Origin of the sequence: Nocardia sp. NRRL S-836, from assembly GCF_001279525.1 — a bacterium.
In the GTDB taxonomy this organism is placed as follows: Bacteria; Actinomycetota; Actinomycetes; order Mycobacteriales; family Pseudonocardiaceae; genus Lentzea.
Genome location: NZ_LGDY01000133.1, coordinates 1 through 46,356, shown reverse-complemented (window position 1 = coordinate 46,356; position 46,356 = coordinate 1). Strand labels below are relative to the sequence as shown.

Here is a 46,356-nt window from a genome sequence, read left to right as displayed (position 1 = left end):
GGCCGGGGTGGTGGCCTGGGAGGTGGCACCGGGGGTGCCGTGGATGCAGCGGACCTGCCAGGTGCCGCCGAGGACGGTGGCCAGGGCGGTGGCGATGGCCTCGGTGTTGCGGGCCTCGGCCAGGCGGCGGGCCAGTGGGGCGGAGGTGTGGGCGATGGTGACGACGTTGCCGTCGACCTCGCTGACCATCGCGTTCGTCAGCATCGCCTCGGTGCTGCGGCTCGTGGAGCGGACTGCGGCGAGCAGTTCGGACCAGATGCGGCGGACCGCCATCGCGTCCATTCCGCCCGTGGTGACCGGGGTCGACGGCTCCGCCGCGACGAGGGGCGCCGCAGGAGCGGCTGCCACAACGGGAGCCGACGGCTGGGCGACGGGGGGCTGCACCGCGGCGGGAGCAGGAACGGGAGCGGCAGCAGGAACGGGAGCTGGCGCGGGTGGAGTGGCGACGGCGGCCACGACCGGAGCGGCGGCAACGGCGGCGACCGGGGCGGCGGCTACCGGGGCGGCGGCGACCGGGGGCGCGGCGGTGGGTTGCTGGGACCTGCGGGTGAAGACCGGTGCGCCGGGCGGCGCGGGGGTGGCGGGGTCGCCGCCCTGGGCGATGGTCGCGGGTGGGCGGCGTTCGAGTTGTTCGAGGCGTTGCAGCAGGGCGGCTTCCGACTGGGAGACCGAGGGCAGCAGCATGCGGGAGCAGAGTAGCTCCAGCAGCAGGCGGGGGGCGGTGGCGCCGCGCATCTCGACCAGGCCCGCGTGCACGATTTCGGCGTAGCGGGTCAGGGTGGCCGGGCCGATGCGCTCGGCCTGGGCCGACATCGTGGCCAGCTCGTCCGCAGGGGCGCTGACCAGGTTGCGGTCGCCCGCGTCGGGGACGGCGCAGAGCAGGACCAGGTCGCGCAGGCGGTCGAGGAGGTCGGAGGCGAAGCGGCGGGGGTCGTGGCCGGCTTCGACCAGGCGGTCGATGGTGCTGAAGACGGACGCGCCGTCGCCCGCGGCCAGGCCGTCGACCACGTCGTTGATGAGCGCCGCGTCGGTCACGCCGAGCAGGCTGATGGCGCGCTCGTAGGTGACGCCCTCCGGGCCCGCGCCGGCGAGGAGCTGGTCCATCACGGACTGGGTGTCGCGGGCGGAGCCGCCGCCGGCGCGGATCACCAGCGGGAAGACGGCGGGCTCGACGGTGACGCCCTCGGCTGCGCAGTTGCGTTCGAGCAGGCCGCGCATCACGCCGGGCGGGATCAGCCGGAACGGGTAGTGGTGCGTGCGGGAGCGGATGGTCGGGAGGACCTTGTCCGGCTCGGTGGTGGCGAAGATGAAGATCAGGTGGTCCGGCGGCTCTTCGACGATCTTCAGCAGGGCGTTGAAGCCCTGCGTGGTGACCATGTGCGCCTCGTCGATGATGAAGACGCGGTACTTGGCCTCCGCGGGGGCGTAGAAGGCCTTGTCACGCAGGTCGCGGGCGTCCTCGACGCCACCGTGGGACGCCGCGTCGAGCTCCACGACGTCGACGCTGCCGGTGCCGTTGGGCGCGAGGCCGATGCAGCTGTTGCACTCGCCGCACGGGTCGGGGGTCGGGCCCTTCACGCAGTTGAGCGAACGGGCCAGGATGCGGGCCGACGAGGTCTTGCCGCAGCCGCGTGGACCCGAGAACAGGTAGGCGTGGTTCACCCGGCCTGCCGACAGGGCGACGCGCAGCGGGTCGGTCACGTGCTCCTGGCCAACGACCTCGGAGAACGTGGCCGGACGGTACTTGCGATACAGAGCGAGCGCCACGGCAGGAACAGTACCGGTGGACCCCGACAGAACCGCGAGTCCCGTCAGCGGAGACAAAAGGGGACCCCGTGCACCCACCAGAGCCCGCTTATCCTTGCTGCCTTCCGGCCCTGGGGAGGTTCGCGAGATGTGTGCCGCACGAGGTCCGACGCAAGTGTAGCCGATCTAGTTCTTCGAACGTGTGTTCGAGTTACCCACAACGTTGTCCCCACCTGTGGACAACTCGACGGCGGCGAGCCTGCGGCGCAGGAAGTCCTGCTCGGACGGGGTGCCCGCGAGCGTGATGGCCTCCCGGTACGCCTGAGCGGCCTCGGCGGAACGGCCCAGGCGGTGCAGCAGGTCGGCGCGTGCCGCCCGGTACGGGTGGTAGTCGCGGAGCTTCGGCTCGTCGGCCAGCTGATCGAGCAACGCCAGCCCCGCCGCGGCGCCGTCGCGCACGGCGATCGCGGCGGCCCGGTTCAGCGCGACCACCGGGGACGGGACCAGCTTCAGCAGCACGTCGTAGAGCGCCACGATCTGCGGCCAGTCCGTGTCGGCGAAGTCGGGTGCCTCGTCGTGCAGCGCGTTGATCGCCGCCTGCACGCCGTACGGGCCGTAGCCGCCGGTCAGCGCCTCCTCGGCGAGTGCGCTGCCCTCGGCGATCATGTCCCGGTCCCACAGCGACCGGTCCTGGTCCTCCAGCAGCTCGGCGCGCGCGTCCCTGCGGGCGTGGACCAGCAGCAGCACCGCCAGCAGGCCGGTGACCTCGCGGTCCGGCAGCAGGCCGCGCAGGATCCTGGCCAGCCGGATCGCCTCCTCCGCGAGGTCCGTGCGCTGGGCGGCGTAGCCCTCGGTGAAGATCGAGTAGATGGCCTGCAGCACGCCGGGCAGGCGTTCCGGGAGCTCGTGCGGGTCGGGCACGCGGAACGGGATGCGCGCCTGGCTGATCTTCTTCTTCGCACGCACGATCCGCTGCTGCATCGTCGCGACCGGCACCAGGTACGCCCGCGCGACCTCGGGCGTCGTGAAACCGGCCAGGCAGCGCAGGGTCAGCGCGCCGCGGTCCTCCGCGGGCAACGCCGGGTGCGCGCACGTGAAGAACAGCTCCAGCCGCTCGTCCGGCAGCGCGTCGCCCGCCGGCGGGTCCGCGCGGTCGACCTCCACCTGCAGCAACGCCAGCCGGGCCGCGTGCACCCGGTCGCGCCGCAGCCGGTCGACGGCCTTGCGGCGCGCGGTCGTGAGCAACCACGCGCCGGGCCGTGCCGGCACCCCGTCCACCGGCCAGTGCCGCAACGCCGCCTCGATCGCGTCGGAGGTGACCTCCTCGGCGAGGTCGAGGTCGCCGAAGCGCTTGACCAGGGTGGCGAGCAGCCGGCCGCGCTCCTCCCGGAACACCTGCTCGACGTTCATCGCCGACTCAGAGGTCGAACTCTGCGATCGGCCGCACGACGACAGCGCCGCCGTCACGTGAGCCGGGGCACTTCGCCGCCCACTCCAGCGCCGCGTCGAGGTCCGGCACGTCGATGACCTCGTAGCCGCCGAGCACCTCGCGGGTCTCGGCGAACGGTCCATCCGTGACGGTCCGCCTGCCGTCCGGTCCGACCTGGACGGTGGTGGCGGTGACCAGGTCCGCGAGGGAGTGCCCGGAGACGAGCACGCCCGCCTCCCTCATCTCCTTCTCGTGGGCGATCCAGTCCTCGACGGTGCAGCTCGACTGCTGGTCGGCGGCCGCGTGGATCAACAGCATGTACTTCACGAAGTCCTCCTCGGTTCGGTCTTACGGGATCACGACGAGCGGACCACCGCCAGATCGACACAGCGGCCCCGACTTTTTCCGGCGACCCCCGTTTTGGGCCCCGGAACACCCGTCCGGTAAGGTTCTCCACGGAGGATTCGCATAGCGGCCTAGTGCGCACGACTGGAAATCGTGTTGGGTTCACCCCCTCACGGGTTCAAATCCCGTATCCTCCGCTCGCTGATGAAGGGCGTCGAACCTCACCGTTCGGCGCCCTTCTGGCGTTACGGTTGCATGATGCTGCCTGATGACCTGATGTTGTTGTTCATCAACGAGCAGAACGGAAAGCTGCGCGCCGACTCGTCGTCGGTGGAGAACGCGCTCGCCGGTGCCGTGCTCATCGAGCTGGTGAACTCCGGGCTCGTCGCGTTCGAGCCGGACGGCAAGAAGCTCCAGGTCGTCGATCCGGCACCGGTGGCCGACCCGTTGCTGCGGGAGTCGGTGGCGCGGATCGACAAGCCGTTGAAGCCGCAGAAGGCGGTGGAGCGGCTGCGCAAGAAGGTGCGCGACAACGTGGCCGCGCGGCTGGTGGACCGCGGCGTGGTGCGGGTCGAGCCGCGCAAGGTGCTCGGGATCTTTCCGGCGAAGAGCTACCGGATCGCCGACGAACGTGTGGCGCTCGAGGTGCGCAAGGCCGTGGGCGACGTCGCGCTCGGGTACCGGGAAGCGGATGCGCGCACCGGCTCGTTGATCACGCTGCTGCACGCCGTGAAGGCCGTGCACAAGGTGGTCGACGGCGACAAGCGCGAGATGACCAGGCGGGCCAAGCAGATCGCGGCCGGCAAGTGGGCCGGTGACGCCGTGCGCAAGGCGGTCGAGGCGATCCAGGCCGGTGTGGTGGCCGCAACGGCCGCTGCCGCCGCCGCGTCATCCGGTGGATGACACGACGACGGCAGCGGCGAACCGGTTACTTCTTGAGGCAGTCGATGACGTCCTCGAGCGCGAACACGATCCGGTCGACGTTCGCGTCACCCGTGGACGGGCGGGCGCGGACGATCTGCGGGTCGTGGTCGCTCGCCTGGTCGGCGAACTCGGCGTTGATGTGCACCACGTCGTAGCTGAAGCGCGTGATGTTCTTGCTCATCACGAGGTGGTCGAGCGTCTGCGAGTTGCCCTCGAAGACGTAGCTGTACCGCTCGTTCACGGGCAGCGTCTCGATCAGCGCCTTCAGGTTCCCGTCGCCGGTCAGGGTCTTGAGCGCGGGCGAGAACTGGTAGTCGTTCAGGTCGCCGGCGAGCACCACGTTGGCGCCCTTGTCGACCGCGCGCAGCTGCTCGGTGAACGCCTTGAGCGCCGCCGCCTGCTTGCCGCGCTGCACCTCGGAGGAACGGCTCGGCGGCTGGTTGCGGCCGTGGACCGCCTCGTCGCCGCCCTTGGAGTTGAAGTGGTTCGCGACCACGAAGACCGTGCGGCCGCGGAACTTGAACTCACCGGCGAGCGGCTTGCGGCTGTTGGCCCACGCGTCGTTCAGCGGGTCGATGCGGCCCGGTGACACCGACAGCGCGGCGCGGCCGTTCTTCTTCACGACCTGGACCGGCGTCTTGAAGTCGCCGCCGGGACGGTCCACGAAGGACACGCGCTGCGGGTTGAAGAAGAAGCCGACCCGGATGTTGCCGCCAGGCTCGCCGCCGTCCTTCAGGTTCTCCGGGTCGATCTGGCGCCACTGGTAGCGCGGGCCGCCCTTGGCGACGATGGCGTCGGAGAACTTCTGCAGCGTCTGGTCCGCGGCCACGACACCGTCGTTGGTGGCGCCGTTGTTGTCCTGGATCTCCTCCAGCACGACGACGTCCGGGCTGCGCAGGTTCGTGGTCACGCCGTCGGCGAGCCGGTCGAACTTCTCCTGCGGGTCGGACGGGTCGAGGTTCTCGACGTTGTAGGTCGCGACCGAGAGCTCGGACTCCTTCTGCTGCGCGGTGACCTCGCGCTGCAGGTTCGAGGAGGTGTGCGTGCCGAGCGTCAGCGCGGCCAGCGTGTAGCCGCCGAAGTTCGTGTACTCGATGGCACCGACGGTCGCACCGGCGAACACGTCACCGACGTTCGACGCGGGCAGGGCGCCGGCGGTCTTGATCTTCAGACGGCCGCTGTTCTGCTGGTCGTAGCCGGTGTAGGTGGTGCCGCCGCGCTGGTTGCGGTTCTGGTCGGGGTTGACGGTCACCCAGACCTCGCCGAAGTTGTTGCTCGGGCCGACGACGCGGGCGTCGTTGACCTGCACGAGCGTGCCTTCGAGCGACTCGAAGTAGTCGAGGCCGTACTTCTCCGGCTCCAGCGGGAGCTGCTCGATGCTGCCGCCGGGAGCGGGCAGGTAGCCGGCCGGGACGTTCTTCACGACGACCGGCGCCGGGACCGCGTTGCCCTTCGACAGCGTGACCGTCGTGGCCTGGGTGATCTCGGTGAGGGTCTGGTTCGACCCCGTCTCACCGCCCGGCCGGTACTCCGCGATCGTGCCGCTGACCAGCACCTCGTCACCCACCGCGACGGTCGGCGCGGTGCCGGCCGTGTAGACGAACACGCCCTCGCTGGTGCGCGGGTCGGCGTCCGCGCCCTTGGTGTCCTGGATCCAGAAGCCGCGGTCACCCGTGGCACGCGTGCCGGTGACGACACCGGGGACGTTGGTGACCTTCTGGCCGAGGAGCGGCGAGATGCGCGTGACGCCCTGGATGTCGTGGATGCGCTTGTCGCCGGGCACGGGGTCCGGGTCGGGGTCCGGGTTGCCGCCGCCCGGGGTCTCGCCCTTGGAGTTGGTCGGGGTGGGGCTGCCGACGGTGAAGTCGGCGGAGTTGTCGTCGGTGTCGGGGAGACCCGCCTTGCGGGCGGCCGAGGTGGTGTTGCTCAGCGCGCCCGTCGCGGTGGTTTCGCGCACGGTCGCCGAGCCGTAGCCGACAAGGTCCTTGACGCGCGGCTCCGCGGCGCAGTCGGCGGCGGTCTTGCAGGTCAGCGGCGTGGTACCGGAGACGAGCGCGATGGTGCCGCCGGTGCCGCTCATGGCGAGGGTGCCGGTGGCGTCCGGGGCGGGCAGCTCGACCGTGCCGCCGGAGCCCTTGGCCTGCGCCACGAGGAACGTCTTGCCGGGCGCGATGCTGCCCGTCAGCGGCGTGACGCCCCACTGCGTGCTCGCGCCGGGGCTCGCCGAGATGTACTGGACGCTGAAGCCGTCCAGGGCGACGGGGGCGGTGCCCTTGTTCGCGAGCTCGACGAAGTCCTGCGTGAGGGTGGCACCGGAGTTGCCGCCGCCCCCGTAGACCTCGGAGATCAACGCGTCTGGGCTGGGTGCGGCGACGGCGGGGACGGCGGCGAACACGAGCGCCACCACCGCTGTCCCGACGCCGGGCAGGGTGGGTCTCAAAACTCCTCCAGGGGATGCGGCGGACCGCCGCATCCTTCCCCGATCAGGTGATGTTTGGAAGCCGTTGTCACTAACGGTTAACCGGTTGGCCCATCAATGATCACTCGAACAAGTGTTCGATCATGGTGTATGCTCGAAAACGGAACGCCGGCCAGTGGGCCCCTCCCAGGCACCGGCCGGCGTCCCTATGTTTGTCGGTGTGGGGATTCCGAGCTACGAGCGCCGCTGCGCCGAGATCATCAACCAGACCGCACTGCTGACTTCCGAGCTCGAGGGCGCTGACCTGGCCGTTCAGGTGCCCTCGACGCCCGACTGGACCCTCAACCAACTCCTGCGGCACCTCGGCCACGCCCACCGCTGGGCCGACGTGATGCTCCGCGAGAGGCTGCCGGAGATCGACTTCTCCCGCAACGGCGCCCACCTGCTGTCCTCGTACGCGGGCGAACCGGCCTCCGTGCTGATCCCCTGGTTGCAGGAGGGCGCGGCCTCGCTGGCGGAGGTGCTGCGGTCCGTCGACCCGGACGAGATGATCGCGCCGGTGAACGGCCACCCCGGCCCGCGGGTGTGGTCGCGGCGGATGACGCACGAGACCGTGCTGCACCGGTGGGACGCGATGAACGCGCTGGGCCGGCCGTTCTCCCTGGATCCCGAGCTCGCCCAGGACACGCTGCGCGAGTGGACCGGCCTCGCACTGCCCTACGCCTTCCAGCGGTGGCCCTCCGAGACGGCTCCGCTCGCCGGTTCCGGGACGGTGCACCTGCACGCCACGGACGTCGAGGCGGAGTTCCTGATCGACCTCACCGGACCGGCGCCGGTGGTGCGCGAGGGGCACGAGAAGGCCTCGGTCGCGGTGCGCGGCCCGGTGCTGGACCTGGTGCTGGCCGTCTACCGCAGGCAACCGGTGGCGGGCCTTGAGGTGTTCGGCGACCGGGAGCTGCTCGACCTGCTGCTGGAGCGCGTACGTTTTTGACCATGGGGTCATCGAGCTACCGGGAACGCCTCGCCACGATCGTCTCCGAGACTTCCCTGCTGGTGTCCGCGGTCGACGGCGCCGACCTGTCGGTGCCGGTGCCGTCGTGCCCGGACTGGACGCTGAACCAGCTGCTGCGCCACGTCGGCCACGCGCACCGGTGGGTGGCGCAGATGGTCGGCGAGCGTTTCCCGGAGATCGACCGCTCGCTGAGCAAGGCGCACTCGGTCTCCGGGTACGCCGGGGAGACGGCCGACGTCCTCGGGCCGTGGCTGACCGAGGGTGCGGCGCTGATCTCGGACACGCTGCTGGCCGCCGACCCGCAGGACATGATCGCGGTCGTCCTGCCCGGTGTGCCCGGCCCGGACTTCTGGTCGCGGCGGATGGCCCACGAGACGGTGGTCCACCGCTGGGACGCGGCCCAGGCCCTAGGCCTTCCGTTCGAGGTCGCCCCGTCACTCGCCGACGACGGCCTCCACGAGTGGATGACCACGATCCAGCGCATCATCTTCACCCTGCGCCCCGAAGCCACGCCGCTACTCGGAACCGGCGTCCTGTACTTCGAGGCCACCGACACCGGCGCCCAGTGGACCGTCGACCTGACCGGCAACACCGCACAGGTGACCGAAGGCGAACAACAGTGGTCAGCGTCCCTGCGCGCCCCAGCGTTCGACCTGCTCCTGACCCTGCTGCAACGCCGCCCGCCAGCCGACCTCGAAGCGACCGGCGACCACGCCCTACTGAACAACTTCCTAGGCGCGATGCGCTTTTGACCCAAGTTCCACGTGGCGCAGCCACGGACTCAGGTGACCCACTCCTCAACCCTCCGCAACCTGGCTGGGGGTCTGGGGGCGAAGCCTCCCAGGGCGGGGCGTGGGGGCTCCGCCCCCACAAAACACCCGACAAAGCAAAGGGCGAGTGCTCTCCACGAGCACTCGCCCAGCAGCTTTGGCGGTGGCGGTGGGATTTGAACCCACGGAGGCTTGCACCTCACACGCTTTCGAGGCGTGCTCCTTCGGCCGCTCGGACACGCCACCGGTAAGAACAATACACAGTCGGATCCAGGGGTTTAACGCTGGGTCCGGAAGAAGCGTTCGAGCAGGTCAGCGCACTCTTCTTCGAGCACTCCGCCGCGCACCTCTGGCCGGTGGTTGAGGCGGCGGTCCCTGACGACGTCCCACAGGGAGCCCACGGCGCCCGTTTTGGGTTCCCAGGCGCCGAAGACGAGTCGGGAGACACGTGCGAGGACGAGGGCGCCGGCGCACATGGTGCAGGGTTCGAGGGTCACGGCGAGGGTGCAGCCGTCGAGGCGCCAGCCGTCGCCGTACTTCGTGGCGGCTTCGCGCAGGGCCAGGACCTCGGCGTGGGCGGTGGGGTCGCCGAGGGCTTCGCGGGCGTTGCGGGCCTGGGCGAGCACGGTGCCGTCGGGGGCGAACACGACGGCGCCGATCGGGACGTCCTCGCCGGCGTCGGCGGCCGCGCGGATGGCCGTGCGGACCAGGTCTTCGTCGGTCACGCCTGGATGGTGTCGAGCAGCTGCACGAACTCGTCGATGAACCCGATGCGCTGGGCGATCATCTGGAGCTGCTCGTCCGGGTAGAGGTCGACCTCGTCGACGATGATCTGGAGCTCGTGGGAGGGCATGCCCAGGTCGGCGAGCACGCCGAGGTCGCCTTCCGGCCAGAGCTCGGTGTCCTCCTCGTCGGGCGGGTCGACGCGCAGGAGGTCGAGGACGTCGGCGGCGATGTCGTAGTCGAGGGCCGCGGCGGCGTCCGAGAGCAGCAGGGACACGCCGCCGGGGACCGGGCGCAGGACGATGAAGAACTCGTCGTCCACGGCGAGCAGGCCGAACGCCGCGCCGGTCGACCTGAGCTGGCGCAGTTCCGTGATCGCCGCGTCCAGCTCGGACAGCGCGGAGCTGTCCATCCTGCTGCACCGCCAGCGGCCGTCCTCCCGGACGACCGCGACCGCGAAGCCGGTGACCGGCTCCTGCTGTGTCATGTGCACACCGTAGGGCCCAGACGACCTTCCCGGTAGCTGAGGTGGTGCGACCATCGGAGGATGAGCACAACCACACCGGAACCCCGTTTCGTCGGACTGCTCGAGGCGGCCCGCGCGCTGCAGCCGCGCACGGTCGCGTTGCGGCGGCAGGTCCACCGCCACCCCGAACAGGGTCTTCAGCTCCCGAAGACGCAGGCGGCGATCCTGCACGCCCTGGAGGGGCTGCCGCTGGAGGTCACCACGGGCAGCTCGACGACGTCGGTCGTCGCGGTGCTGGAGGGCGACCGGCCGGGGCCCACGGTGCTGCTGCGCGGCGACATGGACGGCCTGCCACTGCAGGAGGACACCGGGCTGCCGTTCGCGTCCGAGGTGGACGGGGCGATGCACGCCTGCGGGCACGACACGCACGTCGCGATGCTGGCCACGTCCGCCCGCCTGCTCGCCGACCGCCGCGACGCGCTGCGGGGCCGGGTGTTGTTCATGTTCCAGCCGGGCGAGGAGGGCTACCACGGCGCCCGGTACATGATCGAGGAAGGCCTGCTCGACGGCGGCGTGGAGAAGGCGTTCGCGCTGCACATCACGTCCAAGCTGCGTTCGGGCGTGGTCACGTGCCGGCCGGGCCCGATCATGGCCTCGGCCGACACGTTCCACATCCACGTGAAGGGCCGCGGCGGCCACGGCGCGATGCCGCACAACGCGCTCGACCCGGTGCCGGCCGCGGCGGCGATGGTGGGCGCGATCCAGACGATGCTGGGGCGGCGGATCAGCGTGCACCAGCCGGCCGTGGTGACCGTGGCGCAGATCAGGGCGGGCACCACGACCAACGTCATCCCCGAGGTGGCGACGCTGGACGGCACGATCAGGACGTTGTCCGAGCTCACCCGCAAGCAGGTGCACACCGAGCTCAAGCAGGTCGTGAAGCACACGGCGGCCGCGTACGGGTGCCACGCGGAGATCAGCATCGTGCCCGGCTACCCGGTGACGGTGAACGACGACGCGGTCGGGCAGCACGTGGTGGACCTCGCGGCGGCGGCGATGGGGCCGTCGTGGAGCGAGCCGCTGCCGGACCCGTTGATGGGTGCGGAGGACTTCTCCTACGTGCTGCAACGGGTGCCGGGGGCGCTGGCGTTCGTCGGCGGCTGCCCGCGCGGGGTCGACGTGGAGGAGGCGGCACCGAACCACTCGAACCGGGTGCTGTTCGACGAGGCGTCGATGGAGCACGGGGTGGCGATGTACGCGGCGTTCGCGCTGGACGCCCTCCGGTAGGTCCGAGGCCGCCTCGCACGGAATGATGTGCTGCGTGCGAAGCGTGTGCGTGATCGGACTGGGACTGATCGGCGGGTCCGTGCTGCGGGGCGCCAAGGCGGCCGGGCGCACGGTGTGGGGTGCCACGGCGAGCAGGGAGGACGCGGACAGGGCGCGCGGCGAGGGCTTCGAGGTCGTCTCCGTCGAGGAGGCACTCGGTCGCGACCCCGAGGCGCTCGTCGTGCTCGCCGTGCCCCTGCCCGCGCTGCCGGACCTGCTCAGGAAGGTTCCGCCGGGGACCAGGCTCACGGACGTGACCAGCGTGAAGGGGCCGGTCCACGACGCCGTGCACCGGTATGCGCCGCAGGTGCGGTTCGTGGGTGGGCACCCGATGGCGGGGACGAGCCGCAGCGGGTGGGACGCGGGGAGCGCGACGCTGTTCGGCGGTGCCGCGTGGGTGGTGACGCCGGAGGAGGCGGACGACCACCTGAACGACGTCATGCGGCTCGCGCTGGACCTGGGCGCGCACGTCGTGCCCACCACTCCGGAGGAGCACGACGAGGCGGTGGCGCGGATCAGCCACCTGCCGCACATCCTGGCCGCGGTGCTGGCGGCGGTCGGTGCGGGTGGCGGGCCGCTGGCGCTGGCGCTGGCGGCGGGCAGCTTCGGGGACGGCACGCGGGTCGCGGGGAGCCGGCCGGAGCTCGTCAGGGCGATGTGCGAGGGGAACCGGGACGCGCTGCTCACGGCGGTGGACGACGCGTTGGGGCGGCTGGGGGCGGCACGGGGGTCGCTCGCGAGCACCGGTGGGCTCGCCAAGACCATCGACGCGGGGCACGAGGGCCGCAACGCGCTGGTCAACCAGCCGCAGCGGACCCCGGTGACGATCGACCTGGCCAAGCCGGGGGCGCTCGCGGCGCTGCGCAACCTCGGGTCCCGCGGGGGGCGCGTGGTTGGGCTGAACGGAAGCACCGCCACAGCGGAAACGTCGTAGGGTCTCCCGGTGGATCGACGGACGCTCGCCGGTGGGCTCGGTGGACTGGCGCTCGTCGCGGCCGCTGTGGTCGCACTGCGGGCGAGCGACGCGCCGGACAACCTGAAGCGCGAGATCGACGACCAGGTGCAGGTCGTGCGGCAGCAGGAGCCGGTCAAGCCGGCGAGTGCCAGGGCGCAGGCGCTCGACGCGGACGCCTTGCAGGTCAGCTGGACCGGGAGCGCGCCGGCCTACGAGGTGCGGTGGAACGGCAACGAGCAGCTGGTGCCGAACCCCGAGGTGGAGCTGGCCGGGTTGCGGCCGGACCAGGAGGTCCGGGTCGAGGTCCGCGCGGTCAACGCGGTCGGGCGCCGCTCGGAGCCGCTCATGATCGCCGCCACGCCGAAGGACCTCTACAACGACCGGTGGGACGACCAGCTGGTCGGGCAGCCGGACCGGTTCGACGGGCCCGAGTCGCTCGACCCGCGCAAGTGGCGGGTCGAGGCGGAGGACAACTGCCTGGGGCTGCGGCCGTTCGGGCAGAGCAGGCGGGTCGACGTCGACTGCAGCACGGCGATGTTCCAGTCGAACACGCCGATCCGGTTCGGCGTGCCCGGCCAGGACGGCGCGGTCGGGCGGGCGATCGTCAGCGTCGCCGGCGCGGTCGAGTCGAGCCACGTGCGGCTCACGTTGCTGCCCGACCCGTGGCACTTCCTGAAGGACCAGGAGTTCCAGCCCAAGGGCGCGGTCAGCCTCGACATCACCACCCAGGGCACGCGGATCGTGGCCGACCCCGACCTGCCCCGCAGCGGCCGGCAGATCCAGCTCGGCGACGCGCCGCTGACCGGGCTGGTCGCGGGCGTGCGGCACCGGTGGGAGCTGCGGGTGCTGCCCGACGCCGTGCTCGCGGTGCGCGACGGCGTGGTCGTGGCGGGTGAGGCGGTCGTGCTGAAGACCCCGCTGATGCACCCGCGGATCCGCATCGACGGCGGCGGCTTCCTCGACATGTTCGGCGTCGGCGGCGTCGAGGAACGCGCGGTGCCCACCGAGGTCGTCCCGGCCACCACCGAGCTGCCGGACGACGCCATCGCCGCGAAGCTCGTCCAGCTCGACGGCGGCGCTCCCGCAGTCACCGACGTGCCGCTGACCAGCCGGAAGGTCAGCGCGGCGAAGGACGCGCAGCTCGTGGTGTTCCGCAGGCCGGAGAGCCGGCCCGGCTCGTTGCCGAGGCTCCCGGACCGGCCGGGCGGCATCAAGACCGGCCCTCCCCGCCTCCAGGTCATGCACGAGGACGGCACCGCGCCGCCGCAGCGGCTGCCGGGGACCGGACGCGTCCTCGTCACCGCCGAGATCAACGCCATCGGCCACCGCGGCATCGAGCTGGAGCTCGACGGCAGGCGCATCGTCGCGTTGCCGACGAACGAGCAGGGCAACGCGGTGCCCGGCCGGCACGAGTTCTGGCTCGACGCCGCACGCCTCGGTGCCCGCCCCCGGCTCAAGCTGAGCGTCCTTCCGGCGGATCATGGCGAACCCGTTACCACCGAAACCGTGTTCGAGCTGCGCACGACGCCTTAGCTTGACCACATGAAGCGGGTCGCCTTCGCCGTCGCAGGCCTCGCCCTGGTGATCGGTGTCGTCCTCCTCAGGGACACCGACAACACGAGCGCGCCCACCGCTCCCCCGCCGCCGACGAAGCTCAAGGCGTTCGCGGCCGACCAGGTGCTCGTGCCGAGCCCGCAGGGCCGTCCCGCGAAACCGGGTGCCGTCACCGCCCGGCCCGGCAACCACCGCGTGCAGCTCACGTGGACCGGCGAGGCGCCCGCCTACGAGGTGCGCTGGGGCGAGCGCACGAAGCTCGTGACCCGGCCCGGCACCCAGCTCAACGGCCTGCGCAACGAGCAGGAGCAGCAGATCGAGGTCCGCGCGGTCGACTCGTTCGGCCAGTACTCCGAGCCCGCGGTCACGAAGGCGACGCCACGCGCCGACAACGCGCCCTACTCGTTCGTCGACCGGTTCGACGGCAACGAGGTGCCGGACCAGAGGCTCTGGCGGTTCGGCAAGCGCACCGACTGCGCCCGTGCGACCTCGGGTGACGGCGACGACCACGACCGGCTCGTGATCGGCACCAGCTGCGGCACGCGCGCGGTGTCGTTGCGCGCCCGCACGCCGTTCGTGCGCGGCGCGGACGAGAGCCGGTTCGTCGTGGAGGCGGACGCCCCCGGCACCGGCGGGAAGCTGCTGCTGGACCTGGTTCCGGGTCCGGTGAGCGTGCAGGGTGACCCGGTGCTGCCGACCGCCGTCCGTGCCACGATCAGCACCGACGCGGCCGGCAACTCGGTCGCCGAACTGGTTCCCGACGGTGTCGTGACCAGGCCGATCCCCGCTGCCGTGCCGGGCATGACCGTGCGCTGGGAGCTGGTGCTGGGTTCCGGCGGCATCCAGCTGCACCGTGACGGCGAGGTGGTCGCGACCTCGCCGTTCGTGCCGCAGTGGCGTGAGGCGACGGCGCTCGTCGGGGTCGCCGCGCTGGCCGGTGACCGGCTCAGGGCCGGCATCGACCTGATCGGCTTCCGCGCGGGCGCCGCGGAGGCACCGCCGAACGTGCCTCCTCCTGCCGTGCGCGTCGACGCCGCGCCCAGCGCCACCACCCCGCTGCCGAACGTCACCGCGGGACAGCTGCGGCTCGCGCTCATCCCCTCGCGGGAGGGCCCGCCGGTCGACCGGGTGAAGGTCAACGGCGTCGAGGTGCCGCTGCGGCCCGCCGTCGAAGGTCAGGCGTGGAAGCCCGGCGCCGAGTACCCGGCCGTGGCCGACCTGCCGGCGGAGGCCTTCACCGACAGCCTGGACGTGCAGCTCGCCACCGCCGAACGCGTCCAGGTCACGCACACGGACGTGGAGCTCACGAGCCGCACCTCCGGCATCTCGAAGAGCGACCCCGGCACGCCGCTCGTGGACGCCCGCCCGTCACTGGCCGACCCCGTCGCCGAGGTGCTCGACTCCGGCGGTCAGCCCGTCCCGAACGGTGCCGCGCTCACCAGGGGCCGGGTGGTGCTGGAGATCCGGATCTCCGCGCTGGACGCGGCGGTCGCGGGCCTGGCCGGGTTCGAGGTCAGGCTCGACGGCAACCACATCGCGACCGTCCCCACCACGGCCGACGGACCCGCCGGCGCGGGCCGGTGGCGGATCTCACTGAACACCGGCTCCATGGTCGAGGGGCCGCACGCGATCGAGGTCAGGGCGTTCAGCACCGACCCGGAGGCACACCCCGAAACGGGTTACGTTCCCTTCTTGCTGAAGCCCTAGTACCGCAAGATGGGGCCATGGCCCGCGCTTTGATCCTCGACGCAGCCCGTACGCCGTTCGGCCGATACCGGGGTGGTCTGTCCGGCATCCGGGTGGACGACCTCGCCGCACTGCCGATCGTCGACCTGCTGCGCCGCCACCCCGGCCTCGACCTCGCGCGCATCGACGACGTGCTGCTCGGCGACGCGAACGGCGCGGGTGAGGACAACCGCAACGTGGCGCGCATGGCGGTGCTGCTGGCGGGGCTGCCGGTGAGCGTGCCGGGCGTGACGCTGAACCGGCTGTGCGCCTCCGGCGGCGAGTCGATCATCCAGGGCGCGCGGGCGCTGGTCGCGGGTGATGCCGACCTGCTGATCGCGGGCGGCGTCGAGGGCATGAGCCGGGCCCCGTTCGTGACGGCGCGGCCGGACAAGCCGTTCCCCGATCGGGTGGAAACGGTGTCCACGGCGCTGGGCTGGCGGCTGGTCAACCCGCGCATGCCCAAGCACTACACCGTGCCGCTGGGCCTGGCCGCCGAGACCGTGGCCCACGAGCTCGGCATCACGCGCGAGCAGATGGACAACTTCGCGTTGCGGTCGCACCGGCGTGCCGCGGCGGCGTGGGACGCGGGTGTGCACGAGGGTTTCGCGTTCCCCGTGCAGCTGCCCGACGGCTCGGCCGTGCGCCGTGACGAGAACGTCCGCGCCGACACCAGCGCCGAGAAGCTCGCCAAGCTCAAGCCCGCGTTCGCCGAGAACGGCTCGGTGACCGCCGGCAACGCCTCACCGCTCAACGACGGCGCGCTGGCCGCGTTGATGGGCACCGAGGCGCTCGCGGCCGAGCTGGGCGTGGAACCGCTGGGCGAGGTGCTGGGCAGCGCCACGACCGGCGAGGAGCCGCACCGGTTCACCGTCGCGCCGGTGTCCGCGATCAGGAAGCTCCTGAAGCGCCTGCACCTCGACGCGGCCGACGTCGACCTGTGGGAGATCAACGAGGCGTTCGCCGCGATGGCGTTGTCGGTGCTGCACCACCTGCCGGAGATCGACAAGGAGAAGGTCAACGTGCACGGCGGCGCCATCGCCTACGGGCACCCGCTCGGCGCCTCGATGCCGCGCGTGATCATCGACGTGTGCCGCCACCTGCGGCAACGAGGTGGCGGCGTGGGCATCGCGGCCGCGTGCGTCGGCGTGGGCCAGGGCGTCGCGGTGGCGGTCAGGGTCTAGCGGCCGCTGCTGCTCAGAACACCGGCACGCCCCCACCTCTCGCTCCGAGCGCACCCCGAGGGGTGCGCCGGAACGCTGCTGTCCGAGGCGTTCTGCCCGGTCAGATGCGCTTCGAGATCAACGGGTAGTCGAGCACCAGGCCGTTCTGGTCGACCTTGATGTTCTGCTCGAACCCGCCGCTCTTGAACCGCACCACCGAGACCTCGTCGCCGACCGAGACCGTCTTGTAGGCCTGGGTGACCGCGCGGACCGTGAGGTCGGGCAGCGAGACCCGCACGACGGGCAGCTGGTGCTCGCCCTCCTCGCGGTGCAGGCCGAGCCGCCGGATGGGGATGGCGTTGAACAGCACGGAGAACTGGACGTCGACGTCGAGGGCGTCGTTGAACGTCTCGCGCTTGCTGCCCTGGCCGTGGTCGACGAGCCAGGCGCCGTCCTCGGTGCGGCTGAGCGAGCACTGCCGCTCCTCCAGCACCGTGGCCGTGCGCAGCAGCAGCCGGTTGACCTGGCCGCTCTCGCCGACGGACACCTCGAAGGAGGCGTTGAACTGCTCGTCGGGGCCGGCCGCGACCAGCCGGCCGGACGCACGCAGGCGCTGGTCGCTCGACAGCAGGAGCCTGACCTGTTCCAGGCGGGGCTCGTGGAGGCCCTGCCAGGTGATCATCTCCGGCCTGCGTGCAGAAGGAGAGCGGGCCTCCACGTTCGAGGTGACCCGCCCGGCGTCAGTGGCGTTGAAGGAGTTCACTCATCCACCTGGAAGGATGTCCTTGAGCTTCTCGGCAACCGAGCCGACCTGCTCCTCGTGACCGAACTTCTGCGCGACGAAGCCCGCCGCCGCGTCGACACCCTTGTCGACCTGCTCGTGGTGCTCCTGAGCCAGGTCGAGTGCCTTGTTCTTGATCTCGTCGAAGTTCATGTGGTGCTCCTCCGCTCCTGACGCAGGGTACCCGAGAGCCCCCCACGTTCTGCTAGGCCGCGATCACGCTACTTCCACCTGGACAAGTCGGCTCCGCGGCCACGATGATGACCACGCCGCCGCCTGGTCGGCCGCCGTCGCGGCCAGATCCAGGAGGAACGCCACATGACACGGCTCCTGCGTGGAGTTATGTCCGCTGCACTGCTGCTGCCGCTGGTCGCAGTCCCCTCGGCCAACGCCACGGCCGGACCCGCGGGTTTCACGGTGACGACGACGGCCACGAACGTCGCGGCCAGGAGCGACCGCCGCCCGGTCGCGGGCGGCGTCCACGACCAGAAGGTCGGCAAGACCTTCATCTCGTGGGCCGGCCAGTACGAGGACAGCTACGTCCAGACGTACGACCACCGCAGGTCCACGTGGTCGGCCCCCAGCCGCATCGCCGACGGCGACGCCGACTCGCACAACTACCCGACGATGGTCCAGGCCCGTGACGGCCACCTGCTGGTCTTCCGCGGCATGCACAACGTCGAGCTGCGGATGTCCCGCTCCCCGCAGCCGCACTCGGCGGAGGGCACGTGGGAGGAGACCGTGATCTCCAAGAACGCCGCCACGTACCCGATGCCGTTCGTGACCCGCGACGGCACGATCTACGTGTTCTACCGCGAGACCTCCGGCGACCTGGACCCGTCGGTCCCGACCGACACCCGCCCGATGCTGTACGTGGTGTCCAAGGACAACGGCAGGACGTGGAAGACCTCCACCGACCTCACCGGCGACCGCTTCGCGATCGGCTCCACCGCCCGCGCCGACAACATGAACGAGATCTACATCGGCCAGCTCCGCCTGGAGGACTCCGGCCGCGTGCGCATCGCCTACACACTCGCCGGCGGCGGCTTCGAGGGCCACAAGCACGACCGCTACCACCGCAACCTGTACTACACGTGGTTCGACCCGCGAACCCTGCACTTCTACTCGGCGTCCGGCCGCGACCTCGGCACCCAGATCGACGACACCGACCAGGAGTCCTTCCTGAAGATCGCGGAAACCCCGCTGACCCTGCCGAACAACGTCAAGTCCCCCGACTACATCCAGCAGGTCGGCACCACGCTCGGCCGCCCGTTCGTGCTGTGGTTCACGGGCGACCCCGACAACGGCCCGCTGCACAACTACCTGTCAACGTGGACCGGCCGCACCTGGGAAACCCGCGAGGTCGCCCGCGGCCTGCGCACCCGCGAAATCGAACCCGTCAGCCCCCTCACGTGGCGCGTGTACGCCACGGAGGACGGCAAGCCGAACGTCCTGACCTACCTCGTGCGGTTCGGCCGGACCTGGGAGGCGGAAACCGTGATCCCCACGGCCAAGCCCGTGCAGCGCGTCGAGGTGGTGGAGAACTTCCGCGACCCGGCACGCGCGATCTTCTCGGGCGCTTCGTCGCAGCGGGACGTGGCGGTGGCAGACGGCGACATCAGCGTGGCGGGCCTGAGCCGCCGCTAGGCCGCCGCGCTCGGGCGTTCGGGCGTTCGCTGGCGGGATCCCCTGCGCGTGCTTTTGCAGGCTCGCGCGGGGGTCCCCTGTGGTTCTGGGTCCCCCGCGTCCGAACGTACTCAGGGGGTCCGACAGTTTTCGCGCCTTCGCCCGGCAGGCTCACGCAGGGGTCCCCCGCGCTGGTGGGCCCCCCGCGACCCAACGTACTCAGGGGGTCTGACAGTTCGAGCGCGCCGACCGGCCGCCGCGCAGCGGCCTGAGCGAGGCGGGGGAAGACGAACTGAGCGAGCCGAAGGCGAGGCATGTGATCGAGACGGAAGCGAGGCGTGTGATCGAGCCGAAGGCGAGGCGTTCAGAGCTCTTCAACGGCGGTTCCGCGGTGGGTGGCTTCCCCGTCTAGCGCTCCGATCGTCTGCCGGGCCTGAGGAGGGGTGTCAACCGGGCACGCTTTTCGCCCGGTTGACACCCCTCCTCAGGTCTGGCTCGCTCCGTGAGAGCTAGACGAACCGGCAGCCGCCCTAAGCAACAGGCGTGCCATCTACCCGCTCACGGCGCTGGCCGGCTTCTTTGGGAGTGTCGGGGTCTGGGGCGGAGCCCCAGAAAGACAAAGCAAACGCCCCCTGGACCGGCGCGGACCCAGGGGGCGTTCGTCTATCAGGCGCTCAAATCAGGCGCCGGCCTTCTTCCGCCGCACGAGGAGCAGCGCACCCACGCCACCACCGACGAGCACGAGCCCGCCGACGAGCGGCCACAGGATGGACGCACCGGTCGAGGCGAGGTCCTCGTCACCGGAGCCACCGGGCGCGGGGGCGGCCGGGGTCGTCGTGGTGGTCGGGGCCGAGGACGACGGCGTCGTGGACGGCGTGGACGGCGGCGTGGACGACGGGGTCGACGGCTGCGTCACGACCGGGGCCGCGGTCCACTCGGCCTTGGCCGGCTTCTCGACGGTGACCTTGGAGTCCTTGGCGATGACGAGCGACTGGGTCTTCAGGTTCGCGTCCTCGGACACGAACAGGCGACCGGCCTGCAGCTCGGCCTCGGCCTTGGCCTTCAGCTCGGCCTTGCCGGCGGCGGCGTCGGCCGGGACGTTCACGAAGAACTCGGAGACCTTGTCCTTGGTGTTCTGCGCCTTGGCCTTGAGCTCGTCACCGGACTGCGTGATGGTGAGCGGGTTGCCCTGGGCGTCGGTGATCGTGACGCCCTTGGGGAGCTTCGCGGTCAGCTGGACCTCGGACGCGGTCGTGGTGACCTTGAACGGGCCGATCTTCTCGCCGGCCTTGCCCTTGGCGTCGGCCGGGTCGATCTGCAGCGTCGGGTTCGGCTGCTGCTCGATGCTGACGGCTTCCTTCACGAACTTGTTGTAGAGCTTGACCAGGTCAGCGCCGCCGCCCTTCGGGCCGCCCGCGAGCTCCCTGGCCTCGTCGAGCTGGGCACCGTCGGTGAAGTGCCAGATCGCCGCCTGCGTGGCAGCGATGATCTCGCGGTCGTCGTACGGCTTCTTGCCCTCGCCGAACTTCTCGTTGACGTCGTCGACGGACTTGGTCGGGAACGAGTTGGTCAGGATCCAGAGGACCTTGCCCGCGTTCTCCGTGAACTTGCTCTTCGGGTTGGGGTGCTTGTCCCACGGCACCTCGTGGAGGGGCTTGCCCTTCTGGAGGTCGGTCGGCAGCTCCACGCAGTACGCCTGGAAGCGGTCCTTCCTGCCGTCCTCCTTGAGCTCGACGCCGATCAGGCCGGTGCTGAACTCGTCGTTGTGCCGGGGAGGGGTGTTGCCGACATTGGGCACGAGGTAGACGTCGTGGCCCCACTGCCAGTCGCCCTCGATGGGCTTGACGACGACGTCTGCCGAAGCAGGCAGGGCGGAGAAAGACAGGACGGCGGCAGCGCCGAGCAGCGCCGCGCCGATCCTCAACCGGGAAGCCATGGGTCTCCTTGCTCGCTGAAGTTAGCCCGAACGCAGGAAAAGTCGAGTACTTCGGTCGAGGCGGTGGACTCCGAAGTCGACACCGAAACGACAGGAAGCGAGCGGGACGTTAGCCGATGGGGGTCACCCGATCGAGCGAGGTATGAAGATCACGACAAACCGTCAGCGACCTGCGAAAACCATCGAAAAGGATCCACAGTGGATCGATGGTTGATGCACAGGTTTTGTCAGGTGACGATAAATTCGTTGCCCAACAGTTATCTTTTGCGGCGTCCCGCTACGTACCCGGAACGCTCGCGGTTCAACCTCAGGCCACCAATTCGGTGACGACTGTGGGACGAATGTCACCCGGGCGCAAGGAGGTGCCGCGCAGGCACAGCTCGCGGGGTTCCGGGCGGACGCCGGTGAGAATCCACTTCGTGAGGCCGGCCAGCTGGTAGGCGATGAGCGGCGGAACGGCGTCGCCCACGTGGCGGTAGGCGTTGCCGAGAATGGAGACGTCGAACTTGAACTGCCGCGGGAAGCCCTGCAGCAGCGCCATCTCGCGGACCGTGCAGAGGCGGTGCTGGTCGGGGTGGGCATAACGGCCGTTGCCGACGTGGCCGCATTCGCGCTTGATGGTGCGGGCCGGCTTGTCCCACCACATCCGGCCGTAGACGTCGGGGTGGGAGCCCCAGTTCTGCTCCTCGACGATTTTGCGTTGTGCCGGGTTCAACAACTCGGCGGTGTCCGGTGAGCGCAGCAGGTCGGCCCACGAACCGCCGTCCGCGGGAATGGCGCGCATCCGGTCGAGGCTGCGGTCCTGGGAGAACGTGGGCGACACGTGGATCGGGTCGTCCGGGTGGGCGACACCGGCCTCGACGGGGGGCAGCTTGCCGATCGCGCGGCGCACGGTGGCGGCGGACGGGCGCAGCTGCAGGCCCTCCCACACGTCGTCCAGCGTGCGCATGGGCAGGCCGGCGTCCACGGCCACCATCAGCGTCCGCTCGCGGAGCTGGGGCAGGCCGTAGTCGGACAGCAGGTGCGTGCCGCCGGTGACGTCGTAGCCGAGCTTGGTCAACGACTCGGCGAGCTGGTCGAAGTGGTGGCGCTGCTTGCCCTTCACGAGCTCGCGGGCGTTCTCGACCAGGATCGTCCTGGGCCGCAGCTCCTCCGCGTAGACGGCGATCCGGCCGACCAGCGAGTTGCGCGGGTCGTCACGCACGTGGTTCGCGGCGGTGATGCGGCTGAAGCCGGAGCACGGCGGGCAGGCCAGCAGCACGTCCAGCTCGCCGCGGCGCAGCCCCCACACCTCGCGCAACGCCGAGGGCGAGATGCGGGCGAGGTCGACCTCCAGCGGATCGACGCCGATGTTCGCCCGGTAGGTGTCGTTGCAGCGCAACGAGCCCAGCCGGGACGAGGGCTTGCCGATCTGGGCGTCCGCCGCACCGACGACCCGGAAGTCGCGGTGGGCGTGGAAGCCGAAGCTCATCCCGCCCGCTCCCGAGAAGATGTCGGCCACCGAGAAGGACACGGCGAGATCGTACGGGCGAGGCTTCTCATGGCTGTGGCGGACATCCCGTAGGTTTCCGCGCATGGAGCTGCCGCGTGCCTGGCAACGGCCTGACCCGTTGCGCGGACTCGACAGGATTTCCTGGGTCGAGGTCTACGACGGCCGTGGCGGCGCCGGTCGTCTCCCACGCCTGCTGCGTGCGCTGATGGACCCGTCGCCTGAGGTCAGGCTGGACGCGTTCGGCTCGCTCGCCGACCGGCTGCTGACCGAGGACACGGTGTCGGAGGCGTCGTTCTGCGCGGTGCCGTTCCTGGTCGAGCTGGGGGCCTCGTACAAGGTCGCCGCGGACGTGCGGGACCGGGTGATCTTCCTGCTGGCGGCGCTCGCGTTGGCGGGCAAGGGGTTCACCGAGGACGGCCGCCGCACGCACCGGCGGTGGAACGCGCTGGGCCGCGAGCTGCCCCGCACCGCGCCGGACTGGCTCACGCAGACCCGGCACGCCGTCGCCCAGGGCGCGCCGAAGATCTTCGAGGCGCTGGCGTCCGAACGGGTCGGGTGCCTGGTGGCGCTGGCGTGCGCGGTGCCGGAGGAGCTGCCCGCGTTCGTCGTCGGGCTCGTGCAGGACATGCTCGACGACGAGGACGACGTGCTCGCCGAAGCCGCCGAGATCGCGCTCGCGCTGCTGAAGCGGACCCCGGAGGCGGTGGAGCCCCGCCCCAAGGTGCTCGGGGAAGGCCTCGTGCGCCCCTCACACCAGCCGCGCGAGGTCACCGCGGCGCTGATGGGCTACCACTTCGCCCTCGTCGCCTCGTACGGCGACGAGGGCGCCTGGTAACGCCTTCGAGGTGCCACGCGGGGACCTTTCGCACGCTCCTGGCGTACGAAAGGTCCCCGCGTGCGGACAAACGGACAGAGCTGTCAGGCGATGACGGCTTCCTGTTCGTGCTGCTGTTCGAGCGGCTGGGCGTCCTCGACGGCGATCGCGGGTTCGAGGGCGCCGAGGCCGGTCCCCCACTCCTGGTCGGCCAGCGCGAACGCCGCCACGGTCAGCGCGGCCACCGGCGCGCCGACCGGCATGTTCTCCCGGTGCAGGTCGAGGTCGAGCCGGCCGCCGATCGGGGACGGGCTCAGCCGCAGCGTCGCGTGCGCGGGCTCCTCGGGGTGCGCCAGGCGGCACGCCCAGCCGGTGAAGACCACCCGGCGCTCGTCGACCTCGGTGGGCTGCACCGCGCGGACGTTGGCACCGACCGCGCCGGAACGCAGGCCGTCCGCCGCGGACAGCACGTGCTCCTCGAACTGCATGGACGAGACGCCGAGGTCCCAGCCCGCCACCAGTGCGACCTGGACCAGCGCGAGCGGCAGCGACGGGACGGCGTCCTCGAAGCACACCATCGCGCCGCCGTAGCGGGTGTTGATCTCGGTCGGCAGGAAGCCGTCCTCGGTCGCGATGCCGTCCAGCGTGAACGTGCCGCGGTAGTCGACAGTGGACCGCAGGTGCTCGCCGACGCGGCGCGCGAGGTTGCGCATCTGGTCGCGGATCCACACGGGCGGGTCGTAGTAGGACGCGCAGCCGGCGTAGAGGAACTTCGCCTGGCCCTGGCGGCGCGGCACGACCATCTCGATCGGGCGCAGCACCGCCGTGCCGTCGGGGAACACGATGCCGTGCACGCTCACCGGAATGCCTTCCAGGAACGGCATCACGCGCACCTGCTCGCACTTGGGGGCGAGCACCTCGAAGGCGTCCTTGGCCTCCTCGTAGGACCGCACGCGGCGCACGAAGTTCGCGCCACCGTTGATCGCGGGCCCGTCGCCGGACCACACGACGCCGGCGCCGCGGTCCAGGATCTCCGAGGCGCCCCAGAGCCGTTCGAAGTCGAGGTCGAACACCAGCGCGGGCGCGCGCGGGGCGGAGAGCTCGTCCCAGAGCGCGTCGATGGTGGTCTTGTTCTCGAGCTCCACCCACTCACGACGCCGCGCGTTGAGCACCGGGCGGCCCTGGAAGGTGTCGATCTCGTTGTAGGGCGTGCTGATCACGACGGCTTCCGCCGCCGGGTCGAAGTCGCCCAGGATCGCGCGCACCTCGGCACTCGGCTTGGTCAGCAGCTTGCCGAGACGGCGCTGCTCGACCGCGACGAAGCCACCCTTGATGCCCAGCGACACCCATCGGGCGATCTCGGAATCATGAAGCGGGGCATGATCGTCGGTATCCAGCACGAGCGTATGGCGGGCACCGAGCGCATGGAGCTCATGCGCCCGTTTCGCCAAACGCGTACCACCGGCCAGCACGACCAACCGGTCACCGAACAATCCGCCCAAGCGCTCGTTGAGCGCTGCGAAGACATGATCCATCGCCGAGAACCCGCTTTGAGAGAAGCAGAAGGATGCGACCGGCGATCGCCGGGTGACGCGTAGCGTAGAGCCACCCGGTATGTGTGTCGAAGCACGGTCCGGCAACGGCCGGATGAATGTTGCGGCGGGCCTGTCCGCTACGGCGTCGGCGCAGGCCCGGCCACAGGTTGATCAGTGTTCGATCTTGCGCTCTACAGCGAGCGTGCCGCGTCCCGAAGGACCTGGTCAACGCGGTTGAGGAAGCTGCGCCTGGAGTTGATCGCGGGCAGCGGCGCGGTGAGCTCTGCGGGACCGGGCGTGGGTGCGGCGCCCACGATGTCGGCCACGTTGCGCAGGAACTCCTGCCGCTTGAACTCGCGCACGGCCACGTCGTGCAGGAGTCCGGCGATGCTTGTGTGCACAGCGCGATGGGGGTAACTCACACGTGTGTTATCGGCCCAACTCGGGTGCACCTTTAGGGTCAACTCGTGCGAGTTCTAGTGACCGGTGCCACTGGGTACGTGGGCCAAGTTGTGGTGCGTGAGCTGCGGTTTCACGGACATGAACCAGTTGTGTTCCGTCAGCGGCTCATGGAGCCGTTCCACGTGACGGACGTCGACGCCGTCATCCACCTGGCGGGTCTCGCGCGGGTCAGGGAGTCGTTCCAAGATCCACTCTCATATTACGAAACCAACGTGGCCGGGACGCTCAACCTGCTGAAAGCGTTGCGCGGCCAGCGGTTCCTCCTCGCGTCGACGGCCGGGGTGTACCGGCCGGACGACGCCACCCTGACGGAGGACTCGGTCCGCGAGCCCTCCTCCCCGTACGCCGCGACGAAGGCGGCCGCGGAGGACCTCGTGGCGTGGGCGGCGCGGTCAGGGCAGATCGGGGCGGCCACGCTGCGTTTGTTCAACGTCGCTGGAGGGGGTGACACCGACACCACTCGGGTGATCACGCGGGCCGTGGCGACGGCGGCTGGGCAGGCGCCGGGGATGGAGGTCTACGGCGACGGGTCGGCGGTGCGCGAGTTCGTCCACGTGCGGGATGTCGCCGCCGCCTTCGTGACGGCGCTGGACGCCTGTGAGGTCGGCGAGTCCGCCGTGTACAACGTCGGCGGGACGTCCGCGTCCGTGCGGGAGGTGCTGGCGACCGTCGAGGAGGTCACCGGGCGGCCGGTGGACGTGACCTGGCGGGCGGCGAACCCCGACGAGGTCACGGTGCAGCGCGCCGACATCTCCCGGCTGCGGTCGCTGGGCTGGGAGCCCGCGCACTCGACGCTGACGGAGATCGTCAGCGACCAGTGGGCCGCTGTGGCCCGGTAACCCGCTTCGGCACCGGGACCCGGTCGAGGTCCTTCGCCACGACGATCTCGCCGTCGAACTCCGCCGCCGCCTCGGCGTGGAACTCGGCGGGGTCGTCGTAGCGCTGCGAGAAGTGGGTCAGCACGAGCTTGCGGACGCCGCTCTCACTGGCGACGCGGGCGGCCTGCTGGGCGGTGAGGTGGCCGTGGTCGCCGGCCAGCCTCGTGTCGCGGGCGAGGTAGGTCGACTCGATCACCAGCAGGTCGGCCCGGTCGGCGAGCTCGTAGACGTTGTCGCAGAGCCGGGTGTCCATGACGAACGCGAACCGCTGGCCTGGCCGCGGTTCGCTCACGTCGGCGAGCCGGACACCGTTGAGGACGCCGTCGCGTTGCAGGTCGCGGACCAGCGGGCCCCGGATGCCGTGCTCGGCGAGCTTTTCGGGCAGCATGCGGTGGCCGTCGGGCTCGACCAGCCGGTAGCCGAACGAGTCGATGCCGTGGTCGAGCCGGTAGGCCTCCAACCGGCCGAACTTCCCCTCCGCGACGAGGCCGTCGTCGTGCACGGGCTCCTCCTTGACGTCCGCGGCGTCGTAGAAGGCGCTCGCGTACCGGAGGCGTTCGAAGAAGTGCGCGCCCGACCGCGGGAAGTGCGCGTGGACGGTGTGCGGCACGCGGTCGAGGCTCAGGCGCTGGACGATGCCGGGCACGCCCAGGCAGTGGTCGCCGTGGAAGTGCGTGATGCAGATCCGGGTGATGTCGCTCGCGGCCGCACCCGAGCGCAGCAGCTGCCGCTGGGAGCCGTCGCCGGGGTCGAACAGCAGGCCCTCGCCGTCCCACCGCAGCAGGTAGCCGTTGTGGTTGCGCTGGCGCGTGGGAACCTGGCTGGCCGTTCCCAGGACGATCAGTTCCCGGACTGTCACCCCCGAACGTTAACGTCTGACCCATGCAGAGCGTCGAAGTGGCAGCGTCGTGGCCGGCCGAGAACGTGGCCGTGGCCGTGGTGTCCGGCGGGTCCGTGGTGGCGTCGCTGGGCGATCAGCAGCGCGTGTTCGGGCTGGCCTCGGTGACGAAGCTGCTGACGTCGTACGCGGTGCTCGTGGCCGTGGAGGAGGGCGCGGTCGAGTGGGACCAGCCCGCCGGCCCGCCGGGGGCGACCGTGCGGCACCTGATCGCGCACACGGCCGGGTACGCGTTCGACAAGCCCGAGGTCCAGGCAGAGCCGGGCACGCGGCGGATCTACTCCAACGCGGGTTTCGACGTGCTCGCCGCGTTCGTCGCCGAGGCCTGCGAGATCCCGTTCCCGCGGTACCTGCACGAGGCCGTGTTCGCGCCGCTGGGCATGACCTCGTCGGCACTGGTCGGCAGCGCGGGTGCCGGTGCCGAGTCCAGCGCGGCCGACCTGGCGCTGTTCGCCGCAGAGCTGCTGTCGCCGAAGCTGGTCTCCGCCGAGCTGGTGCGCGAGGCGACCTCGGTCGTCTTCCCCGGCCTCAACGGAGTGCTGCCCGGCTACGGCATGCAGAAGCCGAACGACTGGGGCCTCGGCTTCGAGATCCGCGACGGCAAGTCGCCGCACTGGACCGGTCGCACGCACTCGCCGCGCACGTTCGGGCACTTCGGCCAGTCCGGCACGTTCCTGTGGGTCGACCCGGACCTCGCGGCGGCCTGCGTCGCGCTGACGGACCTGCGGTTCGGGCCGTGGGCGGTCGAGGCGTGGACCCCGTTCTCCGACGGCGTCCGCGCGGAACTCAGTCAGCGAGCCTGAGGGCAAGCTGCTTCAGCACGTCCTGGACGTCGGCGTCCTCGCAGTCGTTCTCGTAGGCCTGCGCGACCCCGTGGAACGCGTAGAGCAGCCCGGCCGTGAACCACCCGAACTGCGACAGCACCTGGTCCATCGCCTGCTTGAGGGCTTGGGCGCCAGCCTCGTTCAGCTCGCCGTCGACCTTGACCTCGTAGCTGAACACACCCTCCTGCAAGGACTTGAGCGCCGTGCGCAGGTAGTCGCTCGACTCCCCCGCCTCCGCGTCGTAGGTGAGCGTCAGGACGCCGAGCGCCCGCTGCATGATCTCGCGCTGATCCACGGGGTGAACTCTGCCGCAGTGACCGCCCTCGGCGCACCTGCGTGCGGCATCAGCACTCCGCAGCGCTCTAGCCGACGCAGGTGTGACGTAGCTCGCAACGGGCCGACGGGGCGATCGGATTCGGCGAACGCCAAAGCCGACAACGGAAGAGCCCCTGTCCGCGATTTCCGCGAACAGGGGCTCTTCTGATCTGGTGCGCTCGGCAGGATTCGAACCTGCAACCTTCTGATCCGTAGTCAGATGCTCTATCCGTTGAGCTACGAGCGCATGTTCTTCAATTATAACCGATCCCCTAGAGGCTCGGCCTTGCGGAGGCTCCGGGATTTGAACCCGGGATGGGGGGTTACCCCAAACCGCATTAGCAGTGCGGCGCCATAGACCAGACTAGGCGAAGCCTCCCGGGACCATCCTCGGCCACGGGACATAGGTTACACAGGTCCTCAACCGACTTGCAAAACGCCCCCCTCGAAGCATGGAACGCGCTGGTCAGAGCACGTTCAGAGGCCTCGGGAGGGGCGTTAAACGCCTGTTCACCGCCACCGGAGTGACCTAGATCATTCCGCGGCGAGTTCCAGGAACGGTTGGAGGGCCTCGGGATTGCGCAGGGCGTCGCGGCTCACGGCGCGGTCGACGGCCACTCCAGCGAGGATCTTCTTGACCGGGACCTCGCACTTCTTGCCGTTCAGCGTCCGCGGGATCTCGCTGACGGCGACGAAGCGGTTCGGGACGTGGCGCGGGGAGAGCGAGGAACGGAGTTCCTTGCGCAACAACGGTTCCACGTCGGACAAGGAGACGCCGTCGAGGACCACGAAGCAGAGCAGCTCGCCCTCGGTGACGCCGGAGGTGTCGATCACCAGGGAGTCGGCGACGCCGTCGACGGACTCGACGACGCGGTAGAACTCGGAGGTGCCCATGCGGACGCCGCCGCGGTTGAGGGTCGAGTCGGAGCGGCCGTAGATCACGGCGGAGCCGCGCGGGGTGATGCGGATCCAGTCGCCGTGGCGCCAGATGCCGGGGTAGGTGTCGAAGTAGGCGTCACGCAGGCGCGAGCCGTCCTCGTCGCCCCAGAAGAAGACCGGCATCGACGGCATCGGACGGGTGATCACGAGCTCGCCCACCGCGTCGGTCAGCGGGGTGCCGGTCTCGTCGAAGGCGTGCACGGCGGCGCCGAGGGCGCGGCAGGACAGCTCGCCGAGCCACACCGGGCGGTCGGGGGCGGCGGCGACGAAGGCGGTGCACAGGTCGGTGCCGCCGGAGACCGAGGCGATCTGGACGTCCTTGCCGACGGCGGAGGCGATCCAGCGGAAGCCCTCCGGCGTCAGCGGGGCGCCGGTGGAGCCGACGACACGCAGGCCCGTCAGGTCGTAGCGCGACGCCGGTTCGAGGCCCTCCTTCAGGCACGACTGGACGTACGGGGCCGAGGTGCCGAAGTAGGTGACGCGGTGCTGTTCGGCCAGGTGCCACAACGTGTCCAGCGACGGGTGGGCCGGGCTGCCGTCGAACAGCACGACCGTGGTGCCCACCAGCAGGCCGGACACCAGGTAGTTCCACATCATCCAGCCGGTGGTGGTGAACCAGAAGAAGCGGTCGCCGGGGCCGAGGTCGCTGTGCAGGGCGAGCATCTTGAGGTGTTCCAGCACGATGCCGCCGTGGCCGTGCACGATGCCCTTGGGCAGGCCCGTGGTGCCGGAGGAGTAGAGCACCCACAGCGGGTGGTCGAACGGCACCGGCGTGAACTCCAGGGCCGCGTCCTCGTTGTCCGCCAGCAGCTCCGAGAACGACAGCGTGTCCGGCAGCGACGCGCCGTTGTCCAGGTAGTCGATCAGCACGGTCGCGCGCAGCGACGGGATCTGCGAGCGGATCTCCTCGACGACCGGGCGGCAGTCGAACGACCGTCCGTTGTAGACGTAGCCGGAGACGGCGACGAACACCGCCGGCGAGATCTGGGTGAAGCGGTCGGCGACGGCGCGTGCGCCGAAGTCCGGGGAGCACGACGACCACGTGGCGCCGAGCGAGGCGGCGGCCAGGAAGGCCACCAGGGCCTCCGGGGCGTTCGGGACGAGTGCGACCACCCGGTCGCCCGCGGAGACGCCCAGGGACGCCAGCGCGGCACGGAAAGCGGCCACGCGGGAGCGCAGGGCGCCGAACGTGAGCGAGTACGTGAGGCCGTCCTCGCGGTGGAAGATCACTGCGAGGTCGTCGTCGGCACCGCGGCGCAGCGCGTGCTCGGCGTAGTTCAGGGTCGCGCCGGGGAACCAGGTGGCGCCGGGCATCTCGTCAGAGGCCAGCACCCGCTCGTACGGCGCGTGGAACGAGACGTCGAAATACGCGGCGATGGCGCCCCAGAACCCCTCGAGGTCGGAGACGGACCACTCCCACAGCGACTCGTAGTCGGGGAAGTCGTGGCCGCGGTCGCGCAACCACGACCTGAAGGCGGTCATCCCGTTGTCCCTCGTGGGGTCCGGGCGCCACAGCAGTTCGACGTCGGTGTCGGTCATGCCCCATGTGTAGCCGGTGGAACGCGGCTCGTCCATGTGGCGTTCGCGGACAAGAACGCGCCCGGTGGTGTGGGGCTCAGCCGGCCAGCAGCTCGTCCACGGCCGAGGTCAGGCGGGCCTGGTCGGCCGGGGCCAGCACGAGCCAGCCGTCGTGCCTGCGCAGCAGGTAGCGGCCCTCGCGGGTGTCCAGCCAGGACACCGAGCGGCCGGTCGGGCGGGGCACGCCGTCGCGGTTGCGGGCGGTGAGGCCGAGCTCGCCGCCGCCGATGCGGTTGGTGACGATCCGCATCAGCGTGTGCGCCTCCGGCTCGCGGATGCCGGCGTCGCGCAGGACGTCCAGGAACGCCTGCACGCCTTCGCGTTCGCCCGCCTGGCCCGCGCGGAGGTAGTCGTCCCACCGCACGTTGACCGACCGGCCGCTGCCCGGCGCCAGGCCGGGCAGCGAGGAGACGGTGGCGGAGGCCAGCGCGTTGGGGCGGAACTCCCGCAGGTGGACCTGGCCGTTCACCCGCGCGGCGAACGACCCGCTCCAGCCGGCGCACGCGAGTCCGCGCGCCAGCTCGGTGCCCTTGAAGTACGCGATCTCGAGCGCCCGGTCGAACTCGCCGAGGCCGCTGATGAGCGTCCTCAGGTAGTCGTCGGGGCGGTCGATCGTGCCGAGACCCCGCGCGTACAGCGTCTGGGAGCTCTGCTCGGCGAGCCGCCGCCGTGCCGCGCGGGTGGCCCCGACGTGGGGCGTTCCGAGCGGCACGACGCGGTCCTCGCCGTGCACGGCCTGCCACAGCAGGAAGAACTCCTGCGCGCTGACCGTGAAGCGTCTTTCACTCACTGACCGATCACCGGCGGGGCCGCCTTGCGGTCCAGGCCGAAGACGTTGTCGTCCTCTTCCAGGTAGCTCGCGCTCTTGTGCTCGCGCTCGTCGTTCTGGCCACCCGCCGCGGGCGCGCCGGCCGCCATCGGCGCGGCACCCATCGCGAGCGGGTTCTGGAACGCCCTGGTCTGGTTGCCGGTCGCCGCGGACGAGGCCGCCGCCGCGGCACCCGCGCCGGAACGACCGTCGCCCACCACGCCGGCGCTGCCACCGGGTGAGCCGGTGCCACCACTGCTGCCGGACTGGTTGTTCTGGTTCGCGGCGGGGATGCGGCCGAAGCCCACGCCACCGGTGAAGCCGCCACCGCCGCCGCCACCGCGACCGCCACCGAAGCCACCGGCGTTCCCGCCGCCGCGCGACGCGTTCGTGGTGCCCCGGTTCTGCTGGGGGGTCGGCGTGACCGCGGCGCCGCCGCCGGCGCCACCGCCGGGCGTCGTGCCGTCGGGGTTGGACGGCGTGCGCGTACCGGTGCCGCTGTCGACGAGGACCGGGTTGACCGGGTTGACCGGCGGGGTGAACTGCGACGGCACGGTCTGGTCGACCGCGGCCGAGTTGCGCTGGAACGCCGCCATCACGTCCGCCGCGAGCCGGTGCGACGCGTCGGCGGCCGCGAGGTTCTCGACCGCGCTGGTGCCGACGGTGTCGAAGCCGGCGAACGCACCGGTCTGGCTGGAGACCAGCCGCGGGTTCTGTGTCCCGCTGAACGCGTCGGCGTCGGCCACGCCCTGCAGCTCCTGCTGCTGGCGCAACCGAGAGATGAGCTGGGGACGAGCCTCCACCGGCGTCGGGGTGGGCGTCGGAACCGGGGGCTCCGGCGCCTTCGGGGGCGGTGGCATCGCGGCCCGCGCGGCCTCGACGTTGCTGGTCTCGGTGGTGATCGCCGACGAGACCTTCTGCGCGTAGGTCGCGGTGTCGTGGACCCAGTTGGTGACCTCGGTCAGGCCGTCGCGGGCCAGCCGCGCCGACTCGCCGTCCCAGCCGACCGTGGAGTCCTCGACGGCCTTGAGGAGGTTCTCGCGCACGGCCGCGATGTCCTCGCCGATCTTGCTCCAGCTGGTGGCGGCGGCGTTCGCGCTTTCGAGGTTCACGCCGGTGTGCACCATGTTGTAGAGCTGCTCGTGGGTGTAGGTCATCCAGTCGACGGGCTCGTGGATGTCCTCGCGGTTCCACTTGTCCTTGTCGTCGTGGCCGTGGCCGCCGTTGCCGCCGTGACCGCCGCCGTGCCCTCTCCGGCTCACCACGAACCCCCGTGCTTCCGCATCTGCTGCTCGGCCTCTTCGTCGGCCCGCTGCGTCTCGTCCCGGTTCTTCTTCAACGCGTTGCCGATGTCACCGAGCACCTCGTAGAGGTCCAGCAACGCCTTGGCCGCGCCGGAGTCCTCACCGACGGCGATGTCCTGGAACCGCGCGCTGATCGCGTGGGCGACCGGGTTGTCCCCGAACTGCAGCGGCGTCGCCAGCTGGTTCCTGGCCCGCTCCCACAGGGCCATCACCTGGTCGCGCGCGTCGTCGACCGCCTTGATCAACGCCTCGGCCGCGCCGGCGTCGAGCTGCAACCGCCCGCTGTCCGCCGCGTGGTCGAGCTTCGCCGCGGCGTGGCTCGCCGCGGCCTTGTCCACCAGCATCTCCGTCTGGAGTGCCGGTTTCGCCGCCGCGAGCTGGTCCGCGGTGATCGGCGTGGTCGTCGCCGTGCTCACCGCGGGCGTCGCGGCGCCCGTCGGCGTGCCTGTTCCGGTGCCTTCAGCCATCCCTCACAACCCCCTGCACTGCTTGGTCGTCGCCGCAGCACTGGGTGTTACGCACCGCTACACCCAGTCAGCCGTCCGAAGCACTCCTTAGATGTACCCGGACGACGGTTCGGTTCCAATCCGCCGTAAAGACTCTTACCTCATGTGCGCGTCGAACCAGTTCAACGCGCGAGCCCACGCCTCGTCACCGGAAGGCTCGAACCGGACCACATCAGACGCTGATTCAGAGCTCGCTACGGCATCCCGCAGCTTGTTGACCTCTTCGGAGTCGTCGTCGCGGTAGATGCCGAGCCACGGGCACGAGAGGTCGGCCGCCACGTCGACGAGCGCGGGCAGGCCGTCCGAGAGCGGTTCGAGGACACCGGGACCCTGCACGGTGACGGCCGCCCCGATCGAGCGACTCGCGGCGACCACCATCGCGACGGTGCCGCCGATCTCGAACCCGACCACGCCCATCCGGTCGGCACTCACGCCCTGCTGGCCCAGCCAGACGAACGCGACGTCGGTGTCCTCCAGCAGCCGGTCGCCGGAGAGCTTGCTGATCTGGTCCCTGACGTCGTCGCCGTGCACGCGGTCGGCCTCGTACAGGTGTGGCGCGACCGCGAGCCAGCCCTCGGCGGCCAGGCTGCGCACCAGCGATTTCACCCGTGCCGTGATGCCTCGTGCCTCGTGCAGCACCACGAGCCCGCCGCGCGCGGTTCCGTCCGGTTCCGCGATCGTGACCCGCAGTTCACGGCCGTCGGTCAGGGCAAGCGTCTCGACACGGGTAGTGGTCATGCGCCCACCCTCGCACGAGCGGGTGAACTCCAGTCAACGTGTCCAATCGGACGGAGCAATGCGAGGATCGGGAGCATGACCGTGCGAACCCGCGCTGACCTGGCGTCCCTGCCCTCCTACGTGCCCGGCAGGTCCATCCCCGGCGCCATCAAGCTCGCGAGCAACGAGGTGTCCGCCGGCCCGCTGCCCAGCGTGGTCAAGGCGATCGCCGACGCTGCCACCGCCATCAACCGGTACCCCGACTCCGGCTGCGTCGAGCTCACCGCCCGGCTCGCCGACAAGCTCGGCGTGCCCACCGACCACCTGGCCATGGGCTGCGGCTCGGTGACCCTGTGCCAGCAGCTCATCCAGGCGACCTGCACGTCGTCGGACGAGGTGCTGTTCGCGTGGCGGTCGTTCGAGGCGTACCCGATCGTCACGCACGTGGCGGGCGCGCGGCAGATCCGGGTTCCGCTGACCTCCGAGCACGTCCACGACCTGGACGCGATGGCGGCGGCGATCACCCCGAACACGCGCATGGTGTTCGTCTGCAACCCGAACAACCCGACCGGCACCGCGCTGCGCACCGAGGAGATCGAGGCGTTCATCGACCGCGTCCCCTCCGACGTGCTGGTCGTGCTCGACGAGGCCTACAAGGAGTTCGTCGACGACGCGCACGTCCCCGACGGCGTCGAGCTCGCCAAGCAGCAGTGGGCGTCCGGCCGCGACAACGTGGCGGTGCTGCGCACGTTCTCCAAGGCCTACGGGCTCGCCGGTCTGCGGATCGGGTACGCGGTGGCCCCGCCGGCCGTCGCCGAGGTGCTGCGCAAGGTCTACGTGCCGTTCTCGGTCAACGCGCTGGCCCAGGTGGCCGCGATGGCGTCGCTGGACGCCGAGGACGAGCTGATGGTCCGCTGCCGGGGCATCGTCGCGGAACGCACGCGCGTGCGCGGCGAGCTGCTGGCGATGGGCTACGACGTGCCGGAGTCGCAGGCGAACTTCGTGTGGCTGCCGCTGGGTGAGCGCACCGCCGAGTTCAACGAGCACTGCCTGGCGCACAAGGTCGTGGTGCGCGCGTTCGCCGGTGAGGGCGCTCGCGTGACCATTGGTGAGCCGGACGAGAACGACGCGTTCCTGACCGCGGCGCGCGCGTTCATCGCGTAGGTCGTCGAACGGGTGCCGCGGGCTCCGGCCGGAGCTCGCGGCAGCACTACTTCGTGAGCAGCTGCACGATCGCCGCGACACCCACGACGACGATCACGCCGCGCAGCACGGCCGGCGAGAGCTTGCGGCCGACCTTGGCGCCGATCTGCCCGCCGATGACGGACCCGACGGCCAGCAGCAGCACGACCGGCCAGGCCACGTCGGCGATGAAGATGAACAGGACGCCGGCGACGAGGTTCACGAACGCGGTCAGCACGTTCTTCAGCGCGTTCATCCGCTGCAGGTGCTCGTTGACCAGCACGCCCATGATCCCCATGACCAGCACGCCCTGCGCCGCACCGAAGTAGCCGCCGTAGATGCCGGCCGCGAAGACGCCGAGCCACAGCAGCACGCCGCCGTCGCCGGTGCCGCGGCGGTGGGAGAGCTTGCGGTTGAGCCACGGCTGGATGACGACCAGCACCAGCGCGATGACGATCAGCACCGGCACGATCGCGGTGAAGGCCTTGTCGGGCAGCGTCACCAGCAGGATCGCGCCGACCACACCGCCGAGGATCGAGGCGGGGAGCAGCCGGACGATGCGGGACCTCTGCCCCTTGAGCTCCTCGCGGTAGCCCCACGCACCGGACAGCGAGCCGGGCACGAGGCCGAGCGAGTTGGAGACGTTGGCGACCACCGGCGGGTAGCCGACGGCGAGCAGCACGGGGAACGTCACGAGCGTGCCGCTGCCGACGACGGTGTTGATGCCGCCTGCGAACACCCCCGCGATGACCACCGCGACCGCTTCCCAGATCGTCATGTCACCCCCAGGTACCCGATGGTTAGCGACGCTAACACTCCACTCGGGACGGCGAAGTGTGGCGCTGATGACAGCAGGGTGCCCGCTGTGGGACGAACGCGGGGCGGCGCTCGTGGTGAGCACCGCCCCGCGGTGGATCTACGAACCCGCGTTCAGGCCGGCCCGCGGTGAAAACCGCTTTGGCATCCGGCGACGGCGTGGTTGGGTGGGGCTTCCTCCTACGAGACAAGGTCGATGCCATGGGCAGCCCCGGACACACCGGGCCGCTCCGCAGTGCCCGGTGACACTCGCTGACTTTTCCGTGCGATCACCAGGAGCACCCACCTTGACGTGGTACACGTCTTTCTTCACCGACCTCGCCAACTCCTTCTGGCGCGGTGCCGTTCCACCGTCCGCCACCACCGCCGAGATCGACTTCGTGACCGGGTTCGTCCCCGCCGGCGCACGGGTGCTGGACGCGCCGTGCGGCAGCGGGCGGCACAGCGTCGAGCTCGCCGGCCGGGGCTACCGGGTCACCGGGCTCGACATCTCGGCCGAGGCCGTCGAACACGCCCGTGCGTCGTCGTCCTCCGTGGACTGGCGGCTGGGCGACGTCCGCGACCTCGCCGCCGAGGGCGTGGTCGCCGACCTCGCGCTCTGCATGGGCAACAGCTTCGGGTACCTGGAACACGCCGAGAACGTGCGGTTCCTCGCCGACCTGGGCCGGGTGGCGCCCGTGCTCGTGCTCGACTACAGCTGCGCGGCCGAGTCGTTGCTGCCCTCGCTGCCGGGTGAGATCCGGCTGGCGGCGGGCGGCGTCGAGATGGTCGCCGTCAACACCTACGACGTGGCCTCCGGCCGGTTGCTGATCGACTTCACCTTCACCTCGGGTGAGCGGACGCAGCGGTCGACGTGCGTGCAGCACGTCTACACCGCGGGCGAGCTGACCCGGATGCTGCGAGCCGCCGGGTACCCGTCGGTCGAGCTGTACGGCGACGTCGACGGCAGCGCGTTCACCGTCGGTGGTCACCGCCTGCTGGCGGTGGCCCGCCGCTGACGGCGCGGGGCGGTGCTCAGTCCTCGTACGCGGGGTCGGGCACCGCCCTGCTCCACGCGTCCTCGAACTCGCGTTCCGTGATCTCCATCGGCACGTACCGCGGGTCGTGCAGGTCGATCGGCGGGTTGATCGGCCAGCCGCCCATCGCCGAGCTGAGCAGCGTGCCGTCCGCCTTGACCTCGACCTGCCGCAGCTGCCTGCCGTCCTGCCCGATCTCGACCAGGTAGGTGAGGCCTTCCTCGAACGTGCGCAGGTACACGCGCTCGCGCCCGGCCAGCACGCCGAAACCCGGCTTGCCGCGCTGCTGCGCGCGTTCCTCGCGCATCAGCCGCAGCGCCGGGTCCCGGTCCACCTCGCTCAGCTCGAGCTCGTCGAGCCCCCACTGCTCGGCCTGGGCCAGCGCGTCCGGATCGGTGATCACCTCTGCCTCCGCGAGGGTGAGGACGATCTGCTCGGCCGACTCGGCCCAGATCCACCACGACAGCCCGCCCATGCCGTAGTCGTGCAGGACGAGGAAACGGCGCCGCAAAGCTCAGCCCAGGTCGTTGGTGTCGAACGTGTTGCAGCGCGCCGGGTCACCGGTCTGCAGACCGGTCGTGAACCACTTCTTGCGCTGCTCGGAGGTGCCGTGGCTGAACTTCGTCGTGTCGACCTGGCCGCCGCCGAGCTCGCGCTGGATGAAGTCGTCACCGATGCGGCTGGCCGCGTCCAGGGCGGCGTCGACGTCGGCCTGGGTGATGTTCGTGATCAGCGGCTGGCCGTTGGCCGTCGGCGTCTTGGTGGCGGCGTTGCCCCACGCACCGGCGTAGCAGTCGGCCTGCAGCTCCAGGCGCACCGAGTCGGAGGTCGGGCCGGTGCGTGAGCTCACCCGGTCCGAGGTGCCGAGCTGGTTCTGGATGTGGTGGCCGTACTCGTGGGCCAGGATGTAGGCCTCGACGAACGGCCCGCCGGTCGCGCCGAACGTCGTGCGCATCTCGTTGAAGAAGTCCAGGTCGATGTACACCTGGGAGTCGGCCGGGCAGTAGAACGGGCCCACCGCCGAGGTCGCGTTGCCGCAGCGGGTGTTCACGCTGCCGCGGAAGAAGTTGGTCTTCGTGACCTGGTAGCTGCGGCCGGAGCGCTTGAACTGGTCGGTCCAGAAGCCCTGGATCGAGTTGATCGTGGCCACGACCCGGCAGTCGCTGTCGCGGTTCGCGTCAGCACCGGTCTTGCACTTCTCCGCCAGCTGACCCGACTCGACCTGGTTGCCGGGGTTCACACCGCCGCTCTCCAGGCCGCCGGTGGGCAGCTGGATGCCGGTGAACTGCTGGATCAGGAAGTAGACGATCAGGCCGACCACGCCGAGACCGCCGCCGACGCCGGCAACCCGCCCGCCGACACCTCGTTGGTCCGACACCTGCGACGTGTCGAGTTCCGCGCCTTCGTTGAACTGCACCGCGTGCCTCCTGACAAGGACCCCGTGACGCGGCAAACGATAGAGCACCGAACGCGCCTCGGTGCGGCGCCCGACGTCGGGGCACCGCACCGAGGACTTCCCATTTGGTTGTAGCGACTACGGCCTACGGCGGTTGGCGTGGCGCCCGACCGGTGACGCCATGAGACGAAACCGAAGTCGAGCTCAACAGCGTCGAGATGCGCCGAGCGACACCGACAGTGCCTGGGCACCCGAAACCCCGTCTCCGTTGCTACGCATTCGCGATCGGACCGGTTACGGCCGAACCGCTCGCGGGGATGCAACAGACCGCGTTTCGCCACAGCGAGGAGATACCTGCACAGCACCACCTACCCCTTCTGGGCGTGGCCCCCGGCCGAGTTCTTCACCTTCCGGTTGCCAGCTCGTTATCGAGCATGCGCTTGATCGCCGCATTTCTCAACACCTCACCAGGGACCTGAACTGGTGAAGTCGGACGGGTGACCTGCGGAGATCGACAGTGCGGAACGCAATCGCCCGGCGAGTGGACCACTCGCCGGGCGATTGTTCGGAACGACCGAAGAATTGATCAGACAAAGCCCTACGGCAGCTGCGTGATGCGGTCGAGCGCGGGCGCGCCCTGGCCGGGGTGGTCCACCAGGTACGCGGAGAACGCGTCCAGGTCGATGCCGCCGCCGGTGATGTTCGTGCCCTTGGTGAACTCGCTGAAACCGTCACCGCCGCCCTGCAGGAAGCTGTTGATCGTCACGCGGTAGCTCGCGTTCGGGTCCAGCGGGGCGCCGTTGAGCGTGACGCCGGAGACCTTCGACCCGAACGGCGCGGACGCCGACCAGCTGTACTTCAGGCCCGCGGAGGGCTGCAGCACGAACGTCCTGGCCGCCGTGAACTGCTGCTCCAGCACGTTCTTGAGCTGCGTGCCGCTCAACGTGACCGTCTGCAGGATGTTGCCGAACGGCTGGACGGTGAACGCCTCGCCGTAGGTGACAACGCCGTCGCCCTCGCCCGCGGGCGAGGACTTGTAGGTGAGGTCGGCGCGCACGCCACCGGGGTTCATCAGCGCGAGCACCGCGCCGTTGCCCTTGGTGGCCGCGAGCTGCCCGTCGGCGATCAGGTTGCCCAGCTGCGACTCGCCGGCCGGGTTCTGCGCCCGCAGGACGTCCGAGCTGATGGTGCCGATCTTCTTGTTCGCGATCGGGCCCGACTTCTGCTTGGCGAGGTCGATGACGGCCTGCACCTCGGGGTCCGCCGCGACCGTGCGCGTGACGATCTTGTTGTCCGCCTTGGTGGCGGTGCGGACGACGTCGCGGGTGCGGCGGTCGATCTTCAGGTCGACGACGCTGAGCTCACGGCCGAAGGCAAGACCCTCGATGAACGGCCGCGGGTTGCCGGCCGGGTCCTTCACCACGCAGTTGTAGTGCTGGTGGCTGTGACCGGAGAAGACGGCGTCGATCTTCGGGCTGACGTTCGCCGCGATGTAGCTGCCGGGGTTGTTGGCCGCCACGTTGCACGCGTTCGGCCCACCGGTCGACGCGGTGACCTGGTCGCCCTGGTGCACCAGCAGCACGATCGACTTCACACCGATCGCGTCGAGGAAGTTGGCGTACCTGTTGGCCGCCTTGACCTCGTCACCGAACTGGAGCTCCTTGATGCCGTTGGGGTCGACCAGGAGCGGCACGTCCTTGAGCGGCATGCCGATGAAGCCGATCGGCATCCCGTCGCGGAACTCGACCCAGAACGGCGGCAGCGCGGGCAGCCCCGTCTTGGCGTTGGTGACGTTCGCACCGAGGATCGGGAAGTTCGCGCCCTCGTACTTCTCGCGGAACTGGCAGCCGTCCGCCGGGTGGCAGCCGCCGTGCTGCATGCGCAGCAGCTCCTTGTACCCCTCGTCGAACTCGTGGTTGCCCGCCGCGGTCGTGTCCATGCCGACCTTGTTGAGCACCTCGATCGTCGGCTCGTCGTGGAACAGCGCCGACACGATCGGGCTGGCACCGATCAGGTCGCCCTGCCCGACGATGACGGAGTTGCGAACCTCCTTCTGGAGGTTCTTGATGTGCGTGGCGTTGTAGGCGGCACCACCGGCGTCGACGGTCGTGCCGTCAGCCAGCACGACCCGCCCCGAGCTGCCGGTGGGCGGCTCGATGTTGCCGTGCAGGTCGTTGATCCCGATCAGGCGCACGTCAACCGTGCCCCGACCGCGCAGTGACTCGACATCGGCCTGGGCAGGCCCGGTAGCGCTGATGACAGTGGCCGCGGCGGCGGTGATCGCCAGAACGGAAAGCCGTCTGAACGAACTCATGGGTTAGAAGCCTCTCCAAGGCGTGGTTAACGCGCGTGTACGGCCCGGGAGTCTGCCTTTTGACCGCCCGGTTTTCCAGAGGGATGACTCGATCGTCATGCACCGGTTTAGCCTTGTTGGTGTGACACCTAGTGAGCAGGAGCCGCGCTGGCTCGACGAGGGCGAGATGCGGGCGTGGCGCACCTACGTGAACGGCTCGTCCATGCTCATGGACCGCCTGCACCGAGAGCTGCAGGACGCCCACGGAGTGTCACTCGCCGACTACGAGATCCTGGTGCGCCTGTCCGAACAACCGAACCAGCGCATGCGCATGACCCAGCTCGCCGAGGACGTCGCCTCGTCCAAGTCCCGCGTCTCACACCAGGTCGCACGGATGGAGAAGGCCGGCCTCGTGACGCGCCGGGAGTGCACCGAGGACGGCCGCGGCGTGCTCGCGGAGCTGACGCCGGCGGGCATGGCCCAGCTGGTCGCCGCTGCTCCCACGCACCTGCGCGGCGTCCGCGCGCACATCGTGGACCTGCTGTCGCCCGAGGAGGGTGAGGTGCTGGCCAAGGTTTTCGACCGGGTCATGACACACCTGCGGGAGTCGAACGGCTAGGCTCTGGGGCTGACGCCTCGGCGTCGGGGAAGCGTGGCAGAGCGGCCGAATGCATCCGCCTTGAAAGCGGAAGACGGGAAACCGTCCGGGGGTTCAAATCCCTCCGCTTCCGCTCAGTTGGGAGACGCGTGTCGGGGGCCCTTCGCAGGCCCCCGTTTGCAGCCTCGTGAACCGGACGCGGCGGTCGGCGTCCGTCATCGACCACGTGAATTCGTGTGCGGCAAGTTCCCGGAAGCTTCCGAACAGGGGTAGCTGCTCAGCCGGTGATGACCGCAACCAGCCTGCTGCCAGGAGCAAAGGCACCGCGCTCGACTAACGCGAACACGCCGTAAAGCATCTTGGCGACGTACACCCAGTCGAGCTGGATGCCATGACGTGCCCGAAAGTCGGCAATGAAGTCGTCGAGTGCCGGTGTGCGCTTCGCAAAGCCGCCGAAGTGGAACTCGGTGTTGATAGTCCAGTTGCCGCCCACCTGCCCGAAGGCGCTGCACTGGAGCTGGGTGACGTCTTCCGCCAGGAAGTCGCCGTTTTTGAGCACCGAAAACCCGATTGCCCGTTGCCCGCTGGTCAGACCATGGGCGACGCCTGCCAGCGTGCCGCCAGTGCCACAGGCACAACACAGCACGTCGAAGTCGGCGGCTATTTCGCCCGGTAGTTCTGCACAGCCCTGGACAGCCAGCGCGTTGCTGCCGCCTTCTGGCAGTATGTAGACATCCCCAAAGGATTCTCGCAGACCGGCAATGACGTCAGGCTCCGTCTTGCGGCGATACGTTTGACGGTCCAGGTAAGTGATTTTCATGCCGCGACTGACGGCAAACGTCAAACTGTCGTTGAGGGGCGTATGAGGCTCGCCCCGTATGACGCCCACCGTCTCGAAGTCGAAGTAGTAGCCAGCTGCCGCGGTCGCCGTGATGTGGTTCGAGAACGCGCCGCCGAACGTCAACAGCCGCGTGTGGCCCGCGTCCCGGGCTGCGTCCAGGTTGTAGCGGAGCTTGCGCCACTTGTTGCCGATGAGTTCCGGGTGGATGAGGTCGTCACGTTTGAGGTACAGGCGGATGTCGCGCCGACGCAGCCGGTCGTCGTGCAGTTCGGCGAGTGGCGACGGCAGGCGGAGGGCGGGAGCGGGCACGGCGGCTCCTAGCGTCGGGGCGTTTCATGCTTCCAGGCGGCGGCATGGGTGTCGGCCCCGGTCTAGCAGTGTCCAATTAGGACCAGGTCAAACGGCGTAGTGCGGCAGCGGCTGAAACCGCTCCGTTCGTTGCCTGCACTGGGCCGTTCGATCGAGTTTGCAGCGCTGCTCAGGGTTGTCCCACGGGCGCTCTACGCCCTGTTCGCCGAGGTGCCAGAAGAACGACGTCACCGGGCCAGTCACCCATGCCGCACCCGCCAGGCGGGCATCTACAGCTGAACGCACGAGACGATCGGCGGTTTCGCGGCTGACGGCTGTAGTGGTCACCTGGGCGTAGGCGGGTTCAAGGCAGGGGCCCGGCACCACGCGGTGCCGGGCCCCTGTTGTGGTGCGTTGAGCTACTACGCGACGGCCGCGTGCGAGTGGTCGTCGGCGTGTGCGGCGGTGGACATCTTCGCCGCAGCTGCACGGGTCTCTGCACGCTTGGCGCGCGGCGGCACGCCGTTGACGTCCTCTGTGGACACGCCGTACGTGGCCGTCACGAACGCGATGGCGCCGGCGTTGCGGCCGAGTGCCTTGCGGTCGATGTTGCCGAGGTTGTCGCACTTGGCGTGGTAGCACGGGTCGTAGGCGACACCGGCCGTGCCGCCCCACTTCGCGGCCTGGGCGGCGGTCTTGACGCCTTCGGCACCGGTGAACAGGCCGCCGGCCGGGATGCCCTGGGCGATGAACTCGCCGTAGTCGGAGCGGCCCGAGAAGTCGGTGCCCTCGGTGGGAACGCCGGTGGCGGCGAAGTAGTCGGCGAAGGCCTTCTCGATCTGGGCCGAGCCGTAGGGGCCGGCGCCCGCGCCGACGCCGTCGGAGTCGTCGCCGTCGTAGATGAAGTAGGCGGCGTTCGGGGAGCCGACCATGTCGAAGTTCAGGTACAGGGCGATGTCGAGCTGCTGCTCGAACGTCAGCGACTGCACCCACTTCGTCGAGCCGATCAGGCCGCGCTCCTCCGCGCCCCACCAGGCGAAGCGGACGGCGTTGTCGACCTTCGGGCGCGAGCCGAGCTGCAGCGCGGTCTCCAGCAGGGAGGCCGAGCCGGTGCCGTTGTCGTTGATGCCGGGTCCGACCTCGACGCTGTCGAGGTGCGCGCCGGCCATGACGACGTTGTTCTTGCGGCCGGTGCGGGTCTCGGCGATGACGTTGCGCTCGGTCCTGGTCTCCAGGTGGAAGCGCATGTCGACGGTGATCGGGGAACCGGCCTTCGTCGCCAGCGTGGTGCCGTCGGCCTGGGAGACGCCGCCGGTGGGGATCTTGCCGGGGTTGGTCAGCGTCACGTTGGCGAGCGGGCCTGCGACGTTGTTCGACACGAGCACGGCGATGGCGCCCGCGGCGAACGCGTTGAGGTGCTTCTGCTCGAACGTGCAGCCGCCGCGCCGGATGAGGGCGATGGAGCCGGTGAAGTCCTGGCCGGCGAAGTCGGACGCCTCGCAGCCGGTGGTGGCGTCCTCGGGCACGACGCGCAACGGGCCGGTGACACCGCCGGCCGGGGTCTGCGGCGACGCGGTCATGATCAGCGCCTGGTAGTTCACGCCGCCGACGCGCGCCTGCTCGGCGTCGGTGACCATCACGTCGAAGTCGAACGTCGGAGTGCTCACGATGAAGCCCTCGTCGCGGAGCTTGCCCGCCACGTAGTCGACGCTCGCGCTGTAGCCGGGGGTCAGCGCGGCGCGGTTGCCGCTGTTGCGGTCCGCGATGCGCTGGAACGCGATCAGGTGCCGGTTGACACCTTCGACGGTCACCTTCTTCGCGAGCTTCTTGGCGAGCGCGGGGCCCGCGGGCTCTGCCGCGGCGGACGCGGTGGCGGTTGGGGCTGCGACGAGTGCCGAGATGGCCAGCACTGCCGCCAGCTTGGATCTGCCTGACATGAACGGTCCCCTTCGTTCGAGTGGGGCAACACTCACAAGAAGGAGACCCGGGCCACAATCCGTCAGTCGGCGGGAGTGCGGCTGGTGATCAGCTGAACACACTCCGCGAGGCCCGCCACGTCCGTGTCCCACCCCGGCCGCACGAAGTTCGCCGCGTCCAGCCGCAGTCGCACGTGCTCAAGCCGCTCGCCTCGCGGCGCCGCGGCTGTCGTGCCGTCCGGCACGTACCCGAGCTTCGCGCTCACCCGGTTCGAGGCCCGGTTTCCCACCCATGCGGCCGATCGGGCGATGCGCGCACCCAGGTGGTCGAACGCGAACTGAAGCACGGCCGCCCGCATCTCCGTGCCGAACCCGTTGCCGTGGAACTTCTGCCCCAGCCACGACCCCGTGCTCACCTCGCGCAGCACGGCGAAGTCGCGCGCGCTGACCTCCTGCACGCCGATGACCTTGCCCTCGTGCCGCACCAGGAACGCGATCGCCCAGCTGTCCGGCGCCACCCTGGCCCGCGTGGCCCAGAAGAACTGGATCATGCTGCGCCCGCCGTCGTCCGACAGCTGGTCGGTCCACGGCACGTTGAACGGCATCTCGTCCGGCGCGTGCACCCCTTCCTTGGCCACGTCGACGAGCTCGTACAAGCCCTCGTCGTCGTCGGGACGCAACTCGAGGCGCGGCGTGGTCAGCACCAGGTTCCGCAACGGCCAGGCGTTCATCCTCCGATAGTGCCGGGTCTGTCGAATGTGATTACGGTCGAGGCCATGCATGCCATCACTGTTCGCGAACCCGGCGGCCCCGACGTGCTGGAGTGGACCGAGGTCCCCGACCCGCAGCCGGGCCGCGGCGAGGTGCTGATCGACGTGGCCGCATCCGCCGTGAACCGCGCGGACCTCCTGCAACGCCAGGGCCTCTACCCACCCCCGCCGGGCGCGCCGGACATCATCGGCCTGGAGTGCTCCGGCACGATCGCCGCGGTGGGCGAGGACGTCACCGGCTTCTCGGTCGGCGACGAGGTGTGCGCCCTGCTCGCGGGCGGCGGCTACGCGGAGAAGGTCGCCGTCCCCGCCGCGCAGGTCCTCCCCCTGCCCGCGGGCGTCGACCTGGTCACCGCCGCCTCACTGCCCGAGGTCGCGTGCACGGTCTGGTCGAACGTGGTGATGGACGGCCGCCTGAAACTCGGCGAGACCTTCCTCGTCCACGGCGGCGCGGGCGGCATCGGCACCCACGCCATCCAGGTCGCCAAGGCCCTCGGCGCCACGGTGGCGGCCACCGCCGGTTCCGACGAGCGGCTGCGCCGGTGCGCCGACCTGGGCGCGGACATCACCGTGAACTACAAGACCCAGGACTTCGTGGCCGAGGTCAAGCAGGCCGACGTCGTCCTCGACAACATGGGCGCCTCCTACCTCGGCCGCAACATCGACGTCCTCGCCCCCGACGGCCGGTTGATGATCATCGGCATGCAGGGCGGCGCGAAGGGCGAACTGCCGATCGGGAAGCTGCTGTCCAAGCGCGCCTCGGTGATGGCGACGGGTCTACGCGGCCGTTCCGTGGAGGGCAAGGGCGCGATCGTGGCGCAGGTCCGCGAGCACCTGTGGCCGTTGATCGAGAGCGGCGCGGTGAAGCCGATCGTCGGGGAGGTCGTGCCGATGTCGAACGCCGCCGAGGCGCACCGCTTGCTGGACGAGGGCGACGTGTTCGGGAAGGTCGTATTGCAGCGGGACCGCTGATTCGCACGCTCGCAGGCTCGCGCAGGGGTCCCCTGCGGCTTTGGGTCCCCCGCGACCCAACGTACTCAGGGGGTCTGACAGTTCGAGCGCGCCGACCGGCCGCCACGCAGCGGCGTGAGCGAAGCGAGGGGACGAACTGAGCGAGACGGAAGCGAGGCGTGTGATCGAGCCGAAGGCGAGACGAAACGAGCTCTTCAACGGCGGTTCCGCGGTGGGTGGCTTCCCCGTCTAGCGCTCCGATCGTCTGCCGGGCCTGAGGAGGGGTGTCAAACCGACACGCTTTTCGTCGGTTTGACAC

The 46,356-nt window shown here is 70.3% G+C and carries 43 protein-coding genes, 5 tRNA genes and 1 other RNA gene; 19 read left to right on the top strand and 30 right to left on the bottom strand.

Going from position 1 to position 46,356, the window contains the following annotated elements; genetic code table 11:
- The 4 genes from ADL03_RS36835 to ADL03_RS36825 form a co-directional block, all read right to left on the bottom strand.
- Nucleotides 1-1,767, bottom strand: a 1,767-nt coding sequence (locus ADL03_RS36835; protein WP_053738251.1) for a DNA polymerase III subunit gamma and tau, incomplete at its 3' end; no start/stop codon positions are given.
- Nucleotides 1,768-1,822: 55 nt separating this feature from the next.
- An RNA gene (gene ffs, locus ADL03_RS44860) (signal recognition particle sRNA small type) lies at nucleotides 1,823-1,917 on the bottom strand.
- A gap of 15 nt (nucleotides 1,918-1,932) precedes the next feature.
- Entirely contained in the window at nucleotides 1,933-3,156 is a 1,224-nt protein-coding gene (locus ADL03_RS36830) for an RNA polymerase sigma factor (protein WP_053738250.1), read from the bottom strand.
- 7 nt (nucleotides 3,157-3,163) lie between these two features.
- A complete protein-coding gene (locus ADL03_RS36825) occupies nucleotides 3,164-3,502 on the bottom strand; it encodes a YciI family protein (RefSeq protein WP_053738249.1) in 339 nt (112 codons plus the stop codon).
- Nucleotides 3,503-3,632: 130 nt separating this feature from the next.
- Between ADL03_RS36825 and ADL03_RS36820 the strand changes: the two genes are divergently transcribed.
- Together ADL03_RS36820 and ADL03_RS44855 are read left to right on the top strand one after the other, a co-directional pair.
- Nucleotides 3,633-3,717: transfer RNA gene (locus ADL03_RS36820), tRNA-Ser, on the top strand.
- 58 nt (nucleotides 3,718-3,775) lie between these two features.
- A complete protein-coding gene (locus ADL03_RS44855) occupies nucleotides 3,776-4,423 on the top strand; it encodes a GPP34 family phosphoprotein (RefSeq protein WP_063798835.1) in 648 nt (215 codons plus the stop codon).
- Between the two features lie 25 nt (nucleotides 4,424-4,448).
- On the opposite strand, the gene ADL03_RS36815 is transcribed toward ADL03_RS44855, so the two are convergent.
- Nucleotides 4,449-6,884, bottom strand: a complete 2,436-nt coding sequence (locus tag ADL03_RS36815) for an endonuclease/exonuclease/phosphatase family protein (RefSeq protein ID WP_197288969.1) — start codon at nucleotides 6,882-6,884, stop codon at nucleotides 4,449-4,451.
- A 199-nt stretch (nucleotides 6,885-7,083) separates the two neighbouring features.
- Between ADL03_RS36815 and ADL03_RS36810 the strand changes: the two genes are divergently transcribed.
- On the top strand, nucleotides 7,084-7,854 hold the full coding sequence (locus ADL03_RS36810) for a maleylpyruvate isomerase family mycothiol-dependent enzyme (RefSeq protein WP_053738247.1): 771 nt from the start codon (nucleotides 7,084-7,086) through the stop codon (nucleotides 7,852-7,854).
- Between the two features lie 2 nt (nucleotides 7,855-7,856).
- Nucleotides 7,857-8,627: a maleylpyruvate isomerase family mycothiol-dependent enzyme gene (locus tag ADL03_RS36805; RefSeq protein WP_053738246.1), complete on the top strand. Its 771-nt coding sequence runs from the start codon at nucleotides 7,857-7,859 to the stop codon at nucleotides 8,625-8,627.
- Nucleotides 8,628-8,803: 176 nt separating this feature from the next.
- Here ADL03_RS36805 and ADL03_RS36800 read toward each other — a convergent pair.
- From ADL03_RS36800 to ADL03_RS36790, 3 genes are all read right to left on the bottom strand, one after another.
- Nucleotides 8,804-8,891 (bottom strand) — tRNA-Ser (locus ADL03_RS36800).
- 32 nt (nucleotides 8,892-8,923) lie between these two features.
- Nucleotides 8,924-9,370 (bottom strand): nucleoside deaminase, encoded by a 447-nt coding sequence (locus tag ADL03_RS36795; protein WP_053738245.1) that lies wholly within the window; start codon nucleotides 9,368-9,370, stop codon nucleotides 8,924-8,926.
- Nucleotides 9,367-9,855: a tRNA adenosine deaminase-associated protein gene (locus tag ADL03_RS36790; protein WP_053738244.1), complete on the bottom strand. Its 489-nt coding sequence runs from the start codon at nucleotides 9,853-9,855 to the stop codon at nucleotides 9,367-9,369. The genes ADL03_RS36795 and ADL03_RS36790 overlap by 4 nt, the downstream gene beginning before the upstream one ends.
- A 60-nt stretch (nucleotides 9,856-9,915) precedes the next feature.
- On the opposite strand from ADL03_RS36790, the gene ADL03_RS36785 reads away from it, so the two are divergent.
- From ADL03_RS36785 to ADL03_RS36765, 5 genes are read left to right on the top strand one after another with little or no spacing between them, the layout of a single operon-like run.
- Entirely contained in the window at nucleotides 9,916-11,121 is a 1,206-nt protein-coding gene (locus ADL03_RS36785) for a M20 family metallopeptidase (RefSeq protein WP_053738243.1), read from the top strand.
- A 34-nt stretch (nucleotides 11,122-11,155) separates the two neighbouring features.
- Nucleotides 11,156-12,094: a prephenate dehydrogenase gene (locus ADL03_RS36780; RefSeq protein ID WP_197288968.1), complete on the top strand. Its 939-nt coding sequence runs from the start codon at nucleotides 11,156-11,158 to the stop codon at nucleotides 12,092-12,094.
- 9 nt (nucleotides 12,095-12,103) lie between these two features.
- Nucleotides 12,104-13,648: a fibronectin type III domain-containing protein gene (locus ADL03_RS36775; protein WP_053738241.1), complete on the top strand. Its 1,545-nt coding sequence runs from the start codon at nucleotides 12,104-12,106 to the stop codon at nucleotides 13,646-13,648.
- A gap of 9 nt (nucleotides 13,649-13,657) precedes the next feature.
- Nucleotides 13,658-15,376, top strand: a complete 1,719-nt coding sequence (locus ADL03_RS36770; protein ID WP_053738240.1) for a hypothetical protein — start codon at nucleotides 13,658-13,660, stop codon at nucleotides 15,374-15,376.
- Nucleotides 15,377-15,393: 17 nt separating this feature from the next.
- A complete protein-coding gene (locus ADL03_RS36765; protein WP_053738239.1) occupies nucleotides 15,394-16,578 on the top strand; it encodes a thiolase family protein in 1,185 nt (394 codons plus the stop codon).
- Nucleotides 16,579-16,678: 100 nt separating this feature from the next.
- Here the strand turns inward: ADL03_RS36765 and ADL03_RS36760 are convergent, their stop codons facing one another.
- Nucleotides 16,679-17,320, bottom strand: coding sequence for a putative glycolipid-binding domain-containing protein (locus ADL03_RS36760; RefSeq protein ID WP_053738238.1), 642 nt, complete (start codon nucleotides 17,318-17,320; stop codon nucleotides 16,679-16,681).
- Nucleotides 17,321-17,491, bottom strand: a complete 171-nt coding sequence (locus ADL03_RS46135) for an antitoxin (RefSeq protein WP_082373777.1) — start codon at nucleotides 17,489-17,491, stop codon at nucleotides 17,321-17,323.
- 189 nt (nucleotides 17,492-17,680) lie between these two features.
- Here ADL03_RS46135 and ADL03_RS36755 point away from each other — a divergent pair, with 189 nt between their 5' ends.
- Nucleotides 17,681-18,985 carry a BNR-4 repeat-containing protein gene (locus ADL03_RS36755; protein WP_197288967.1) on the top strand — a complete coding sequence of 435 codons (1,305 nt, stop codon included), beginning with the start codon at nucleotides 17,681-17,683 and terminating at the stop codon, nucleotides 18,983-18,985.
- A gap of 658 nt (nucleotides 18,986-19,643) precedes the next feature.
- On the opposite strand, the gene ADL03_RS36750 is transcribed toward ADL03_RS36755, so the two are convergent.
- Both ADL03_RS36750 and ADL03_RS36745 read right to left on the bottom strand, forming a co-directional pair.
- On the bottom strand, nucleotides 19,644-20,900 hold the full coding sequence (locus ADL03_RS36750; RefSeq protein ID WP_053738236.1) for a thioester domain-containing protein: 1,257 nt from the start codon (nucleotides 20,898-20,900) through the stop codon (nucleotides 19,644-19,646).
- Nucleotides 20,901-21,207: 307 nt separating this feature from the next.
- Nucleotides 21,208-22,413, bottom strand: a complete 1,206-nt coding sequence (locus ADL03_RS36745) for a DNA cytosine methyltransferase (protein WP_231642747.1) — start codon at nucleotides 22,411-22,413, stop codon at nucleotides 21,208-21,210.
- Nucleotides 22,414-22,474: 61 nt separating this feature from the next.
- Between ADL03_RS36745 and ADL03_RS36740 the strand changes: the two genes are divergently transcribed.
- Nucleotides 22,475-23,227: a hypothetical protein gene (locus tag ADL03_RS36740; RefSeq protein WP_053738235.1), complete on the top strand. Its 753-nt coding sequence runs from the start codon at nucleotides 22,475-22,477 to the stop codon at nucleotides 23,225-23,227.
- An 83-nt stretch (nucleotides 23,228-23,310) separates the two neighbouring features.
- On the opposite strand, the gene ADL03_RS36735 is transcribed toward ADL03_RS36740, so the two are convergent.
- Nucleotides 23,311-24,552, bottom strand: a complete 1,242-nt coding sequence (locus ADL03_RS36735; RefSeq protein ID WP_197288966.1) for a hypothetical protein — start codon at nucleotides 24,550-24,552, stop codon at nucleotides 23,311-23,313.
- Nucleotides 24,553-24,585: 33 nt separating this feature from the next.
- Here ADL03_RS36735 and ADL03_RS48990 point away from each other — a divergent pair, with 33 nt between their 5' ends.
- Nucleotides 24,586-24,804 (top strand): hypothetical protein, encoded by a 219-nt coding sequence (locus ADL03_RS48990; RefSeq protein ID WP_197288965.1) that lies wholly within the window; start codon nucleotides 24,586-24,588, stop codon nucleotides 24,802-24,804.
- 128 nt (nucleotides 24,805-24,932) lie between these two features.
- On the opposite strand, the gene ADL03_RS36730 is transcribed toward ADL03_RS48990, so the two are convergent.
- Nucleotides 24,933-25,142, bottom strand: a complete 210-nt coding sequence (locus ADL03_RS36730) for a hypothetical protein (RefSeq protein WP_053738233.1) — start codon at nucleotides 25,140-25,142, stop codon at nucleotides 24,933-24,935.
- A 66-nt stretch (nucleotides 25,143-25,208) separates the two neighbouring features.
- On the opposite strand from ADL03_RS36730, the gene ADL03_RS36725 reads away from it, so the two are divergent.
- Complete coding sequence (locus ADL03_RS36725; protein ID WP_053738232.1) at nucleotides 25,209-26,042, top strand: UDP-glucose 4-epimerase; 834 nt, start codon at nucleotides 25,209-25,211, stop codon at nucleotides 26,040-26,042.
- On the opposite strand, the gene ADL03_RS36720 is transcribed toward ADL03_RS36725, so the two are convergent.
- Nucleotides 26,011-26,940 carry a ribonuclease Z gene (locus tag ADL03_RS36720; protein ID WP_053738231.1) on the bottom strand — a complete coding sequence of 310 codons (930 nt, stop codon included), beginning with the start codon at nucleotides 26,938-26,940 and terminating at the stop codon, nucleotides 26,011-26,013. The genes ADL03_RS36725 and ADL03_RS36720 overlap by 32 nt on opposite strands.
- A gap of 23 nt (nucleotides 26,941-26,963) precedes the next feature.
- Between ADL03_RS36720 and ADL03_RS36715 the strand changes: the two genes are divergently transcribed.
- On the top strand, nucleotides 26,964-27,782 hold the full coding sequence (locus ADL03_RS36715; RefSeq protein WP_053738230.1) for a serine hydrolase: 819 nt from the start codon (nucleotides 26,964-26,966) through the stop codon (nucleotides 27,780-27,782).
- On the opposite strand, the gene ADL03_RS36710 is transcribed toward ADL03_RS36715, so the two are convergent.
- From ADL03_RS36710 to ADL03_RS36675, 8 genes are all read right to left on the bottom strand, one after another.
- A complete protein-coding gene (locus tag ADL03_RS36710) occupies nucleotides 27,766-28,098 on the bottom strand; it encodes a hypothetical protein (RefSeq protein WP_053738229.1) in 333 nt (110 codons plus the stop codon). The genes ADL03_RS36715 and ADL03_RS36710 overlap by 17 nt on opposite strands.
- Nucleotides 28,099-28,289: 191 nt before the next feature.
- A tRNA-Arg gene (locus ADL03_RS36705) sits at nucleotides 28,290-28,365 on the bottom strand.
- A gap of 42 nt (nucleotides 28,366-28,407) precedes the next feature.
- Nucleotides 28,408-28,497 (bottom strand) — tRNA-Ser (locus tag ADL03_RS36700).
- Between the two features lie 155 nt (nucleotides 28,498-28,652).
- A complete protein-coding gene (locus tag ADL03_RS36695; RefSeq protein ID WP_053738228.1) occupies nucleotides 28,653-30,596 on the bottom strand; it encodes an acetoacetate--CoA ligase in 1,944 nt (647 codons plus the stop codon).
- Between the two features lie 76 nt (nucleotides 30,597-30,672).
- Nucleotides 30,673-31,425 (bottom strand): ESX secretion-associated protein EspG, encoded by a 753-nt coding sequence (locus ADL03_RS36690; protein ID WP_053738227.1) that lies wholly within the window; start codon nucleotides 31,423-31,425, stop codon nucleotides 30,673-30,675.
- On the bottom strand, nucleotides 31,422-32,705 hold the full coding sequence (locus ADL03_RS36685; protein WP_157529619.1) for a PPE domain-containing protein: 1,284 nt from the start codon (nucleotides 32,703-32,705) through the stop codon (nucleotides 31,422-31,424). Before ADL03_RS36685 ends, ADL03_RS36690 begins: the two co-directional genes overlap by 4 nt.
- A complete protein-coding gene (locus tag ADL03_RS36680; protein WP_053738225.1) occupies nucleotides 32,702-33,214 on the bottom strand; it encodes a hypothetical protein in 513 nt (170 codons plus the stop codon). Before ADL03_RS36680 ends, ADL03_RS36685 begins: the two co-directional genes overlap by 4 nt.
- Before the next feature lie 135 nt (nucleotides 33,215-33,349).
- Nucleotides 33,350-33,991 (bottom strand): dienelactone hydrolase family protein, encoded by a 642-nt coding sequence (locus ADL03_RS36675; RefSeq protein ID WP_053738224.1) that lies wholly within the window; start codon nucleotides 33,989-33,991, stop codon nucleotides 33,350-33,352.
- A 75-nt stretch (nucleotides 33,992-34,066) separates the two neighbouring features.
- On the opposite strand from ADL03_RS36675, the gene hisC reads away from it, so the two are divergent.
- Nucleotides 34,067-35,134: a histidinol-phosphate transaminase gene (gene hisC / locus ADL03_RS36670; RefSeq protein WP_053738223.1), complete on the top strand. Its 1,068-nt coding sequence runs from the start codon at nucleotides 34,067-34,069 to the stop codon at nucleotides 35,132-35,134.
- 46 nt (nucleotides 35,135-35,180) lie between these two features.
- Here hisC and ADL03_RS36665 read toward each other — a convergent pair whose 3' ends face one another.
- Nucleotides 35,181-35,930: a sulfite exporter TauE/SafE family protein gene (locus ADL03_RS36665; RefSeq protein WP_053738222.1), complete on the bottom strand. Its 750-nt coding sequence runs from the start codon at nucleotides 35,928-35,930 to the stop codon at nucleotides 35,181-35,183.
- A 325-nt stretch (nucleotides 35,931-36,255) separates the two neighbouring features.
- Between ADL03_RS36665 and ADL03_RS36660 the strand changes: the two genes are divergently transcribed.
- Complete coding sequence (locus tag ADL03_RS36660; protein WP_053738221.1) at nucleotides 36,256-36,966, top strand: bifunctional 2-polyprenyl-6-hydroxyphenol methylase/3-demethylubiquinol 3-O-methyltransferase UbiG; 711 nt, start codon at nucleotides 36,256-36,258, stop codon at nucleotides 36,964-36,966.
- Nucleotides 36,967-36,982: 16 nt separating this feature from the next.
- On the opposite strand, the gene ADL03_RS36655 is transcribed toward ADL03_RS36660, so the two are convergent.
- From ADL03_RS36655 to ADL03_RS36645, 3 genes are all read right to left on the bottom strand, one after another.
- Nucleotides 36,983-37,495: a hypothetical protein gene (locus tag ADL03_RS36655; RefSeq protein ID WP_197288963.1), complete on the bottom strand. Its 513-nt coding sequence runs from the start codon at nucleotides 37,493-37,495 to the stop codon at nucleotides 36,983-36,985.
- Nucleotides 37,496-37,498: 3 nt separating this feature from the next.
- Nucleotides 37,499-38,401, bottom strand: a complete 903-nt coding sequence (locus tag ADL03_RS36650; protein WP_053738220.1) for a neutral zinc metallopeptidase — start codon at nucleotides 38,399-38,401, stop codon at nucleotides 37,499-37,501.
- Nucleotides 38,402-38,978: 577 nt separating this feature from the next.
- Nucleotides 38,979-40,694, bottom strand: coding sequence for a bifunctional UDP-sugar hydrolase/5'-nucleotidase (locus ADL03_RS36645; RefSeq protein WP_053738219.1), 1,716 nt, complete (start codon nucleotides 40,692-40,694; stop codon nucleotides 38,979-38,981).
- Nucleotides 40,695-40,860: 166 nt separating this feature from the next.
- Between ADL03_RS36645 and ADL03_RS36640 the strand changes: the two genes are divergently transcribed.
- Together ADL03_RS36640 and ADL03_RS36635 are read left to right on the top strand one after the other, a co-directional pair.
- Nucleotides 40,861-41,292 carry a MarR family winged helix-turn-helix transcriptional regulator gene (locus ADL03_RS36640; RefSeq protein ID WP_231642755.1) on the top strand — a complete coding sequence of 144 codons (432 nt, stop codon included), beginning with the start codon at nucleotides 40,861-40,863 and terminating at the stop codon, nucleotides 41,290-41,292.
- Between the two features lie 27 nt (nucleotides 41,293-41,319).
- Nucleotides 41,320-41,404: transfer RNA gene (locus tag ADL03_RS36635), tRNA-Ser, on the top strand.
- A gap of 144 nt (nucleotides 41,405-41,548) precedes the next feature.
- On the opposite strand, the gene ADL03_RS36630 is transcribed toward ADL03_RS36635, so the two are convergent.
- The 3 genes from ADL03_RS36630 to ADL03_RS36620 all read right to left on the bottom strand — a co-directional run bounded on the left by ADL03_RS36630 (nucleotide 41,549) and on the right by ADL03_RS36620 (nucleotide 45,047).
- Nucleotides 41,549-42,421, bottom strand: a complete 873-nt coding sequence (locus ADL03_RS36630; RefSeq protein WP_053738217.1) for a 1-aminocyclopropane-1-carboxylate deaminase/D-cysteine desulfhydrase — start codon at nucleotides 42,419-42,421, stop codon at nucleotides 41,549-41,551.
- Between the two features lie 401 nt (nucleotides 42,422-42,822).
- Nucleotides 42,823-44,337 (bottom strand): M28 family metallopeptidase, encoded by a 1,515-nt coding sequence (locus ADL03_RS36625; protein ID WP_053738216.1) that lies wholly within the window; start codon nucleotides 44,335-44,337, stop codon nucleotides 42,823-42,825.
- A 62-nt stretch (nucleotides 44,338-44,399) separates the two neighbouring features.
- The gene (locus tag ADL03_RS36620) at nucleotides 44,400-45,047 is read right to left on the bottom strand and encodes a GNAT family N-acetyltransferase (protein WP_053738215.1); all 648 of its coding nucleotides are present in this window, start codon (nucleotides 45,045-45,047) and stop codon (nucleotides 44,400-44,402) included.
- A gap of 45 nt (nucleotides 45,048-45,092) precedes the next feature.
- Between ADL03_RS36620 and ADL03_RS36615 the strand changes: the two genes are divergently transcribed.
- Nucleotides 45,093-46,058, top strand: coding sequence for an NAD(P)H-quinone oxidoreductase (locus ADL03_RS36615; RefSeq protein ID WP_053738214.1), 966 nt, complete (start codon nucleotides 45,093-45,095; stop codon nucleotides 46,056-46,058).
- Nucleotides 46,059-46,356: the final 298 nt, after the last annotated feature.

What these genes read in the sequence shown, in the direction of transcription:
- ADL03_RS36830 (WP_053738250.1), bottom strand. Translation starts at nt 3,156, where the DNA reads ATGAACGTCGAGCAGGTGTTCCGGGAGGAGCGCGGCCGGCTGCTCGCC.
- ADL03_RS44855 (WP_063798835.1), top strand. Translation starts at nt 3,776, where the DNA reads ATGATGCTGCCTGATGACCTGATGTTGTTGTTCATCAACGAGCAGAAC.
- ADL03_RS36805 (WP_053738246.1), top strand. Translation starts at nt 7,857, where the DNA reads ATGGGGTCATCGAGCTACCGGGAACGCCTCGCCACGATCGTCTCCGAG.
- ADL03_RS36790 (WP_053738244.1), bottom strand. Translation starts at nt 9,855, where the DNA reads ATGACACAGCAGGAGCCGGTCACCGGCTTCGCGGTCGCGGTCGTCCGG.
- ADL03_RS36785 (WP_053738243.1), top strand. Translation starts at nt 9,916, where the DNA reads ATGAGCACAACCACACCGGAACCCCGTTTCGTCGGACTGCTCGAGGCG.
- ADL03_RS36770 (WP_053738240.1), top strand. Translation starts at nt 13,658, where the DNA reads ATGAAGCGGGTCGCCTTCGCCGTCGCAGGCCTCGCCCTGGTGATCGGT.
- ADL03_RS36765 (WP_053738239.1), top strand. Translation starts at nt 15,394, where the DNA reads ATGGCCCGCGCTTTGATCCTCGACGCAGCCCGTACGCCGTTCGGCCGA.
- ADL03_RS46135 (WP_082373777.1), bottom strand. Translation starts at nt 17,491, where the DNA reads ATGAACTTCGACGAGATCAAGAACAAGGCACTCGACCTGGCTCAGGAG.
- ADL03_RS36755 (WP_197288967.1), top strand. Translation starts at nt 17,681, where the DNA reads ATGTCCGCTGCACTGCTGCTGCCGCTGGTCGCAGTCCCCTCGGCCAAC.
- ADL03_RS36750 (WP_053738236.1), bottom strand. Translation starts at nt 20,900, where the DNA reads ATGGCTTCCCGGTTGAGGATCGGCGCGGCGCTGCTCGGCGCTGCCGCC.
- ADL03_RS36740 (WP_053738235.1), top strand. Translation starts at nt 22,475, where the DNA reads ATGGAGCTGCCGCGTGCCTGGCAACGGCCTGACCCGTTGCGCGGACTC.
- ADL03_RS48990 (WP_197288965.1), top strand. Translation starts at nt 24,586, where the DNA reads ATGATCGTCGGTATCCAGCACGAGCGTATGGCGGGCACCGAGCGCATG.
- ADL03_RS36715 (WP_053738230.1), top strand. Translation starts at nt 26,964, where the DNA reads ATGCAGAGCGTCGAAGTGGCAGCGTCGTGGCCGGCCGAGAACGTGGCC.
- ADL03_RS36695 (WP_053738228.1), bottom strand. Translation starts at nt 30,596, where the DNA reads ATGACCGACACCGACGTCGAACTGCTGTGGCGCCCGGACCCCACGAGG.
- ADL03_RS36680 (WP_053738225.1), bottom strand. Translation starts at nt 33,214, where the DNA reads ATGGCTGAAGGCACCGGAACAGGCACGCCGACGGGCGCCGCGACGCCC.
- ADL03_RS36675 (WP_053738224.1), bottom strand. Translation starts at nt 33,991, where the DNA reads ATGACCACTACCCGTGTCGAGACGCTTGCCCTGACCGACGGCCGTGAA.
- hisC (WP_053738223.1), top strand. Translation starts at nt 34,067, where the DNA reads ATGACCGTGCGAACCCGCGCTGACCTGGCGTCCCTGCCCTCCTACGTG.
- ADL03_RS36665 (WP_053738222.1), bottom strand. Translation starts at nt 35,930, where the DNA reads ATGACGATCTGGGAAGCGGTCGCGGTGGTCATCGCGGGGGTGTTCGCA.
- ADL03_RS36645 (WP_053738219.1), bottom strand. Translation starts at nt 40,694, where the DNA reads ATGAGTTCGTTCAGACGGCTTTCCGTTCTGGCGATCACCGCCGCCGCG.
- ADL03_RS36640 (WP_231642755.1), top strand. Translation starts at nt 40,861, where the DNA reads ATGCGGGCGTGGCGCACCTACGTGAACGGCTCGTCCATGCTCATGGAC.
- ADL03_RS36625 (WP_053738216.1), bottom strand. Translation starts at nt 44,337, where the DNA reads ATGTCAGGCAGATCCAAGCTGGCGGCAGTGCTGGCCATCTCGGCACTC.
- ADL03_RS36620 (WP_053738215.1), bottom strand. Translation starts at nt 45,047, where the DNA reads ATGAACGCCTGGCCGTTGCGGAACCTGGTGCTGACCACGCCGCGCCTC.
- ADL03_RS36615 (WP_053738214.1), top strand. Translation starts at nt 45,093, where the DNA reads ATGCATGCCATCACTGTTCGCGAACCCGGCGGCCCCGACGTGCTGGAG.